53 protein-coding genes (2 of these 53 running past the window's edge) are annotated in these 56,495 nt (G+C 69.3%); 21 read left to right on the top strand and 32 right to left on the bottom strand.

The genetic code is table 11. The features are described from left to right. From ilvB to K8P63_RS01055, 4 genes are all read left to right on the top strand, one after another. Positions 1–584, top strand: partial view of a biosynthetic-type acetolactate synthase large subunit gene (gene ilvB / locus K8P63_RS01070; protein WP_223798047.1) — the 3' end only. Its footprint begins 1,171 nt before the window's first position; only the last 584 of its 1,755 coding nucleotides appear in the window; its start codon lies beyond the left edge, outside the window; it ends in the stop codon at positions 582–584. Positions 585–694: 110 nt separating this feature from the next. Next, on the top strand, positions 695–1,210 hold the full coding sequence (ilvN, locus tag K8P63_RS01065; RefSeq protein WP_223799915.1) for an acetolactate synthase small subunit: 516 nt from the start codon (positions 695–697) through the stop codon (positions 1,208–1,210). A gap of 99 nt (positions 1,211–1,309) precedes the next feature. Next, entirely contained in the window at positions 1,310–2,329 is a 1,020-nt protein-coding gene (gene ilvC, locus K8P63_RS01060) for a ketol-acid reductoisomerase (RefSeq protein ID WP_223798046.1), read from the top strand. 109 nt (positions 2,330–2,438) lie between these two features. Then, positions 2,439–3,014, top strand: coding sequence for a YceI family protein (locus K8P63_RS01055; protein ID WP_223798045.1), 576 nt, complete (start codon positions 2,439–2,441; stop codon positions 3,012–3,014). A 24-nt stretch (positions 3,015–3,038) separates the two neighbouring features. On the opposite strand, the gene K8P63_RS01050 is transcribed toward K8P63_RS01055, so the two are convergent. The 9 genes from K8P63_RS01050 to K8P63_RS01010 form a co-directional block, all read right to left on the bottom strand. Continuing rightward, positions 3,039–3,320, bottom strand: coding sequence for a DUF427 domain-containing protein (locus K8P63_RS01050; RefSeq protein ID WP_223798044.1), 282 nt, complete (start codon positions 3,318–3,320; stop codon positions 3,039–3,041). After that, positions 3,298–3,753: a cupin domain-containing protein gene (locus K8P63_RS01045; protein ID WP_223798043.1), complete on the bottom strand. Its 456-nt coding sequence runs from the start codon at positions 3,751–3,753 to the stop codon at positions 3,298–3,300. The genes K8P63_RS01050 and K8P63_RS01045 overlap by 23 nt, the downstream gene beginning before the upstream one ends. An 8-nt stretch (positions 3,754–3,761) precedes the next feature. After that, a complete protein-coding gene (locus K8P63_RS01040) occupies positions 3,762–4,307 on the bottom strand; it encodes a peroxiredoxin (protein ID WP_223798042.1) in 546 nt (181 codons plus the stop codon). Between the two features lie 84 nt (positions 4,308–4,391). Continuing rightward, the gene (locus tag K8P63_RS01035) at positions 4,392–5,483 is read right to left on the bottom strand and encodes an alkene reductase (RefSeq protein WP_223798041.1); all 1,092 of its coding nucleotides are present in this window, start codon (positions 5,481–5,483) and stop codon (positions 4,392–4,394) included. 92 nt (positions 5,484–5,575) lie between these two features. After that, positions 5,576–6,172 carry a septation protein IspZ gene (ispZ, locus tag K8P63_RS01030; protein WP_223798040.1) on the bottom strand — a complete coding sequence of 199 codons (597 nt, stop codon included), beginning with the start codon at positions 6,170–6,172 and terminating at the stop codon, positions 5,576–5,578. After that, the gene (gene ftsY, locus K8P63_RS01025; protein ID WP_223798039.1) at positions 6,169–7,113 is read right to left on the bottom strand and encodes a signal recognition particle-docking protein FtsY; all 945 of its coding nucleotides are present in this window, start codon (positions 7,111–7,113) and stop codon (positions 6,169–6,171) included. The genes ispZ and ftsY overlap by 4 nt, the downstream gene beginning before the upstream one ends. Further along, positions 7,110–8,483 carry a tRNA (N(6)-L-threonylcarbamoyladenosine(37)-C(2))-methylthiotransferase MtaB gene (gene mtaB / locus K8P63_RS01020; protein WP_223798038.1) on the bottom strand — a complete coding sequence of 458 codons (1,374 nt, stop codon included), beginning with the start codon at positions 8,481–8,483 and terminating at the stop codon, positions 7,110–7,112. The genes ftsY and mtaB overlap by 4 nt, the downstream gene beginning before the upstream one ends. Then, the gene (gene dapF / locus K8P63_RS01015; protein WP_223798037.1) at positions 8,480–9,277 is read right to left on the bottom strand and encodes a diaminopimelate epimerase; all 798 of its coding nucleotides are present in this window, start codon (positions 9,275–9,277) and stop codon (positions 8,480–8,482) included. Before dapF ends, mtaB begins: the two co-directional genes overlap by 4 nt. Before the next feature lie 148 nt (positions 9,278–9,425). Continuing rightward, positions 9,426–10,853, bottom strand: a complete 1,428-nt coding sequence (locus K8P63_RS01010; RefSeq protein ID WP_223798036.1) for a phospholipase D-like domain-containing protein — start codon at positions 10,851–10,853, stop codon at positions 9,426–9,428. Between the two features lie 83 nt (positions 10,854–10,936). Between K8P63_RS01010 and ppc the strand changes: the two genes are divergently transcribed. The 6 genes from ppc to K8P63_RS00980 all read left to right on the top strand — a co-directional run bounded on the left by ppc (position 10,937) and on the right by K8P63_RS00980 (position 21,038). Then, positions 10,937–13,606 (top strand): phosphoenolpyruvate carboxylase, encoded by a 2,670-nt coding sequence (ppc, locus tag K8P63_RS01005; RefSeq protein ID WP_398288181.1) that lies wholly within the window; start codon positions 10,937–10,939, stop codon positions 13,604–13,606. A gap of 68 nt (positions 13,607–13,674) precedes the next feature. Continuing rightward, positions 13,675–15,501 carry a sensor domain-containing diguanylate cyclase gene (locus tag K8P63_RS01000; RefSeq protein ID WP_223798034.1) on the top strand — a complete coding sequence of 609 codons (1,827 nt, stop codon included), beginning with the start codon at positions 13,675–13,677 and terminating at the stop codon, positions 15,499–15,501. Positions 15,502–15,635: 134 nt separating this feature from the next. Further along, positions 15,636–18,455, top strand: a complete 2,820-nt coding sequence (locus tag K8P63_RS00995; RefSeq protein WP_223798033.1) for a PAS domain-containing hybrid sensor histidine kinase/response regulator — start codon at positions 15,636–15,638, stop codon at positions 18,453–18,455. A 376-nt stretch (positions 18,456–18,831) separates the two neighbouring features. Continuing rightward, positions 18,832–19,050: a hypothetical protein gene (locus K8P63_RS00990; protein WP_223798032.1), complete on the top strand. Its 219-nt coding sequence runs from the start codon at positions 18,832–18,834 to the stop codon at positions 19,048–19,050. A 55-nt stretch (positions 19,051–19,105) separates the two neighbouring features. Further along, positions 19,106–20,107 carry a threonine aldolase family protein gene (locus K8P63_RS00985; RefSeq protein ID WP_223798031.1) on the top strand — a complete coding sequence of 334 codons (1,002 nt, stop codon included), beginning with the start codon at positions 19,106–19,108 and terminating at the stop codon, positions 20,105–20,107. Between the two features lie 7 nt (positions 20,108–20,114). Next, positions 20,115–21,038 (top strand): DMT family transporter, encoded by a 924-nt coding sequence (locus tag K8P63_RS00980; protein WP_223798030.1) that lies wholly within the window; start codon positions 20,115–20,117, stop codon positions 21,036–21,038. On the opposite strand, the gene K8P63_RS00975 is transcribed toward K8P63_RS00980, so the two are convergent. Further along, entirely contained in the window at positions 20,948–21,748 is an 801-nt protein-coding gene (locus K8P63_RS00975; RefSeq protein ID WP_223798029.1) for a Rossmann-fold NAD(P)-binding domain-containing protein, read from the bottom strand. The genes K8P63_RS00980 and K8P63_RS00975 overlap by 91 nt on opposite strands. 62 nt (positions 21,749–21,810) lie before the next feature. On the opposite strand from K8P63_RS00975, the gene pepN reads away from it, so the two are divergent. Continuing rightward, positions 21,811–24,408, top strand: coding sequence for an aminopeptidase N (pepN, locus tag K8P63_RS00970; protein ID WP_223798028.1), 2,598 nt, complete (start codon positions 21,811–21,813; stop codon positions 24,406–24,408). Positions 24,409–24,505: 97 nt separating this feature from the next. Here pepN and nagZ read toward each other — a convergent pair whose 3' ends face one another. Genes nagZ through argS form a run of 3 tightly spaced genes read right to left on the bottom strand, consistent with a single transcriptional unit; the run spans position 24,506 to position 28,075 of the window. Further along, positions 24,506–25,522, bottom strand: coding sequence for a beta-N-acetylhexosaminidase (nagZ, locus tag K8P63_RS00965; RefSeq protein ID WP_223798027.1), 1,017 nt, complete (start codon positions 25,520–25,522; stop codon positions 24,506–24,508). Between the two features lie 4 nt (positions 25,523–25,526). Next, entirely contained in the window at positions 25,527–26,336 is an 810-nt protein-coding gene (locus tag K8P63_RS20705) for an SPOR domain-containing protein (protein ID WP_263282669.1), read from the bottom strand. After that, positions 26,336–28,075, bottom strand: coding sequence for an arginine--tRNA ligase (argS, locus tag K8P63_RS00950; protein ID WP_223798026.1), 1,740 nt, complete (start codon positions 28,073–28,075; stop codon positions 26,336–26,338). Before argS ends, K8P63_RS20705 begins: the two co-directional genes overlap by 1 nt. A gap of 137 nt (positions 28,076–28,212) precedes the next feature. On the opposite strand from argS, the gene K8P63_RS00945 reads away from it, so the two are divergent. Next, positions 28,213–28,701, top strand: coding sequence for a CcdC protein domain-containing protein (locus K8P63_RS00945; protein ID WP_223798025.1), 489 nt, complete (start codon positions 28,213–28,215; stop codon positions 28,699–28,701). Positions 28,702–28,838: 137 nt separating this feature from the next. Here the strand turns inward: K8P63_RS00945 and ribH are convergent, their stop codons facing one another. From ribH to K8P63_RS00910, 7 genes are all read right to left on the bottom strand, one after another. Continuing rightward, a complete protein-coding gene (gene ribH, locus K8P63_RS00940; protein WP_223798024.1) occupies positions 28,839–29,258 on the bottom strand; it encodes a 6,7-dimethyl-8-ribityllumazine synthase in 420 nt (139 codons plus the stop codon). Next, positions 29,258–30,379: a 3,4-dihydroxy-2-butanone-4-phosphate synthase gene (gene ribB / locus K8P63_RS00935; RefSeq protein ID WP_223798023.1), complete on the bottom strand. Its 1,122-nt coding sequence runs from the start codon at positions 30,377–30,379 to the stop codon at positions 29,258–29,260. Before ribB ends, ribH begins: the two co-directional genes overlap by 1 nt. Next, positions 30,363–30,974, bottom strand: a complete 612-nt coding sequence (locus tag K8P63_RS00930; RefSeq protein WP_223798022.1) for a riboflavin synthase — start codon at positions 30,972–30,974, stop codon at positions 30,363–30,365. Before K8P63_RS00930 ends, ribB begins: the two co-directional genes overlap by 17 nt. 59 nt (positions 30,975–31,033) lie before the next feature. Then, positions 31,034–32,065, bottom strand: coding sequence for a bifunctional diaminohydroxyphosphoribosylaminopyrimidine deaminase/5-amino-6-(5-phosphoribosylamino)uracil reductase RibD (gene ribD / locus K8P63_RS00925; protein WP_223798021.1), 1,032 nt, complete (start codon positions 32,063–32,065; stop codon positions 31,034–31,036). A gap of 17 nt (positions 32,066–32,082) precedes the next feature. Continuing rightward, on the bottom strand, positions 32,083–32,469 hold the full coding sequence (locus K8P63_RS00920; RefSeq protein WP_223798020.1) for a hypothetical protein: 387 nt from the start codon (positions 32,467–32,469) through the stop codon (positions 32,083–32,085). A 98-nt stretch (positions 32,470–32,567) separates the two neighbouring features. Continuing rightward, the gene (locus tag K8P63_RS00915) at positions 32,568–33,899 is read right to left on the bottom strand and encodes a glutamate--tRNA ligase (protein WP_223798019.1); all 1,332 of its coding nucleotides are present in this window, start codon (positions 33,897–33,899) and stop codon (positions 32,568–32,570) included. A 31-nt stretch (positions 33,900–33,930) separates the two neighbouring features. Next, entirely contained in the window at positions 33,931–34,425 is a 495-nt protein-coding gene (locus K8P63_RS00910; protein ID WP_223798018.1) for a DUF2306 domain-containing protein, read from the bottom strand. Positions 34,426–34,542: 117 nt separating this feature from the next. Here K8P63_RS00910 and K8P63_RS00905 point away from each other — a divergent pair, with 117 nt between their 5' ends. Further along, positions 34,543–35,478 carry a ribose-phosphate pyrophosphokinase gene (locus K8P63_RS00905; RefSeq protein ID WP_223798017.1) on the top strand — a complete coding sequence of 312 codons (936 nt, stop codon included), beginning with the start codon at positions 34,543–34,545 and terminating at the stop codon, positions 35,476–35,478. Positions 35,479–35,512: 34 nt separating this feature from the next. Here the strand turns inward: K8P63_RS00905 and K8P63_RS00900 are convergent, their stop codons facing one another. Further along, positions 35,513–36,178 carry a PEPxxWA-CTERM sorting domain-containing protein gene (locus K8P63_RS00900; RefSeq protein WP_223798016.1) on the bottom strand — a complete coding sequence of 222 codons (666 nt, stop codon included), beginning with the start codon at positions 36,176–36,178 and terminating at the stop codon, positions 35,513–35,515. Between the two features lie 144 nt (positions 36,179–36,322). Here K8P63_RS00900 and K8P63_RS00895 point away from each other — a divergent pair, with 144 nt between their 5' ends. From K8P63_RS00895 to K8P63_RS00885, 3 genes are read left to right on the top strand one after another with little or no spacing between them, the layout of a single operon-like run. Then, entirely contained in the window at positions 36,323–39,649 is a 3,327-nt protein-coding gene (locus K8P63_RS00895; RefSeq protein ID WP_223799913.1) for a transglutaminase family protein, read from the top strand. A gap of 28 nt (positions 39,650–39,677) precedes the next feature. Beyond that, a complete protein-coding gene (locus tag K8P63_RS00890; RefSeq protein WP_223799912.1) occupies positions 39,678–42,179 on the top strand; it encodes a circularly permuted type 2 ATP-grasp protein in 2,502 nt (833 codons plus the stop codon). A gap of 3 nt (positions 42,180–42,182) precedes the next feature. Next, on the top strand, positions 42,183–43,061 hold the full coding sequence (locus K8P63_RS00885) for a transglutaminase family protein (protein ID WP_223798015.1): 879 nt from the start codon (positions 42,183–42,185) through the stop codon (positions 43,059–43,061). A 28-nt stretch (positions 43,062–43,089) separates the two neighbouring features. On the opposite strand, the gene K8P63_RS00880 is transcribed toward K8P63_RS00885, so the two are convergent. Then, on the bottom strand, positions 43,090–44,556 hold the full coding sequence (locus tag K8P63_RS00880; RefSeq protein WP_223798014.1) for a M23 family metallopeptidase: 1,467 nt from the start codon (positions 44,554–44,556) through the stop codon (positions 43,090–43,092). Between the two features lie 198 nt (positions 44,557–44,754). Here K8P63_RS00880 and K8P63_RS00875 point away from each other — a divergent pair, with 198 nt between their 5' ends. The 4 genes from K8P63_RS00875 (at position 44,755) to K8P63_RS00860 (ending at position 48,667) form a co-directional block, all read left to right on the top strand. Further along, positions 44,755–47,280, top strand: coding sequence for a helicase-related protein (locus tag K8P63_RS00875; protein WP_223798013.1), 2,526 nt, complete (start codon positions 44,755–44,757; stop codon positions 47,278–47,280). Then, positions 47,281–47,541 (top strand): RNA-binding S4 domain-containing protein, encoded by a 261-nt coding sequence (locus K8P63_RS00870; protein WP_223798012.1) that lies wholly within the window; start codon positions 47,281–47,283, stop codon positions 47,539–47,541. Positions 47,542–47,597: 56 nt separating this feature from the next. After that, complete coding sequence (gene fdxA, locus K8P63_RS00865; protein ID WP_223798011.1) at positions 47,598–47,936, top strand: ferredoxin FdxA; 339 nt, start codon at positions 47,598–47,600, stop codon at positions 47,934–47,936. A gap of 209 nt (positions 47,937–48,145) precedes the next feature. Continuing rightward, positions 48,146–48,667: a CarD family transcriptional regulator gene (locus K8P63_RS00860; RefSeq protein ID WP_223798010.1), complete on the top strand. Its 522-nt coding sequence runs from the start codon at positions 48,146–48,148 to the stop codon at positions 48,665–48,667. 102 nt (positions 48,668–48,769) lie between these two features. Here K8P63_RS00860 and K8P63_RS00855 read toward each other — a convergent pair whose 3' ends face one another. Genes K8P63_RS00855 through K8P63_RS00830 form a run of 6 tightly spaced genes read right to left on the bottom strand, consistent with a single transcriptional unit; the run spans position 48,770 to position 52,243 of the window. Further along, positions 48,770–49,498 (bottom strand): lysophospholipid acyltransferase family protein, encoded by a 729-nt coding sequence (locus tag K8P63_RS00855; protein ID WP_223798009.1) that lies wholly within the window; start codon positions 49,496–49,498, stop codon positions 48,770–48,772. A 10-nt stretch (positions 49,499–49,508) separates the two neighbouring features. Then, complete coding sequence (locus K8P63_RS00850; RefSeq protein WP_223798008.1) at positions 49,509–49,931, bottom strand: Fur family transcriptional regulator; 423 nt, start codon at positions 49,929–49,931, stop codon at positions 49,509–49,511. 40 nt (positions 49,932–49,971) lie between these two features. Further along, complete coding sequence (locus K8P63_RS00845; protein WP_223798007.1) at positions 49,972–50,439, bottom strand: GNAT family N-acetyltransferase; 468 nt, start codon at positions 50,437–50,439, stop codon at positions 49,972–49,974. Beyond that, entirely contained in the window at positions 50,436–51,047 is a 612-nt protein-coding gene (tsaB, locus tag K8P63_RS00840; protein WP_223798006.1) for a tRNA (adenosine(37)-N6)-threonylcarbamoyltransferase complex dimerization subunit type 1 TsaB, read from the bottom strand. Before tsaB ends, K8P63_RS00845 begins: the two co-directional genes overlap by 4 nt. Before the next feature lies 1 nt (position 51,048). Further along, on the bottom strand, positions 51,049–51,639 hold the full coding sequence (locus K8P63_RS00835) for a malonic semialdehyde reductase (protein ID WP_223798005.1): 591 nt from the start codon (positions 51,637–51,639) through the stop codon (positions 51,049–51,051). Positions 51,640–51,667: 28 nt separating this feature from the next. Next, complete coding sequence (locus K8P63_RS00830) at positions 51,668–52,243, bottom strand: NifU family protein (RefSeq protein WP_223799911.1); 576 nt, start codon at positions 52,241–52,243, stop codon at positions 51,668–51,670. A gap of 325 nt (positions 52,244–52,568) precedes the next feature. Here K8P63_RS00830 and K8P63_RS00825 point away from each other — a divergent pair, with 325 nt between their 5' ends. Further along, complete coding sequence (locus K8P63_RS00825; RefSeq protein WP_223798004.1) at positions 52,569–53,885, top strand: DEAD/DEAH box helicase; 1,317 nt, start codon at positions 52,569–52,571, stop codon at positions 53,883–53,885. A gap of 176 nt (positions 53,886–54,061) precedes the next feature. Here the strand turns inward: K8P63_RS00825 and K8P63_RS00820 are convergent, their stop codons facing one another. From K8P63_RS00820 to K8P63_RS00805, 4 genes are all read right to left on the bottom strand, one after another. Next, on the bottom strand, positions 54,062–54,856 hold the full coding sequence (locus tag K8P63_RS00820; protein ID WP_223798003.1) for a sterol desaturase family protein: 795 nt from the start codon (positions 54,854–54,856) through the stop codon (positions 54,062–54,064). Between the two features lie 18 nt (positions 54,857–54,874). Next, positions 54,875–55,627: a PEPxxWA-CTERM sorting domain-containing protein gene (locus tag K8P63_RS00815; protein WP_223798002.1), complete on the bottom strand. Its 753-nt coding sequence runs from the start codon at positions 55,625–55,627 to the stop codon at positions 54,875–54,877. 209 nt (positions 55,628–55,836) lie between these two features. Continuing rightward, positions 55,837–56,472 carry a DedA family protein gene (locus K8P63_RS00810; RefSeq protein ID WP_223799910.1) on the bottom strand — a complete coding sequence of 212 codons (636 nt, stop codon included), beginning with the start codon at positions 56,470–56,472 and terminating at the stop codon, positions 55,837–55,839. A gap of 2 nt (positions 56,473–56,474) precedes the next feature. Further along, a protein-coding gene (locus tag K8P63_RS00805; protein ID WP_223798001.1) for a PIN domain-containing protein crosses the window boundary here: on the bottom strand, positions 56,475–56,495 show its 3' end. Its footprint extends 414 nt past the window's final position; 21 of the gene's 435 nt are visible here — the last part of the coding sequence; its start codon lies beyond the right edge, outside the window; it ends in the stop codon at positions 56,475–56,477.

Raw genomic sequence — 56,495 nt, 5'->3', positions numbered from 1 at the left:
CGATCATCACCACCGAGGTCGGCCAGCACCAGATGTGGTCGGCGCAGCATTTCCATTTCGAGGCGCCGAACAAGTGGCTGACGAGCGGCGGGCTCGGCACGATGGGCTATGGCCTGCCGGCCGCGATCGGCGCGCAGGTCGGCAATCCCGACGCGCTGGTGATCGACATTGCCGGCGAGGCGTCGATCCAGATGAACATCCAGGAGCTCGGCACTGCCAGCCAATATGAGCTGCCGGTCAAGATCTTCATCCTCAACAACGAATATATGGGGATGGTCCGCCAGTGGCAGGATCTGACCTATCAGGGCCGCCACTCGCACAGCTATTCGGACTCGCTGCCCGATTTCGTGAAGTTGGCCGAGGCCTATGGCTGGAAGGGCATCCGGATCGACGATCCGGCGGCGCTGGACGACGGCATCGCCGCGATGCTCGACTATCCCGGCCCGGTCATCGTCGACTGCCGCGTGGCGAAGCTCGCCAACTGCTTCCCGATGATCCCATCGGGCGCCGCGCACACCGACATGATCCTGCAGGCCGCCGAAGTGTCGGGCGAGATGACCGACGAGGCCCGCGCCTTGGTGTGATGCCCCTGCCCGCCGTCATCCCGGCGCAGGCCGGGATCCAGCTGCCACCGTCCGATCTGGATCCCGGCCTACGCCGGGATGACGAGATGCAGGATGACGAAAGTAAAGCCATGCATATCCGCCCCCGCCAGTCCGAGCGCCACACGCTCTCCGTCACGGTCGCCAACGAGCCGGGCATCCTCGCGCGCATCGCCGGGCTGTTCGCCGGGCGCGGCTACAATATCGAGAGCCTGACCGTCGCCGAGGTGACCGAGGACGAGACGGTCAGCCGCATCACCATCGCCACGTCCGGCCCGCCGGCGGTGATCGAGCAGATCATCGCGCATCTCGACCGGCTGCCGCCGGTGCACAAGGTGACCGATCTCACCGCCACCGCGCCCTATGTCGAGCGCGAGCTGGCGCTGGTGAAGGTGACCGGCACCGGCGATCATCGCATCGAGGCGCTGCGGCTGGCCGAGGTCTATCGCGCGCGCGTGGTCGACGCGACGATCTCCAGCTTCATCTTCGAGGTGACCGGCGGCCCCGAGAAGATCGACAAGTTCCTCGAGCTGATGCGCGAGGTCGGGCTGATCGAGGTCGCCCGCACCGGCGTCGCCGCCATCGCGCGGGGCAATCAGGTCATTTGATTCACCAGTGCTCCTGCGCAGGCAGGAGCCCAGCTCAGCGGCCGGGACTGGGCTCCTGCCTTCGCAGGAGCACGACGAGGCCGAAAAAGGGACTATCGAATGCGCGTCTATTACGATTCCGATGCCGATATCGGCCTGATCAAGACCAAGAAGGTCGCGATCGTCGGCTATGGCAGCCAGGGCCACGCCCACGCCCAGAACCTCAAGGATTCGGGCGTGCCCGAGGTCGCGATCGCGCTCCGCCCCGGTTCGGCCAGCGCCGCCAAGGCCGAAAGCGCCGGCTTCAAGGTGATGAGCAATGCCGAGGCCGCGCAGTGGGCCGACATCGTCATGATCCTCGCCCCCGACGAGCATCAGGCCGGCATCTACGAGGCGGACCTGAAGGCCAATCTGAAGCCCGGCGCGGCGATCGCCTTCGCCCACGGCCTCAACGTGCATTTCGGCCTGATCGAGCCGCGCGCCGACATCGACGTGTTCATGATCGCGCCGAAGGGCCCCGGCCACACCGTGCGCGGCGAATATCTGAAGGGCGGCGGCGTGCCGTGCCTGATCGCGATCCACCAGGACGCGTCGGGCAATGCGCATGACGTGGCGCTGTCCTACGCCTCGGCGATCGGCGGCGGCCGCTCGGGCGTGATCGAGACGAGCTTCAAGGAAGAGGTCGAGACCGACCTGTTCGGCGAGCAGGCGGTGCTGTGCGGCGGCCTGACACACCTCATCATGGCGGGCTTCGAGACGCTGACCGAGGCCGGCTATTCGCCCGAAATGGCCTATTTCGAGTGCCTGCACGAGGTGAAGCTGATCGTCGACCTGATGTATGAGGGCGGCATCGCCAACATGCGCTATTCGATCAGCAACACGGCCGAATATGGCGACTATCACACCGGCCCGCGCCTCATCACCGAAGAGACCAAGAAGGAGATGAAGCGCGTGCTGGCCGACATCCAGGGCGGCCGCTTCGTCCAGCGCTTCCTGATGGACAACCGCATGGGCAATCCGGAGATGAAGGCCAGCCGCAAGCTGCAGGCCGAGCATCCGATCGAGAAGACCGGCGCCGAACTGCGCGCGATGATGCCGTGGATCGCGAAGAACAAGCTGGTCGACAAGGCCAAGAACTGATGGCCGCCGATCGGTGACATCACGTCACCGATTGGTTGCTATCGTTTCGATTGACGGCATAGGGGGCGCGGATCATGGTCCGCGCCTCAATTCCGATAAGGATGCCGTCATGCGCACTGCCCTGCTCGCCCTCTCCCTGATCGCCGCGCCGGCTTTGGCGCAGGCGCCCGCGGTGCCCGCCGGCACCTATACGGTCGATACCGGCCACACCCAGGTGCTGTTCACCGTCAGCCATTTCGGCGTGAGCATCTACACCGGCCAGTTCACCCAGCCGACCGGATCGCTGACGCTCGACCCGGCCCACCCCGACAATGACAAGGTCGAGGTGACCTTCCCGATCGCCAGCGTCGCGACGACGGTGCCCGCGCTCAACGCCCATCTGCAGAAGCCCGAATTCTTCGACGCGGCGCAGTTCCCCGAGGGCAAGTTCGTCTCGACCAAGGTGACGGTGAAGGGCACCAGCGCGACGATCGCCGGCAATCTGACGCTGAAGGGCGTGACCAAGCCGGTGGTGCTGGAAGGCCATTTCGTCGGATCGGCCAACAACCCGATGAGCAAGAAGCTCAACATCGGCTTCGCCGCGACCACCACGATCAAGCGCAGCGAGTTCGGTGTCAGCTACGCCGTGCCGGCCGTGTCCGACGACGTAAAGCTGACGATCAACGCGGCGTTCGTCGCGCAGTAAGCGGGATCGCGCGGGGCGTGGCGGTCAGCCGACCGTCACGCCCTTCCAGAACGCGATCCGATCCTTGATCTCCGCCGCTTCGGGCTTGGGATCGGGATAATACCAGGCGGCGTCCTTGTTCTCGACGCCGTCGACCACCACCGAATGATAATGCGCGACGCCCTTCCACGGGCAGATGCTGGTCGTGTCGCTCGGCCGCAGCAAAGCGGCATCGACCGCGTCGGCCGGGAAGTAATGGTTGCGCTCGACCACCACCGTATCGTCGCTCCGCGCGATCAGCGCGTCATGCCAGCGTGCTTCGACCATCGTACGACTCCTTGGGCGTCCAACTGGGCGGTGCGAGCGTGAAACCCGCAAAGTCGAAGCCCGGCACCACGACGCAGCTCACCAGCACCCAGCCCGCGTCGACGCGCGCGGCCTGCCATTCGCCCGCCGGCACGCGCAGCTGCGGCATCGCGCCCGCAAGAATGTCGGGGCCGAGGCGATGGACCGCCACCGGCCCGGCATCGTCCGCCGCGATCTCCAGCACGAGCGGACTGCCGGCATGCCACAGCCACAATTCGTCGGCGTCGACGCGGTGCCAGTGCGAGCTTTGCCCCACCTCCAGCAGGAACAGGATGGCGGTGCCGGCGGAGCGGCCACCATCCGGTGTGGGCGCGCGCCATGTCTCGCGATACCAGCCGCCTTCCGGGTGGGGCGCGAGCCCCAGCCGGTCGATCAGCGCGCGGGCATCGTTCACGCGGGTGCTCAGTCGCCCTTCATCGGGTGGGAGGCGCGCCACTGCTTCACCGCGTCCATCGTGCCGGTGACGTGGCCGGCCGGATCCATCGCCGAATAAGCGAAGATCACCTTGCCGTCGGGCGCGATCACGTAGGAGGTGCGGTTGGAGATGTTGGGCTTGACCGGCAGCACCACGTCATAGGCCTGGATCGTCTCGGGCGTCGCCGAACCGACCGCGAACTTGTTGCGGCATTCGGAGACCGAGAATTGGTTGAGCTTGTCGATCGGATCGGCCGACATGCCGATCACGGTCGCGCCCATCTTGGCGAAATCGTCGGTCGCCTCGGCGAAGTCATGCGCCTCGATCGTGCAGCCCTTGGTGAAGGCGGCCGGGTAGAAATACAGCACGACCGGGCCCTTCTTCAGCGCCTTGGCGAGCGCGAACGGCATCGGCTTGCCGGCGAGGCTGACCTGGGTCGAGAAATCGGGCGCCTTGGCACCCACCTGCAGCGCGGCGGCGGCGGGAACGGCGATAAGGGCGAGCGCGATCGAAGCGGCGGCGGTACGGATCATCGGGCATTCCTCTCGAAGCCTGTCGACCGCAGCTTTAGCGCAGCGGCGGCGCGCATCATAGAGGCGCGCCGCCGCCGGACGATATCAGGCCGCGGCCTGCACCTGCTCCCACGTCGGATAGTCGACATAGCCTTCGGCACCCTGCGTGTAGAAGGTATCGAACTGCGGCTCGTTGAGCGGCAACCCCTCGATCAGCCGGCGCGGCAGATCGGGATTGGCGATGAAGGTGCGGCCGAACGCGATCGCGTCCGCCTCGCCCGCGTCGAGCGCCGCCTGCCCGCTCTCCGCATCGTAATCCGAATTAAGGATCAGCGGCCGGCTGAACGCCTTGCGCATCACCGGGTGGACCGGCGGGAATTCCGGCGCGCCGCGCGTGCCGCCGGGGCGCGGCTCACGCAGCTCGATCCACGCGACGCCGACCTCGTCGAGCAGCTTCGCTGCCGCGCCGAACAGGCTGTGCGGATCGCTGTCGTGGACGCCCTGCACCGTCTCGTTCGGCGACAGGCGGACGCCGACATGATCCTTGCCGATCGTTTCGACCAGCCGGGTCGTGACCTCGCCCAGCAGGCGGATGCGATTCTCGACCGGGCCGCCATATTGGTCGGTGCGGAAGTTGGCATTGTCGCGCAGGAACTGGTCGATCAGATAGCCATTGGCGGCGTGGAGCTGGATGCCGTCGAAGCCGGCACGCAGCGCATTTTCCGCCGCGCGGGCATAGTCGTCGAGGATGCCGGGGATCTCGTCCGCGTCCAGCGCGCGCGCCTGCGGATAGGGCTGGTTGCCCTCATAGGTATGCGCATGGCCCGGCGCGGTGGTGGCCGACGACGAGACCGGCTGCGCGCCCATCACGCTTTCATGCCCGAGCCGGCCCATGTGCCAGAGCTGGGTGACGATCCTGCCGCCCGCCTCGTGCACCGCCTGCGTCGCCGGCTGCCAGCCGGCGACCTGCGCCTCGGTCCACAGGCCGGGCGCGTAGGGCCAGCCGAGGGCGAGGCGGCTGATGCCGGTCGCCTCGGTGATGATGAGGCCGGCGGAGGCGCGCTGGCGATAATAATCAGCCATGATCGGCGTCGGCACCGCCTCGCGCGTGGCGCGGCCGCGCGTCAGCGGCGACATCACCATACGGTTCTTGGCGTGGATCGAGCCCAGGACGATCGGATCGGTCAGACGAGGCAAGACAGTCTCCCTGCAATGTTGCACCGCAACGATATGGGAATGGCAGCTCGGCTGTCCTAGAGGCAAGCTTGCTTGCCCGGCGAGAAGGGCAGCTATTCGGGCGGCAGCGGCGGCTCGGCCTTGACCTCGTCGAAGCTCAGCCCGTGGCGCATCAGCATCGGCACCTGCGCCGCGCCGAACACGATCGAGGCGGCGGTGAGCCCCCACGTCTTGACCGCCAGCCACGTGTCGAAGCCGACCTGCCGGCGCAGCACCTCGTTGACGATCGCCATCACCGCGAAGAAGATCGCCCAGTTGCGCGACAGCTTCATCCAGCCCGCCTCCTCGAGCCCCGGAAAGGCGGCCTGGAGCAGATATTTGATCGCCGGCTTGCCGACGGCGAGCCCGCCGACGAGGATCGCGGTGAACATCGCGTAGATCAGGGTCATCTTGATCTGGATGAAGCGCGGATCGTGCAGATAGATGGTGAGGCCGCCGAAGCCGATCACGAGGATCGCCGACAGCCACAGCATCGGCGAAACGCGCCCGAGCTTCCACCGGCTGACGATCACCGCGAGCACGATCGCGACCATGAATACGGCGGTGCCGGCGAACACGCCGACGAACTTGTTGGCGAGGAAGAAGGCGATCAGCGGCAGATAGTCGATCGCCAGCGTCCAGCCGCCGGCCTTGTCGGCGGGCGCGCTCATCGTGCCTTCTCCGGTGCCAGCCGCTCGATCCCGGCGATCGCGCGCGCGACCTCCATCGGCTCGAACGGGCGGAAATCGTCGAGCGTCTCGCCCACGCCGATCGCGTGGATCGGCAGGCCGAACTTCTCCGCGGCCGCGACCAGCACGCCGCCGCGCGCGGTGCCATCGAGCTTGGTCATCACCAGCCCGGTGACGTGCGCGGTCTGCTTGAACACCTCGATCTGGCTGAGGCCGTTCTGGCCGGTGGTGGCGTCCAGCACCAGCACCACATCGTGTGGTGCTGCGGGATTGAGCCGGCCGAGCACGCGGCGGATCTTGGCGAGCTCGTCCATCAGCCCGGACTTGTTCTGGAGCCGGCCGGCAGTGTCCACGATCAGCACGTCGATACCCTCGGCAGTGCCGCGCTTGACGCCTTCATAGACGAGGCCGGCGGCGTCGCCGCCCTCGGCGCCCGAGATGATCGGCACGCCGATGCGCTCGGCCCACACCTTGAGCTGGCCGATCGCGGCGGCGCGGAAGGTGTCGCCCGCGACCAGCATCACCGAGTAATCCTGCTCGGTCAGCAGGTGCGCGAGCTTGGCGATGGTGGTGGTCTTGCCCGATCCGTTGACGCCGATCACGAGGATCACCTGCGGGCGCGGAAACGCCTCGATCTCCAACGGCTTGGCGACGGGGGCGAGGATCGCCGCCACCTCCTCCGCCACGATCTCGCGCAGCCGCGCCTCGGTCAGGCCGAGCGCGAACCGCTCGCCCTCCAGCCGCGCGCGCACCTTGGCGGCGGTGGCGGGGCCGAGATCCGACGCGATCAGCGCCTCCTCGACCTGATCGAGCGTCTCGGCATCGAGCGCCGCCTTGCCGAACAGGCCGGAAAGATTCTCGCCGAGCCGATCGGAGGTGCGACGGAAGCCGCCGAGCAGCCGCTCGTGCCACGCGGTGCTCATGCCGGCGCCCCGATCAGCATATCGCCCTCGACCGCGACGATGCGCGTATCGACGATGCGGTTGGGAAAAGCCCTCTCCCCTTGGGGGAGAGGGTTGGGTGGGGGGACGCGCGCGTCAGAGATTGTCCCGACCTCGATCGCACTCGCAGCCATCGAGGCTGCTCGCGCGAGGCCCTCACCCCGACCCTCTCCCCCAAGGGGAGAGGGGGAGTAAGCGAGTCGCACCCGCGCGAAATTCTCCGCATGTCCCGTCACGCCATCCAACTCCACCAGCACGCGCTGCACCGTTCCGATCCGTTCCTGAAGCCACGCCGCGCGCCGTGTCTCCGCCGCCGCGCGCAGCGCCGCGGCGCGCGCGCGGACGATCGCCGGCGCTACCTGCGGCATCCGCGCCGCCGGGGTGCCCGCGCGCGGCGAATAAGGGAAGATGTGCGCGAAGACGATGTCGCAGGCGTCGATCAGCGCGAGGCTGTTCGCGGCCATGGCGTCATCCTCGGTCGGGAAGCCCGCGATCAGGTCGGCGCCGATCGCGAGTTCCGGCCGCAGCGCCTTCAACCGCGCGACCAGCGCGACCGCCTGCGCACGGCTGTGGCGGCGCTTCATCCGCTTGAGGATCAGGTCGTCGCCCGCCTGCAGCGAGAGATGGAGATGCGGCATCACCCGCGGCTCGTGCGCGATCAGTGCGGCAAGGCGATCGTCCACCTCGCACGGATCGAGCGAGGACAGGCGCAGGCGCGGCAGATCGGGCACGAAAGCGAGGATGCGCTCGACCAGCCGGCCGAGCGTCGGCGCGCCGGGGAGATCGGCGCCGTAGGCGGTGAGGTCGACGCCGGTCAGCACCACCTCCTGCACGCCGGCATCGACCGCCTTGCGCACCTCCTCGACCACGCCGCCGGCGGGGAAGGAGCGGCTCGGGCCGCGGCCATAGGGGATGATGCAGAAGGTGCAGCGATGGTCGCAGCCGTTCTGGACCGGCAGGAAAACGCGGGCGTGCTTCTCGCCCACCGTCACCCCAGCGAACGCTGGGATCTCTCGAGGGGTGCGCTCCGCCTCCTGAGATCCCAGCGTTCGCTGGGATGACGGGAGGTAGCTGAGGGGGTCCAGCTTCGCGCCGTTCGGCACGATCTCGGCCAGCCCGGCGAACGCCGCGGGCTCGGTGTCGGCGACGCAGCCGGTGAGGACGATGCGCGCCTCGGGCCGCGCGCGGCGGGTGCGACGGATCGCGGCGCGGGTCGACTTGACCGCCTCGGCCGTCACCGCACAGCCGTTGACGACGACGAGGTCGCGCGTGCCCGCCAGCCGCGCGCGGATCGCCTCGCCCTCGGCGATGTTGAGCCGGCAGCCGAGCGAAACCACCTCGACCGCGCTCACAGCCCGTCGGCCTCGCCGCTGAAGACGTGCGTCGCCGGCCCCGACATGCGGATCGTGCCGCCGGGCGCCCAGGCGATCTCGAGCGTGCCGCCGGGCAGCGCGACCGTCACCGGGCTCGTCACGCGGCCGGCGCGGATCGCCGCCACTGCGGTCGCGCACGCGCCGGTGCCGCACGCGCGGGTGAGCCCGGCGCCGCGTTCCCACACGCGCAGGCGGATGCGATCCGCCCCTTCGACCGTCGCGACGTTGACGTTGACGCGATCGGGGAAGAGCGGGTCATGCTCGATCTGCGGGCCGAGCCGCTCCAGCTCGACCGCGTCGGTATCGTCGACGAAGAAGATGACGTGCGGATTGCCGACATTGACCGCCGCCGGATCGGCCAGATCCTCCCACGCCACCGGCATGTGCGCCGTATCCATCGCATAGCCGAGCGGGATCGCGTCCCAGTCGAAGCGCGGCCGGCCCATGTCGACCGTGGCGCTGGCATCGTTGGCGGCGAGGCGCAGCATGCCCGCGAGCGTCTCGACGGTCGAGATCCCGCCGAGCAGCAAGGCGACGCAGCGCGAGGCGTTGCCGCACGCCTCGACCTCGCTGCCATCGGCATTCCAGATGCGCATCCGGGCGTCGGCGCTGTCCGACGGCTCGATCAGGATAAGCTGGTCACAGCCGATTCCCTCGCGCCGGTCGGCGATGGCACGCGCACGCGCGGCATCGATCGGCACCGCCGCGTCGCGCGCGTCGATCACGACGAAATCGTTGCCGAGCCCGTGCATCTTGTGGAAGCGGAAGCGCATCGCCGCGATCTAGGGACGCGGCGGCCCCAAGTCCATGCGCGGGGCGTGACCCAATCACGCGAACCGTGCTCCTGCGCACGCAGGAGCCCAGGGCCTGACGCGCTGCACCAGAAGCACTGGGCTCCTGCCTTCGCAGGAGCACGGATGGTCAGAGCAGCGGGCTCACCAACCGCGCGATCGCCTCGCCGGTGCGGCGCAGACGCGAGCGGCGGCGCCATTGGGTGAGGTCGAGCAATTCGCTGCGGTCCAGATAGCCCTGCTGCACCTTTTCGAGGCGGGCGATGCTGGCGGGATCGAGCAGCAGCAGGCTCACCTCCTCGTTGAGCTGGAACGAGCGGATGTCGACATTGCTCGATCCGGCGATGCCGAGCCTCCCGTCGATCGACAGATTCTTGGCGTGGAGCAGTTCGTCGCGATAGCGATGGACGCGCACGCCCGCCGCCATCAACTCGTCATAGTAAGACGATTGGGCGAGGTTGACGATGCGATGGTCGACCACCTTCGACACCACCAGATCGACCGTCACCCCGCGCGCGACCGCGGTGCGCATCGCGCCGATCAGGTCGTCGTCGGGGATAAGGTAGGGCGTGACGATCATCGCGCGGGTGCACGCCCGGTGCATCTGCCACACCAGCAACGTCTCGAACCCTTCGAGCGGGAAGTCCGCGCCGCTCGGCAGCAATTGGCAGATCGCGTCGCCAGCCGGTGCCGGGATGGCGGGCTCCGCCTCCAGCATCTCCTCGGTCTCGAGATACCAGTCGGCGATGAACACCGTCGCCATCTCCGCCACCACCGGCCCGGTCGCGCGCACCACCAGTTCGTGGTTGACGATGCCGGGGGCGAAATCCTTCGCGACGATGTTCTGCGAACCGGCATAACCGATCGCGCCGTCGATCACGAACAGCTTGCGGTGGTTGCGCATGTCGCGCCGCGTGCGATCGCGCAGCCAGCGGAAGGGCAGCGCCTCGCGCACTGCGACGCCCGCCGCCTCCAGCTTGGCGATCGCGCCCGCACGCCACTGGTGCGAGCCGACCGGATCGAGGATGACGTGGCACGGCACGCCGCGCGCCACCGCGCGGCCGAGCGCGTCGATCACGCGCACGCCCTGCCGATCGTCGGCGAAGATGTAGGCGAGGATGCGCACATGGATGCGCGCGCCGTCGATATCCGCCACCAGCCGGTCGATCACCTCGTCATAATCGTCGAGCAGGTCGACCGCGTTGCCGGCGACGGGGGGCAGCCGGCCGAGCGTGCAGGCGAGCCCGCTCACCTCGCGCTCGGCGGTGTCGAGCGTCGGCGCCGCCGCGGCGGAGAGCCTTTCGGCGATCGCGGTGGCGAACGGATCGAGCGCGCGGAAGCGATCGTGCCGCCACTTCGGGAATTTGGGCCGGCCGATCATCAGGAACAGGATCAGGCCGGGGATCGGCAGGAAGAAGATCAGCAGCAGCCAGCTGCGCACCGCCGCCGGCGAGCGCCGCCACGGCAGGATGCCGAGCGCGCCGAGCCGCACCAGCCATTCGGCGATGTAGTAGAATTCGCCGGCGCTCGGCGTCACGCGGGAGAGAAGGCTGTGCATCGCGGCGGTAGACGTATCAGTTACGCCTCCGTTCCGTCAGACGGCGGTTGACGTCGCCCGGTGTGCGCCGCAGCATGTTAACCATGGCCGACGCACCGCCGCTCACGCAGAATCCCGACATCCGTTTTCTCGGCCGGCTGCTGGGCGACGTCATCCGCGCTTATGGCGGCGACGCGCTGTTCCGGCGGATCGAATATATTCGCTCGGCCTCGGTCGATCGCGCGCGCGGGCTGGGCGGCGACGTCGATCCCGGGCTCGACGCGCTCGGCCCCGACGACATGCTCGCCTTCACCCATGGCTTCATGCTGTTCTCGATGCTCGCCAACCTCGCGGAGGATCGGCAGGGCGTGACCACCGAGCCCGGCGCCGACGTGGCGGCGGCGGTCGCACGGCTCGACGAGGAAGGCGTCGATCGCGCCGCGGTGCTGGCGTTGCTGAACCACGGCCTGATCGTGCCGGTCCTGACCGCGCACCCGACCGAGGTGCGGCGCAAGAGCATGATCGACCATCGCAACCGCATCGCCGAGCTGATGCTGCTGCGCGATACCGGCGCGACCGAGACCCCCGAGGGCGACCTGATCGAGCAGGCGATCTACCGCCAGATCGCCTTGCTGTGGCAGACGCGGCCGCTGCGGCGCGAGCGGCTGTACGTCGCCGACGAGGTCGATACGGCGCTATCCTATCTGCGCGACGTGTTCCTGCCCGTGCTGCCTGCGCTCTATTCGCGCTGGGAGCGGGTGCTGGGCGCGCGGCCGCGCAGCTTCCTGCGCGCAGGCAGCTGGATCGGCGGCGACCGCGACGGCAACCCCAACGTCGTGGCCGAATCGCTCGAGCTGGCGACGGGGCGCGCGGCCGAGGCGATCTTGTCGCATTATCTGGTGCTGCTCCACGCGCTGGGCGGCGAGCTGTCGATCTCGACCGAGCTCGCGCCGACCACGCCCGAGGTCGAGGCGCTCGCCGAGATTGCGAACGATCCGTCGCCCGCGCGCGCCGACGAGCCCTATCGCCGCGCGGTCACCGGCCTCTATGCGCGGGTCGCGGCGACCTACACGCGGCTGACCGGCAAGACGCCCGCCCGCCCCGCATCGGTCGCGGCCGAGCCCTATGCGACGCCGCGCGACCTGCGCCACGACCTCGCCACGCTGGCGCACGCTCTGGCCGAGGCTGGACACGGCGCGCTGGCGAGCGGCGGGGCGCTCGGCCGGCTGATCCGCGCGGTCGAGACGTTCGGCTTCCATCTTGCCACGCTCGACCTGCGCCAGAATGCCGACGTGCACGAGCGCGTCGTCGCGGAATTGCTGACGGTGGCAGGCGCCGAGCCCGATTATCTTGCGCTGGACGAGGCGGCACGCATCACCTTGCTGCGGCGCGAGCTCGCCACGATGCGGCCGCTCGCCAGCGCCTTCGCCGCTTATGGCGACGAGACGGTCTCCGAACTGGCGATCGTGCGCGCCGCGGCGGACGCGCACGCCGCCTATGGGCCCGAGGTCATCACCACCTACATCATCTCCAAGGCGGCGACCGTCTCCGATCTGCTGGAGGTGATGATCCTGCTCAAGGAAGCGGGGCTCTACCGGCCGGGCGATCCGCCGTCCTGCGCGCTGATGGTCGTGCCCTTGTTCGAGACGATCGAGGATCTGGAGCGCGGGCCCGACGTGATGCAGGCCTATTTCGCGCTGCCCGAGATCGCGGCGCTGACCACCGCGCGCGGCCATCAGGAGGTGATGGTCGGCTATTCGGATTCGAACAAGGATGGCGGCTACCTCACCTCGGTGTGGAGCCTGCACCAGGCGGGCCGCGCGCTGCGCCCGGTGTTCGCCGAGGCGGGCGCGGCGATGCAATTGTTCCACGGTCGCGGCGGCGCGGTCGGGCGCGGCGGCGGATCGTCGTTCGCCGCGATCCGCGCACAGCCGCAGGGCACGGTGCAGGGCCGCATCCGCATCACTGAGCAGGGCGAGGTGATCGCGGCCAAGTTCGGCACGCGCGACGCCGCTTTGGCGAATCTCGAGGCGATGACCGCCGCCACCCTGCTCGCCAGCATGGAGCCGCCGGAGGTGGAGGTGGGCGACCGCGCGCGCTTCATCGCGGCGATGGCCGCGCTGTCGGCCGATGCGTTCACCGCCTATCGCGCCTTGGTCTACGGCACCGAGGGCTTCCGCACCTTCTTCCGCCAGTTCACGCCGATCGCCGAGATCGCGACGCTCAAGATCGGCTCGCGCCCGGCCAGCCGCACCAAATCGGACCGGATCGAGGATCTGCGCGCGATCCCGTGGGTGTTCAGCTGGGCGCAGGCGCGGGTGATGCTGCCGGGCTGGTACGGCGTCGGCCACGCGCTCGACGCCTTTGCCGACAAAGGGCTGCTGCGCGCGATGGCGGAGGGCTGGCCCTTCTTCCAGGCGACGCTCGCCAATCTGGAGATGGTGCTCGCCAAGTCCGACATGGGGCTGGCGGCACGCTATCTGACATTGGTCGAGGACCAGGCGGCGGGTGCGGCGATCTTCGCCCGGATCCGCGACGGCTGGGAACGCACCTGTGCCGGGCTGCTCGATGCCACCGGCCAGTCGCGCCTGCTGGAGCGCAGCCCGCAGCTCGAGGCCTCGGTGCGGCTGCGCCTGCCCTATCTGGAGCCGCTCAACCTGCTCCAGATCGAACTCATCCGCCGCCATCGCGCCGGCGAGGAGGATGCGCGCGTGCGCGAGGGCATCCAGCTCTCGATCAACGCCATCGCCACCGGCCTGCGCAACAGCGGCTGAGCCGCCCCCTTAAGGCTTTATTAGGCGGCCGCGCCCATATCCATGACCGGGTGGGGTGGGGCTTCCCGATGGGAATTTTAGCTTTGAAGCTGGTGTGGCAGCGGCTGGGCCTGGCCGTCCTGACGTGCGTCGCGATCCTCGCGGCGGGCCTGTTGAGCGATCACGCGGTGAACCACGTCGGTGGCCATCAGGCGCTGTGGCCGTGCGACGCGATCATGCTCGGCCTGCTGGTCGCGCGCGGCCGCGACCGGCGCGACGAACTCGCGATCATCGCCGGCGGCCTGCTCGGCGGCTTCCTGCTCAATCTGGCGAACGCCATACCGCCCATATTGGCCGTGCCGCTCGCGCTCGCGACCCCGGCTGCGGCGCTGACCGCGCTCGCGCTGCTGCGCCGCTTCGGCGTGACCCGCGACATTTTCGGCCGGGTCAGCGACGTGCTGGCGCTCGGCATTGCGTGCGTCGGCGGCGCGTCGGTCTCCGCGACGTTCGGCGCGATCGAGCAATGGTCGCTGCACGGAATCTCCTTCCCCGGCGCATGGATCGACTGGTACGGCGCGGCCTTCCTCGGCGCGCTGATGCTCGTGCCGATGATCGCGATCGGTGCGCAGCTCGGCGATCGGCGCCACGCCGGCGTGCTGGAAGGTCGATCGCTGACCGAAGTCATCCTGCTGCTCGGGCTGACGGCGATCGTGGCCGATGTGGTGTTCTTCTGGACGACCCTGCCTTTGCTGTTCCTGGTGCTGCCGACGGTGCTGCTCGCCACCTTCCGGCTGCGCGCGTTCGGCGCCGCGGGCGCGGTGGCGATCGTCGCGGTGATCGCCACCTTCGCGACCGCGCATGGGCATGGCCCGGTGGTCACCCACCTCGCCAGCCACGGCGCCCGCGCGCTGGCGCTGCAGCTGTTCCTGTCGAGCTGCTTCCTGAGCGCGCTGCCGATCGCGGCGTTGCTGTCCGAACGCGAACGCCAGGCCGAAGAGACGCGCCTGCTCGCCGAGCGGCTGAAGACGGTGATCGAGAATATCGGCGAGGTGATCTACAGCATCGATGCTGCCGGCAATTGGAGCTACCTCAACCCCGCGTGGGAAACGCTGACCGGCCATCCGATCGCCAGCGTGATCGGGCAGCCCTGGGCGGCATTGGTCGATCCCGACGATCATGACGAACTGGTCGAACGGCTGGCCCCGGTGCTGGCCGGGCGCCAGCGGACGCTGCGACGCGCGGTGCGCTTCGTCACGGCGGGCGGACCGCGCTGGATGGAGCTGTTCATCCAAGCGCTGACCGCCGCCGACGGCACCCCGGCCGGCGCTACCGGCACGTTGCGCGACATCGACGATCGCAAGCGGCTGGAAGAGCATGTCATGACCGCCAAGCGGCGCGCCGAACAGCGCGCGCGCGAGGCGACCATGCTCGCCTCGACCGACGAGCTGACCGGCCTCGCCAACCGGCGCGCCTTCATGCAGCAGCTCGAGCGCGAGCTGGCGGGCGCGGCGGAGTTTGGCTGGCCGCTGTCGGTGGCGATGTTCGACGTCGACCATTTCAAGTCGGTCAACGATCGTTTCGGCCACGCCGTCGGCGACCGCGTGCTGCAGCTCATCTCGGCGCGCGCCGGAACCGCCGTCCGCGGCGGCGACCTGATCGGTCGGCTGGGCGGCGAGGAATTCGGCATCATCATGCCCGGAGCCACCGCGGAGGATGCGATGGTCGTCGCCGAGCGGCTGCGCGAGGCGGTGGAGAGCGCGCCCGACGATCAGATGGGCCTGCCTTCGGTGACTGTCAGCGTCGGCATCGCCGAACGCGAGGCGCTGCGCGACCCGCTCGCGCTGCTGGCCGGCGCCGATGCCGCGCTCTATGCCGCCAAGGAAAGCGGCCGAAATCGCGTGCGACTGGCGGCCTGAGCGCGCCTTCCGCCCGACCCGCCGACCCGTTAGAAGGGCCGACGATGAGTGTGCCCCGCTCCCTCGGCAACGTCTTTCGGTCCGGCAGCGGCGCAAAGGGGTCTGCCGTCGATCCTTCCCCCACCGGAGCCTCCATGGCGGAGCGCATCCGCGCGTTCGACTGGGCGACCTCGCCGCTGGGCCCGGTCGCGGGTTGGCCGCGGGCATTGTCGATCGTGCTGGAGACGGTGCTTGCCGCGCAGGCCGAGATCATCCTGTTCTGGGGCCCGCAGCATGTCGCGCTCTACAACGATGCCTATGCGCCGAAGCTGGGCGATCGGCATCCCCATGCGCTCGGCCGGCCTGCGCGCGACAGCTGGCAGTCGCTGTGGCCCGAACTGGCGCCGATGCTGGAGCGCGTCCGCAACGGCGGCGCGAGCATCGGCGAGAAGGACCACGCTTTCTATGCCGCGTCGGCCCAGCGGACGATCTATTTCGACATCTCGTTTTCGCCGGTGCGCGACGATGACGGTTCGGTCGGCGGGGTGCTCTGCCTGGTCACCGACACGACCGAGCGCGTCCGCGCCGCGCGCCGCGCCGACGACGAGCGGCAGCGGCTTGCCGCGATGTTCGAGCAGGCGCCGGGCTTCATGGCGATGCTGCACGCGCCCGATCATGTCGTCGCATTCGCGAACCCGGCGTTCGAACGGCTGATCGGCGCCAGCGGCATCGTCGGCCAGCCGCTCGCGCGACTGCTGCCGGCCGACGCGATGGCGGTCGTGACCGAGGTCGCGGCCAGCGGCATTTCGTTCACCGCTCATGCCATGCCGACCACGCTCCGCACCGCCGAGGGCGGCGCGACGGTGCGCAAGCTCGACTTCGTGGTCCAGCCGATCCGCGACGATGCGGGCAAACTGACGAACATCTTCATCGAGGGCAGCGACGTCACCGATCGGATCGAGGCGGAACGCAAGCTCGCGCTCAGCGAAAGCTCGCTGCACCTTGCGATTGCGACCGCGGAGATCGGCACCTGGGATGTCGATCCGGCCAGCCTGACGCTGCGCTGGAACGAATATACCTATGCGATGTTCGGCATTCCGGTCGGCACGCCGATGACCTTCGCTGATTTTCGCAACGCGCTGCATCCTGACGATGTCGCCGCGACGGCCGCGGCGTTCGAGGCCGCGCTCGATCCCGTGCGCCGTGCCGATTATGACGTCGAATATCGCACGATCGGCCGCACCGACGGGCTCGTCCGCTGGGTCGCGGCGAAAGGGCGCGGCGTGTTCGAAGGCGGCGCGTGCGTGCGCGCGATCGGCTCCGCGATCGACATCACGCGGCGCAAGCGCGCGCAGGACGAACTGCGCGAGAGCGAGCTGCGGTTTCGCAGCCTGGCCGACAGCGCGCCGGCCTTGATCTGGATGTGCAATGCCGACGGCGACCTGATCTTCGCCAATCAGTGGCACGAGCGTACCTTCGGCCGGCCGGTGCGCGATCTGTTCGGCGGCGGCTGGCAGGATATCATCCACCCCGACGACGCCGCGGGCTTCCGCCGCGATTTCGATGCCGCCTTCGCCGCGCGGCTGCCGTTCGGCCGCGAAGTGCGGGTGATCGATCGCGACGGCGCGACGCGCTGGCTGCATTGCGAGGCGCGCGCGCGGCACAGCGACGATTGCTTCATCGGCTATGTCGGCTGCGACGTCGACGTGACCGAGAGCCGCCTCGCCGCCGAGGCCTTGGAGCGGCGCATCGCCGAACGCACCGGCCAGCTCGCCGCGAGCAACCACCAGCTTTCCGCCCAGATCGAGGAGCGCGAGCGCGTCGAGGCGACGCTCCGCCAGATGCAGCGGCTGGAGGCGGTCGGCCAGCTCACCTCGGGCGTGGCGCACGACTTCAACAATCTGCTGACGGTGATCCTCGGCAATATCGAGATGATCACGGCGGGCAATCCCGACGACCGCATCCGCAAGCGGCTCGGCTACATGCGTCTGGCGGCGGAACGCGGCGCGACGCTGACCGCGCAACTGCTCGCTTTCTCGCGCCGCCAGCGGCTGGAGGCGCGGCCGATCGACCTCAACGCGACCGTCGCCAGCATGCGCGACCTGATCCAGAGCTCGATGGGCGGATCGGTGCGGCTGGAGACGAAGCTCGCGCCGTCGCTGTGGCCGGCGCTGGTCGATCCGACGCAGATCGAACTCATCATTCTCAACCTCGCGATCAACGCGCGCGACGCGATGGAGGTGGGGGGAACGCTGACGATCGAGACCGACAATGTGACGCTGGGCGCCCCCGAGCGCGCCGAGGAGCCGCCAGCCGGCGACCATATCATGATCGCGGTGGCCGACAGCGGCACCGGCATGACGCCCGAGGTGCGCGAAAAGGCGTTCGAGCCATTCTTCACCACCAAGGAGGTGGGCAAGGGATCGGGCCTCGGTCTCGCCCAGGTCTACGGCTTCCTCAAGCAATCGGGCGGCGGCGTCGCGATCGAGACCGCGCCGGGCATCGGCACCACGGTGCGCGTCTACCTGCCGCGCGCGGAGGAGCGCCGGCTGGCACCCCGCAATCCCGCCACATCGCTGCCGCCGGCCGCCCCGACCCATCAGGCGGAGGGGCGTCGCATCCTCGTGGTGGACGACGACGCGCGGGTGCGCGACATCACCGTGTCCGCCCTGCGCGCGATGGGCGCCGAAGTGATCGAGGCGGGCAGCGGCGATGCCGCGCTCGATCGACTGGAGGAAACGAGCGGCCTGGTCGACCTGCTGGTGGTCGATTTCGCCATGCCGGGCATGAACGGCGCCGAACTGGTCGCCGCCGCGCGCGCGCGTTGGCCGGCGCTGCCGTCGCTCTACGTCACCGGCTATGCCGATCTGTCGGCGATCGCGACGGTGAGCCAGGACGTGATCGTGCAGAAGCCGTTCCGCAGCGAGGAATTGGCGCGCAAGGTCGGCACGCTGCTGGCGCGCGCCACCGCCTGATTATAGATATTGGCGCTTCTGCTGCACTGACGCTGCAATTGCCAGCGGCCTAACGGACCTTAGGTTCGCGGTTATCCTCGCCTGTCGCCTCGGCCTGCGCATTTGTCGTAACCAGTCTTGCTGCAGCGGCCTCTCGTACTGTGACCGAAAATCGATCGGGGTGACGGAGAGCGACCTGCTCAAACGTCAAATCGATCATGTTGCGAGTGACGAGCATCTGAAATCCGTCTGACGGTCTAACTCCAACAACGAGATGCGCTACTGTTTCTTCTTCACCTATCCGACCGATCATCTGTCGAGTTCGTGAAAGACGGATAGTCTTGCCACGTTCATTTGATAAGGCATCCTCCAGCGCATGTATGGAACGCCAAACGTCATGTTCGAGCGTGCCGGGCAGCTCGGCTGGCAAGACCTCAAAAAGGCGGCGCCGAGCCGCCTCAACCACCTCGGAAGCGTTCTGTCGGACGGCGTTAGCAATCATGCGCCGGAGTTTTGCCGGATCGTCACATTGTGTGATGAAATCCAAAGCTCGCGCGGCAGTATTTTTCATCCGCCGTTGTCTAAGATCACCATCAAGGGATGGGAAGATCTTTGAGGAGCTGCTTCCACCGCCTGATTGACGACGCATCGGCCGCGCGCCAAGCGGGGCCATGCGCTTCTTTTCCGACAACGCCGCCCCCGTCCACCCCGCCGTGTTCGCGGCGATGGCCGCCGCCGACCATGTCGACACCGCTTACGACGGCGACATGCTCAGCCGCGGCCTCGACGCACGCTTCTCGGCATTGTTCGGGCGCGAGGTGTGGGCGATGTGGGTGCCGACCGGCACCGCCGCCAACGCGCTCGCCTGCGCGGCATTGTGCCAGCCTTATGGCGGCATCTTGTGCAGCCGCGACGCGCACATCCAGAATGACGAGGGCGGCGCGCCCGAATTCTACACCCACGGCGCCAAGCTGATGCTGGTCGATGGCGACGGTGCGAAGGTGACGCCCGATGCCGTCGCCGCGGCGGCGAACCTGATCGCGAACGACGTCCACCGCGTGCAGCCGCAGGCGCTGTCGATCACCAACGCCACCGAATATGGCCGCGTCTACACGCCCGACGAGGTCGCGGCGCTCGGCGAGCTGGCACACGGGCGCGGCTGGGGTTTCCACATGGACGGCGCGCGCTTCGCCAATGCGGTGGCGCATCTCGGCTGCACGCCGGCCGAGCTGACGGTCGAGGCCGGGGTCGACGTGCTGAGCTTCGGTTTCGTCAAGACCGGCGGTCTTTCGGCCGAGGCGCTGGTGTTCTTCGACCCAACCCTGGTCGACGCGACCAAGCGCCGGCGCAAGCGCGGCGGGCATTTGCTGTCGAAGGGCCGTTATCTCGCCGCGCAGATCCACGCGATGCTGACCGACGACCTGTGGCTGCAGACGGCGCGCGCCGCCAACGCCGCCGCGCGCATGTTGGCCGACGCTGCCGGCGAGCGACTGGTGCATGCGGTCGAGGCGAACGAGATCTTCCTGCGCGTGACCGAGGCCGAGGCGGCGGCGCTGCGCGCCGAGGGATTCGACTTCTACGATTGGGCGCCGGGCGAGATCCGGCTGGTGACGCATTGGGCGAGCCCGGCGGACGAGGTGCGCACGCTCGCCGCCGCGATCGCCGCGCTGTGATGCGGCCATGAGCTACGCGCCGCCCTTGCCGGCGGCGGTGCAGGCCCGGGTCGCGCTGCCGTTCGCGATCTGCACCCTGATCTGGGGATCGACCTGGTTCGTGATCGGGTCGCAGCTTCAATATGTGCCCGCGGCGTGGTGCATCGCCTATCGCTTCACGCTGGCGTGCATCGCGATGGTGGCGGTGGCGAAGATCGGCGGACGCTCGCTGGCGATCGGGCGCGCGGGCCACGGCCTCGCCATCATGGTCGGCGTGCCGCAATTCACGTTCAACTACATCTTCGTCTATTCGGCGGAGGAGCAGATCGCGTCGGGGCTGGTGGCGCTGGTCTCGGCGCTGCTGATCGTGCCCAATGCCTTGCTCGGCCGCGCCTTGCTGGGGCAGGCGGTGTCGCGACGCTTCCTGATCGGATCGGGCGTGGCGATGGCGGGGATCGCCTTGCTGTTCGCCGACGGCGTGATGCGCGGCGGCGGGCTCGACGCGCATCGCACGATCCTTGGCGTCGTGCTCTCGCTGGGCGGGGTGGTGGCGGCATCGACCGCCAACGTGCTGCAGGGCACGCGCCAAGCGAAGGCCATCCCGCCCGCCAGCCTGATCGCGTGGGCGATGGCCTATGGCGCGGCGTGCGACATCGCCTACGCGCTGGTGACGGCGGGGCCGCCGGTCTTCTCGACCGCGCCGATCTACCTCGCCGGGCTGCTCTATCTGGCGGTGGCGGGGTCGGCGGTGACCTTCACCCTCTATTTCGCGCTGATCCGCACGATCGGGCCGGCGCGCGCGGGCTATATCGGCGTGCTGATCCCGGTGATCGCGATGGCGCTGTCGACGCTGTTCGAAGGCTATCGATGGACGGCGGCCGCCGCGGCCGGGGCGGCGCTCGCCGTCGCCGGGCTGCTGGTGGCGATGAGGGCGCGCAGCCCGACGCGATAATCGGGATAGAGTGGCTGCCAGCCGAGCAGCCGCCGCGCCTTGCCGTTCGCGACGCGGCGATTCTCGCCGTAGAATGCGCGCGCGGCGGGCGAGAGCGGCGCCGTGTCGAGCGACTGGAGCGGCGGCAGCGGCAAACCCAGCGCCACGGCGGCCCACTCGATCAGGTCGCGCTGCGGCGCCGGCAGATCGTCGGCCAGATTATAGGCACCGGCTCGCCCCGTCGCGATCGCCGCCCGCACGCCGCCGACGACGTCGTCGACGTGGACGCGGCTGAACAATTGCCCGTTCGCGTCGATCCGCTGCGCCGTGCCCGCCGCCAGCCGATCGAGCACCGACCGCCCCGGTCCGTAGATGCCGGGCAGGCGCAGCACGCGCGCGCCGAGCGCCAGCCACGCCGCATCCGCCGCCAGCCGGGGCCCGCGCCGCCCGCCGAGCGGCGCGCTCTCGTCGACCCACGCCCCGCCGCTGTCGCCATAGACGCCGGTCGAGGACAGATAGCCGATCCAGGGCACGCGGCCGATCGCCGCGCCGTGGCGCGTCAGCACGGGATCGCCGGCATCGTCGGGCGGCGCGGTCGACAGCACGTGGGTGGCATGATGAAGCGCGTCGGCACCCGCGCCGTCGCGCCCGACCGCCACCACCCGCCAGCCCTGCGCGACCAGCGTCGCGGCGATCCGCGCGCCGCAATAACCCGGTCCGAAAAGCACCATTGTCCGCACGCGCCTGGCCTTAGCACTGGCGCCATCGCCCGGCCCGCCATAAATCCGCTGCCATGCTCGACGCCCCGATCGCCGCCACGCCGCACGCCGCCATCCAGCGTGGCGATTATCTGCCGCCCGACTGGCTGGTGCCCGAGATCGCGCTGGACGTGACGCTCGATCCCGCGCGCACGCACGTCCGCGCGCGGCTGACGGTGCGCCGCAACGGCACGCATAACCGCCCGCTGCGCCTCGACGGCGACGGCCTCAACGCATTCGCTGTGACGATCGACGGCGAGGAACTGCACGATGCGTGGCGCATGGACGGGCCAGCGCTGGTGATCGACCTCGCCGGCGACGACCATCTGATCGAGACCGAGGTGGAGATCGCGCCGAGCCTCAACTCGGCGCTGATGGGGCTCTACGAATCGGGTGGTATCCTCTGCACCCAGTGCGAGGCGGAGGGCTTTCGCCGGATCACCTTCTTCCCCGACCGGCCCGACGTGCTCAGCCGCTACACGGTGCGAATGGAGGCGGACAAAGCGCGCTATCCGGTTCTGCTCGCCAATGGCGACGCGATGGATGCGGGCGATCTGCCCGCCGGCCGCCATTACGCGCTGTGGCGCGATCCCTTCCCCAAGCCCTGCTATCTGTTCGCGATGGTGGCGGGCGATCTCGTCGCCAACCACGGCATCTTCACCACGCGCTCGGGCCGCGACATCGCGCTCGGCATCTGGGTGCGGCCCGAGGATCTGGCGAAGACCGATCACGCGATGCAGTCGCTCAAGGCATCGATGGCGTGGGACGAGCGCGTCTATGGCCGCGAATATGATCTCGCCATCTTCAACATCGTCGCCGTCAGCGATTTCAACTTCGGCGCGATGGAGAATAAGGGCCTCAACATCTTCAACTCGCGCTACGTGCTGGCCGACGCCGACACCGCGACCGATGCGGATTTCGACGCGGTCGCGGGCGTGATCGCGCATGAATATTTCCACAATTGGTCGGGCAACCGCGTCACCTGCCGCGACTGGTTCCAGCTCTCGCTGAAGGAGGGCTTCACCGTCTTCCGCGACCAGCAATTCTCGGCCGACCAGGGCAGCGCCGCGGTCAAGCGGATCGAGGATGTGCGCGCGCTGCGCGCCGCGCAATTCCCCGAGGATGCAGGCCCGCTGGCGCACCCGATCCGCCCCGAGGCCTATATCGAGATCAGCAACTTCTACACCGCGACGATCTACAACAAGGGCGCCGAGGTGATCCGCATGCTGCGCGCGCTGTTGGGCGCGGACGGCTTCCGCGCCGGCACCGATCTCTATTTCGAGCGGCATGACGGCCACGCCGCGACGTGCGAGGACTTCATCGTCGCGATGGAGGATGCGACCGGCGCCGATCTCGCGCAGTTCCGCTTGTGGTATTCGCAGGCCGGCACGCCGCGCGTCACCGCCGCGCTGGATTATGACGCGCCGGGCGGCCGCGCGCGGCTGACGCTGACGCAGACCGTACCGCCGACGCCCGGACAGCCCGACAAGGCGCCGATGCCGATCCCGCTCAAGGTCGCATTGCTCGGCGAGCGGAGCGGCCAGTCGATCCACGCCGAGCAGCTCGTCACCCTCGACGCCGAGGTCGGCGAAGTGCTGTTCGACGGGCTCACCGAACGGCCGGTGTTGTCGATCAATCGCGGCTTCTCCGCGCCGATCATGCTCGACAGCGACCGCTCGGCCGCCGACCTCGCCTTCCTGTCAGCGCACGACGACGATCCGTTCGCGCGCTACGAGGCGATGCAGCAATTGATGCTGCAGAGCCTTGTCGGCGGCGTCGCCACCGGCACGATCGATCACGCGCCGGTGATCGATGCGGTGCGCCGCACGCTGACCGATCCGACGCTCGACGCCGCCTTCATCGCCGAGGCGGTGCTGCTGCCGTCGGAGGCGATGATCGGCGACCAGCTCGGCGCGGTCGATCCCGATGCGATCCACCATGTGCGCGAGGCATTGCGCGTCGATCTCGGCCGCACGCTGGATCATGCGTGGCGCGATGCCTATGCGCGCACCCACGCCAATCGCTACGATTACACGCCGCTCGCCAAGGGCATGCGCCGGCTGCGCACCGTCGCGCTCGGCTTCATCGCCGCGAGCGGCGCCGACGATGCGGCGCGGCTCGCATTCGACCAGTTCGCGCAGGCGGACAACATGACCGACCGGCAGGGCGCGCTCGGCGTGCTCGCCAACGGCACCGCGCCCGAACGCGAGCGCGCGCTCGCCGATTTCTACGCGCGCTATCGCGACGATCCGCTGGTGATCGACAAATGGTTCAGCGCGCAGGCGCTGTCGACGCGCGCGGACACGGCGACGCAGGTCGCGGCATTGTCGCGCCACCCCGACTTCACCATCGCCAATCCCAACCGCATGCGTGCGCTGATCGGCGCGTTCGCGGTCAACCAGCGCGCGTTCCACGATCTGGCAGGCGGCGGCTATGCGTTCGTGGCGGACATGATCCTCGCGGTCGACAGGCGCAATCCGCAGACCGCGGCGCGGCTGGTGCCCGCGCTCGGCCGGTGGCGGCGGTTCGAGCCGGCCCGCTCGGCGGCGATGCGCGCCGAACTCGAGCGGATCATCGCCACGCCCGGCCTGAGCAAGGATGTGTGCGAGCAGGTGTCGAAGAGCTTGGGCTGACGCACTACTCCTCGTCATGCCAGCGCAGGCTGGCATCTCATGAGGCGCAGGGCGCGCTCGACCCTCGGGAGATCCCAGCCTTCGCTGGGATGACGCATTAGCCCTCTAGCTTGTAATCCAGCAGTGCGTCGCGGCGCGCGACTAACGCCTCGAACGGCGCGTCGTCGGTGGCGCCGGCAATCGTCGCCATCGCCGCCTCGAGCCGCTCCTGCGCGCGCGGCGCGATCGCCTCGACCGCCGCGACGCACGCCTCCATCTCGGCGATGTCGCCCGAGCAATGCAGGCCGACGTCGCAACCCGCCGCGATCACCCCCGCCGCGCGCGCACCGAAATCGCCCTGAAGCGCGTGCATGCCGAGGTCGTCGGACATCAGGAAGCCGTCGAAGCCGATGCGCCCGCGCACGATATCGCGGATGATCGTGGGCGAGAGGCTGGCGCAGGCGTCGCGATCCCACGCAGTGTAGACCACGTGCGCGGTCATCGCCATCGGCGCGCCCGCCAGCGCCCTGAACGGCGCGAGATCGGTTTGCAGCACGTCATCGGGCGCGTCGACCAGCGGCAGCTCGACATGGCTGTCGGCCATCGCCCGGCCATGGCCGGGCACATGCTTGACCACGCCGACGACGCCGCCCGCGCGCAATCCCTCGATCGTCGCGCGGCCGAGTGCGGCGACGCGCAGCGGCTCCGCCCCCAAAGCACGATCGCCGATGATGTCGTGCGCGCCCGGCTGGCGCACGTCGAGCAAGGGCAGGCAGTCGACCGTGATCCCGACCTCGCGCAGCATCACCGCCAGCGCCTGCGCATTGGCGCGCATCGCCTGGATCGCCGTCATCGGTGCGCGTTCGTAAGCGGCGTCGAATACCGTGCCGGGCGGGAAGGCCGGCCATTCGGGCGGCTGCATCCGTGCGACCCGGCCGCCCTCCTGATCGATCAGGATCGGCAGATCGTCGCGACCCGCGAGCGCGCGCAGATCGTCGGTCAGCGCGCGCAGCTGCGCCCGATCGACCACATTGCGGCGGAACAGGATGTAGCCGGCGGGATCGGCGGCGCGGAAGAAAGCGCGCTCGTCGGCGGAGAGTGCCAGCCCGGCCAGCCCGAGGATCAGCGGGGTCATGCGCTCAGCCGGTCACCACCGTGCACACCTCGCCCGCAATCTTCAGCCGCGCGCACAGGCTGCGCGCATCGCCGCCGCTCGCGCGCAGGCGGTAGAGCGTCTTGTCGCCCACCTGCACCGGCGTGATCGACATTGCGAGCGGGGCGAGGAAGCCGAAGCGGGAGGAGAGCGACTTCCACACGGAGCGCGCCTTGGCTTCGCTGTTGAGCGCGCCGAGCTGGATCGTGCCCCCGCCGATGACGGGAGCCGGCTTCTCCGTCGCCGTGGCGGCGGGCGGTACGACCGGCACGGGCTTCGGCACCAGCCGTGGCAGCGGCGGCGCGGGCTGGGCCGGAGCGGGAACCGGGTTCGCCATCGTCGGCACGGGGGCCGCCGCCGCCGGGCGCGCCGGGACGGTCGCGGTGGCGTGCGGCGCGGCAGGCGCCTGCCCGCTGCCGGGGCCAGCGACCGGCTGCTCGGGAATCGCGGCGAGATCGAGCGGCGCGTCGATGTCGCCGCCGGTGCCGGTCTTCTCGGCGACCGCACCGCTGCCGTCGACCGTCAGCCCGCCCGGATTGACCGGCTTGACCTTGTACGGCGTGGTCGGCGCATGGATGATCTTGCCGAGATCGGCGTGGCTCGCCTGCCAGTGGCGGAACAGCATGACGGCGGCGACGATCAGCGCGATCGCGACGAGCAGGCCGAGCCCGATCAGCGCGATCCCACCGAAATTGCCGCCTTCGGCATAATCGTCCTCATCCTCGACCGGCTCGAGCCACGGCAGCCGCTCGTTACCGAGCCCTTCGCCGCCCAGCCCGCGCCGTATCTCCGCCATCAGTGCATCTCCTCGGCCGCGGCAACGCCCATCACGCCCAGGCCGTTGCGCACGATCTGCCCGATCGCGTCGGCCAGCGCCAGCCGCGCGGCGGAGAGCGGCAGATCGTCCGCCAGCAGGAAGCGGCGGCGCGGATCGTCATTGCCGCGATTCCACAATGCGTGGAACGCCGCGGCGAGATCGTAGAGGTAGAAAGCGACGCGATGCGGCTCGTGCGCCGCCGCCGCCGCCTCGATCAGGCGCGGATATTGCGCGGCGAACTTCACCAGCGCCAGTTCCTCGGCATCAAGCAAAGCCAGATCGGGCGCGGGCAGCACCAGCCCCTCGGCGCCCGCGCGGCGATGGAGCGAGCGGATGCGGGCATGGGCATATTGCACGTAGAAGACCGGATTGTCCTTCGACGCCTCGACCACCTTGGCGAAGTCGAAATCCATCTGCGCGTCGGCCTTGCGGGTGAGCATCGTGAAGCGGACGACGTCGCGCCCGACTTCGCCGACCACGTCGGCGAGCGTGACGAAGCTGCCCGAGCGCTTCGACATCTTCACCGGCTCGCCCGCGCGCAGCAGCCGCACCATCTGCACCAGCTTCACGTCGAACGGCTTCGCGCCGCCCGGTTCGTTGGCGGTCAGCGCCGCCACCGCCGCCTTGATGCGCTTGACCGTGCCGGCGTGATCGGCGCCCCAGATGTCGATCAACTGGTCGGCCTCCTCGGCCTTCTGCGCGTGATAAGCGAGATCGGTGCCGAAATAGGTGAGGCCGCCGTCCGACTTGCGCACCGGGCGATCCTGATCGTCGCCGAACGCGGTCGCGCGGAACAGGGTCATCTCGGTCGGCTCCCAATCGTCGGGCAGCTCGCCCTTGGGCGGCTCGAGGGTGCCCTGGTAGACCAGGCCCTCAGCACGCAACCGATCGAGCGCAGCGTCGACCTTGCCGGCCTTCTGTACGGCGGCCTCGGACGCGAACACCTCGTGGACGATGCCGAGCAAGGCGAGATCGCTGCGGATCACGTCCATCATCGTCGCGACCGTCTTCTCACGGAACAGATCGAGCCATTCGCTTTCAGACGCGTCGCGGAAGCGCTCGCCAAATTCCTTCGCGAATGCCTGCCCGATCGGGATCAGATAATCGCCGGGATAGAGCCCCTCGGGGATCGTCACCGTCTCGCCCAGCGCCTCGCGGTAGCGCAGGTGCGCCGAGCGGGCGAGCGTCTGCACCTGCGCGCCGGCATCGTTGATATAATATTCGCGCGTCACGCGATGGCCGGCATATTCGAGCAGGCTGGCGAGCGCGTCGCCGACGACCGCGCCGCGGCAATGGCCCATGTGCATCGGCCCGGTCGGGTTGGCCGAGACATATTCGACATTGACGCGCGCATTGCCGCCCATGGTCGAGCGGCCATAATCGCCGGTCTCGGCGAGGATCGTCGCCAGCTCGTCGCGCCACGTCTGATCGGTCAGCCGCACGTTGAGGAAGCCGGGCCCGGCCATCTCGGCCGAGACGACGTGCGGCAGCGCCGCCAGCCGCGGCTGGATCAGCGCCGCCAGCGCGCGCGGATTGGTGCCGGCGGGCTTGGCGAGCACCATCGCCGCATTGGTGGCGAGATCGCCGTGCGCGGGATCGCGCGGCGGCTCGACCGTCACCCCGCGGCGTTCGAGCCCGCCCGGCAGCGCGCCGTCCTGCACGAGCGCATCGAGGATGGCGTCGAGATCGGCGGCGAAACGGGCATGGAGTGTCGGCAAGGCAGCTATCCGGTGATCGGGGTGTCGGCTCGGGCCTTATCACCCGTATCCGGCGAAGGCTATCGACGCGCCACGCGGCCACCGCTATAGTCGAGCAACACAGCTGGAGCCCCGCGCCGACGATGCATGCCCACCCGATGCCGGCCTGGATCAGCTACCTCATCACCGCAGCGGTCATCGGCATCGTGCTGATGCTCCGCGTGCGCGGCATGCGGCGCGCGCGGCGGCTGCGGCTGGAGCAATTGTGGATCGTGCCGGCGATCTACGGCGTGCTGACGCTGTGGATCCTCTACCAATTCCCGCCACACGGGGCGAAGTGGCTGTGGCTGGCGGTCGCTTTGGCGCTGGGCGCGGCGCTCGGCTGGCGGCGTGCGGCCTATATGCGGATCACGATCGATCCCGCGACGCACGCGCTCAACCAGCAGGCGTCGCCGGCGGCGTTGGTGTTCATCGTCGTGCTGATCCTCCTGCGCCAGGGCCTGCGCTACGAGGCGCCCGCGCTCGGGCTCGACATCATGACCGTGACCGACGTGCTGGTGGTATTCGCACTTGGCCTGCTCGCCGCGACGCGCGCGGAGATGTTCCTGCGCGCGCGGCGGATGCTGGCGATGGCCGGGGCGGTCTGACCGGCCAAAACTGCCGTTCATCCTGAGGAGCCACTGAGCAAAGTCAAAGTGGCGTCTCGAAGGACGGTGCTTCGAGACGAGGCTTCGACTTCGCTCAGCCTCTCCTCAGCACGAACGGACGTGGCGCGGGTATCGCCTCAGCCGAAGTGCGCCTTCAGCTCGAGCATTGCGATCGCGGCCTTGGCCGCCTCGCCGCCCTTGTCCTTCTCGTCGGGGCGGGCGCGGGTGAGTGCCTGCGCCTCGTTCTCGACCGTCAGGATGCCGTTGCCGATCGGCAGCGCATCGAGCGTCAGCGCCATCAGGCCGCGCGCGCTCTCGTTCGACACCACTTCGAAATGATAGGTCTCGCCGCGGATCACGACGCCGATCGCGACATAGCCGTCATAGCGCCCGCTCTCCGCCGCCAGCGCGACCGCCGCGGGAATCTCGAGCGCGCCCGGCACGGTGACGGTCTCGTGGCTGTGCCCTGCCGCCTCCAGCGCGGCGCGCGCGCCGGCCAGCAGCAGGTCGTTGAGATGCTCGTAGAAACGCGCCTCGACGATCAGGAAACGCGCCATCACTCCACCTCTTCGGGAATCGGCCGCTCGGCGACCACGTTGATGCCATAGCCTTCGAGGCCGACGATGTTGCGGTGCGCGTTGGTGAGCAGAACCATCTCGTGAATGCCGAGATCGGCGAGGATCTGCGCACCGATGCCGTAGCTGCGCAGGTCCATGTCGTCCCCGCTCGCGTCGCGCTTGGCGAAGCCGCCGGGCGTGCGCGTGCCGAGCAGCACGATCACGCCGCTGCCGGCCTTGCCGACCTCGACCATCGCGCGCTGCAGCGTGCGCTTGCGCGGCCCCGGCTCGCCCAGCATGTCGGAGAAGAGCGAGACGGCGTGGACGCGCGCCAGCGTCGGCTCGCCGGGCACGACGCGGCCCTTCTGCAACACCAGATGCTCGGTGCCCTCGACCTTGTCGCGATAGGTGAGCAGGCGCCACTCGCCGCCATAATCGGAGGTGAAGGGCGCATCGCCGATCTGTTCGACCAGATGGTCGTGGCGGCGACGATAGGCGATCAGGTCGCGGATCGTGCCAATCTTGAGGCCATGGCGCTGCGCAAAGGCGACGAGATCGTCGAGGCGGCTCATCGTGCCGTCCTCGTTCATGATCTCGCAGATCACGCCCGAGGGGTTGAGCCCGGCCAGCCGCGCGACGTCGACCGCTGCCTCGGTGTGGCCCGCACGCACCAGCACCCCGCCCTCGCGCGCGACCAGCGGGAAGACGTGGCCCGGCGTCACGATCTCGTCGGGCTCCTTCGACGCGTCGATCGCCACCGCGACGGTGCGCGCGCGATCGGCGGCGGAGATGCCGGTGGTGACGCCATCACGCGCCTCGATCGAGACGGTGAAGGCGGTTTCGTGGCGCGTGCCGTTGTTGCGGCTCATCAATTGCAGGCCGAGCTGGTCGACACGCTTCTTGGTGAGCGCGAGGCAGATCAGGCCGCGCCCGTGCTTGGCCATGAAATTGACCGCGTCGGGCGTCGCCATCTGCGCGGGGATGACGAGATCGCCCTCATTCTCGCGATCCTCGTCGTCGACGAGGATGAACATGCGGCCGTTGCGCGCCTCTTCGATCACCTCCTCGGGCGTCGAGAGGAAGGCGTGGCGCAGGCGCGCGACTTCAGGATGGGCGGACACGCAACTGCTCCATGCGGCCGAGATAACGGGCGAGGACGTCGATCTCGATGTTGATCGCGCGGCCGGGCTCGACCGCGCCGAACGTGGTCATCTCGGCGGTGTGCGGAATGAGGTTGATGCCGAAGCGCGCCGTGCCGCCGGGCATGTCCGCCACCTCGTTGACGGTCAGCGACACGCCGTCGAGCGCGATCGAGCCCTTGGGCGCGATATAAGCGGCGAGCGCGGCCGGCGCCTCGATCGTGATGCGGGTCGAATCGCCCTCGGCCGCCACCGCGACCACGGTGCCGACCCCGTCGACATGGCCGGTGACGATGTGGCCGCCCAGCTCGTCGCCGACCCGCAGCGCGCGTTCGAGATTGAGCGCGAGGCCCTCGCGCCAGTCGCCGGCGGTGCGCGACAGCGTCTCGGCCGAGACGTCGACCGCGAACCAGTCGTCGCCCTTGTCGACGACGGTCAGGCACACGCCCGAGCAGGCGATCGACGCGCCGAGATCGATGCTGGCGACATCGTAGCGCGTGGCGATGCGCAGGCGCAGGTCGCCGCGCTGCTCGACGGCGGCGATGCGGCCAAGGTCGGTGATGATGCCGGTGAACATATCGGTCCTGCTAGCGCCTCAAGCGGCCGGGAAAGTCGAGCAACTTTTCCTGATGCCCTCTAATCTCGCGCGCGCTCGTAGACTTCGAGGCGGTCGCTGCCAAGCGCGCGCGCATCGACGACGCGCCAGCGCCCATGCGCGGCGGCGAGCGAGGCGAGGCCGATATCGCCGATCGCGGGGCGCCCCCCGCCGATCAGGATCGGCGCGCGATAGAGCAATAGCCGATCGACCAGATCGGCGGCGAGGAAGGCCGAGGCGGTGACGGCGCCGCCCTCCACGAGCAGGTGATCGACGTCGATCAGGGCCGAGACGGCGGCAGGATCAGGTATCACTTCCCACCCTTCGTCACCCCGGACCTGTTCCGGGGTCCACCGCACGGCTGGATCAGCGGCGGCGTCACCTGGCGCAGCCGTGGATGCCGGAACAGGTCCGGCATGACGGGTGAGTACGAGTCGACGCGGCGCGCGCGCCCCAAGCCCCGGCAGGCGTACGTCGAGCCGTGGTGCGTCCGCATCGAACGTGCCGCGACCGACGAGGATCGCCTCGTGCCGGCTGCGCTCCAGATGCGCATGCGCGCGCGCCTCGGCGCCGGTGATCCATTTGCTCTCGCCATCGGCGCGCGCGATCGCGCCGTCGAGCGAGGTCGCGAGCTTGAGCGTCACGTGCGGCCGGCCGCGCGCGCGGCGGGTGAGGAAGCCCGCCATGCCGCGCCGTGCGTCGGCCGCCAGCACGTCCTCGACCACCGCGATCCCCGCCGCGCGCAGCCGCGCAAAGCCCGCGCCGGCGGTGCGCGGGTCGGGATCGGTGAGCGCCGCCACGACCCGCGCCGGGCGCGCCGCGACCAGCAGATCGGCGCAGGCCGGCCCGCGCGGGCTGGCATGGGCGCAGGGCTCGAGGGTGACATAGACCTTGGCACCGGCCGCCGCGTCGCCCGCTTCGGCCAGCGCCATCGCCTCGGCGTGCGGGCGGCCGCCGGGCTGGGTCCAGCCGCGCCCGACGACACGGCCGTCGCGGACGATGATGCAGCCGACATTGGGATTGGGCGCGGTGCGTCCGCGTCCGCGCGCGGAGAGCGCCAGTGCGGCGCCCATCCACCGCGCATCGTCGTTCAGAGGCCGACGCTCGTCAGCTGGCGATCGACGCGCTGCCACGCGCGACGCTTCTCCTCGCGCTGCTTGTCGAGCGCGGCCTGGTCGATCTTCTGCTGGGCAGCGATCTCGGCATCGGTCCGGTCGTTATGCCAGTCGGCGACATAGCTGATCTGCTCGCCCTCGGGCATCACGCCCCAGCGCGATTCGACCACGAAGGCAGTGACGATCAGCGAGGTGATGCCGATCGACAGCGCGCCGAAGAACAATTTGTGGCGCCGGTCGCCCTCCCCCAGCGCGCGACGCAAATCGGCGAAAAGGATGCTGGGGCGGACGGGACGGGGCAATGCCATGCGCGGAAGATAGGAGCCCGCGAAACGCGGCGCCAGCCCTGCCGCTCCAGTCATGTCGGACTTGATCCGGCATCCCGCTTTCTTCTCGGCGAAGGAGAAAAGAAGCGGGGCCCCGGATCAGGTCCGGGGTGACGTGAAGGAAGGCGGCCGCGTCAGGCGGAGAGCCGGGCGATGGCGCGGTCGCGGCCGATCAGCGGGAGCAGCGCCGCCATGTCGGGTCCGTGATCGTGCCCGGTCAGCGCGCGCCGCAGCGGCAGGAACAAGGCGCGGCCCTTGCGGCCGGTCGCCTCCTTCAGCCGGGTCGTCAGCGCGTGCCACGGATCGGCCGACCAGTCGATCGCCCCGGCCGCCTCCGCCGCGGCCGCGAGATAGGCGCGATCGGCCTCGTCGATCTCGGGCGGCGCGATCGTGCCTGCGAGCACGGGCAACCAGTCCGCTGCTTCCGCAATCGTCGTGAGGTTGGGGCGCAGCGCCAGCCACATCGCCTCATCCATTCCCTCGGGCAGCCGATGCGACACGTCGCCAAACGGCAGCAGATGGATGGTGCGCGCGTTGAGCGCCTTGAGCTCGTCGAGATCGAACCGCGCCGGCGCGCGGCCGAAGCGCGCGAAATCGAGTCCGGCGATCAGCGGGCCAAGATCGGTCACCGGCTCGACCGGATCGCTGGTGCCGATCCGCGCAAGCAGGGCCGCGAGCGCGAGCGGCTCGATCCCCTCCTCGCGAAAGGCGTCGGTGCCGAGCGATCCCAGCCGCTTGGACAATTTGCCCTCGCTGCCCACCAGCAACGCCTCGTGCGCGAAGACCGGCGCGGGCGCGCCGAGCGCGGCGAACATCTGCAGCTGCAGCCCGGCATTGGTGACATGATCCTCGCCGCGCACGATGTGGGTCACGCCCATGTCGATATCGTCGATCACGCTCGGCAGCATGTAGAGCCACGTGCCGTCCTCGCGCCGCACCACCGGATCGGACTGGAGCCGCGGGTCGAGATGCTGCTCGCCCCGGATCAGATCATGCCATTCGATCGGCGCGTCGTGATCGAGCCGGAAGCGCCAGTGCGGACGCCGCCCCTCCGCCTCCAGCGCGGCGCGCTCGGCGTCGGACAGCGCGAGCGCGGCACGGTCGTAGATCGGCGGGAGGCCGCGCCCGGCGAGGATCTTGCGCTTGAGATCGAGTTCCTGCGCGGTCTCGTAGGCGGGATAGACCCGGCCGGCGGCGCGCAATTCCTCGAACCGCCGCTCGTACAACGCAAATCGCTCGGACTGGCGCGCCTCGCCATCGGCGGCGAGGCCCAGCCAGGCGACATCCTCGCGGATCGCCACCGCGAACGCCTCGGTCGAACGTGCCGCATCGGTATCGTCGAGCCGCAGCAGGAAGCGTCCCCCCTGCTGGCGCGCGAACAGCCAGTTGTGGAGTGCCGCGCGGATATTGCCGACATGCAGCCGGCCGGTGGGGGACGGCGCGAAACGGGTGACGACGGAATCCATCGCCGGCCTCTACGAGGTCAGGCCGCGCGCGTCATCCCAGCAGCCACCGGCCGAGCATCCGCCCCGGCAGCAAGGTGAAATAGCCGGCGATGACGAGCGCGGCGTAGAGGATCGTCATCATCCGCCGATGGGTCTCGATCCGGCCGCGGCGCGCCGCCACGATCGCGCGCGGCACGGTGACGAGCGTCAGCACCGAGAGGATGTGGATCGGGCTCAGATGCCCCGTCCGGGCGCGGATGCCGAAGCTCGACAGCGCGCCCGCGACCATCAGCCCGCACCACAGCCAGCCCAGCCGGCGATGCAACCGGTCGCCCTTCGGCCGCAGCAGCATCACCGCGCCGAGCGGCACCGCGGGCACGATCGTCGCGAGATGGATCGCCATCCATACAGACATGCCCGAGGCGGGCTGCGACGCATGCCGCCCGAAGGCCGCCGCCAGCAGCAGGAGCAGGATGCCGGCGCCGGCCAGCAGCGGATCGCGCACGCGGCGCGGATAGGCAAAGGTGCGGTCGGCGATGCTGGCCATCAGGTCACGGTCCCTTTGGACTTTCGTGCCATGGGAGGCGGCGAGGGCCAAGCGGTCTTTCCCCATCGGCGGCGGGCCGCTACGGGGACGCCGGGCGAGCGAGGGACGAGTGCGACGATGAAATTGCTGACCGGCAACGCCAACCGCGCACTCGCCGCCGCGATCGCCGGCTATCTCGATGTAAAGCTGACCAATGCGTCGGTGCGCCGCTTCGCCGACGAAGAGGTGTTCGTCGAGATCCACGAGAATGTGCGCGGCGAGGATGTGTTCGTCGTCCAGTCGACCGGCTTTCCCGCCAACGACAATCTGATGGAACTGCTGATCTGCATCGATGCGCTGCGGCGCGCGTCGGCGCGGCGGATCACGGCGGTGGTGCCTTACTTCGGCTATGCGCGACAGGATCGAAAGCCGGGGCCGCGTACCCCGATCTCGGCCAAACTGGTGGCGAACCTCGTCACCGCCGCCGGCGCCAACCGCGTGCTCTCGGTCGACCTGCACGCCGGGCAGATCCAGGGCTTCTTCGATATCCCGACCGACAATCTCTACGCCGCCCCGGTGATCTCCGCCGACATCACCGCGCGATATGGCGGGCGCAACCTGATGGTCGTCTCGCCCGACGTCGGCGGCGTGGTGCGCGCCCGCGCGCTTTCCAAGCGGCTGGCCAATGCGCCGCTGGCGATCGTCGACAAGCGCCGCGAGCGGCCGGGCGAATCGGAAGTGATGAACATCATCGGCGACGTCGCCGGCCGCTCGTGCGTGCTGGTCGACGACATCGTCGATTCGGCCGGCACATTGTGCAACGCCGCCGCGGCGTTGATGGAGGCGGGCGCCGAGGAGGTGGTCGCCTACGTCACCCACGGCGTGCTGTCGGGCGGCGCGGTGGCGCGGGTCGAGGGATCGGTGCTGCGCGAGCTGGTCATCACCGATTCGATCGCCGCCTCACCCGCGGTGGCGGAAGCGACCAAGATCCGCCAGCTCACCATCGCCCCTTTGCTGGGCGAGGCGATCAAGCGCATCGCCGACGAAAGCTCGGTCTCCAGCCTGTTCGACTGACGCCGGGACGGGCGACCCGCCCCGGCGCGCAGGATCAGCCGATCGCCGCGGAGAGCCTCCGCCGGCGCAGCGTCGCGCCGACCGCACCGAAGCCCGCCAGCATCAGCGCCCAGCTCGCCGGTTCGGGCACGGCGCTGCGATAGGGCGTGTAATCGTAGGTGACGGTGGCATCAATCGACTTGGCGGTGACGTCGAACATCGTCGCCCCGGTCGCGGCGCCATTGGCCGAGATGCTGCGCATGAACGGATCGTCGACCGAGGCCTGCCCGCTCAGCGACGCGGTCAGGAATGTGGCGAGCTGTGACGTGTCGGTGATGACGGTGATGCCGTGCACACCCGAGGTCGCCGCCGAGAAGACGCCGAAGAACAACGGAGCCGTGCCGCTACCCGATTCCTGGACGTAGGGCTGCACCGGAAGGCCATCGATGTAGAGGAACAGCCCGTTCTTGAAGGTGTAGCTGGCGGTGCCCGACGGCGGCACTTCTCCGAACGGCGTATCGACCGTCACGTCGTAGCTGGTGGTCGCCGACAGATCGAACGTCACCGAATTGAGCGTGCCGAGCGAGGCGTTGAAGCCGTCGAAGCTGATCGGGCTGACCTTGCCGGCACCGGAGCCGCCGCCGACGCCCACATTGTACGAATCGGCCAGCGCGGCGCCGGCGGAAAGCGATGCGAGCAGCATCGCCGCGATGATTTTCATGGTTGTTCTCTCCCCAAAGAGAATGTCGACGCCGCAATGCCCCCGCACGCCAGCGTCGATTAACCATTACCAGAGGGCCGCTTGCGTGTCGAACGCGAGCGGGCGCGCTTGCCCGCGCCCGTCGCCTGTGCTGGAAGCTGGTGGATGATCCAGGCCGCGCTCCATCACCTGACGTCGTACCGCTACGACCGGCCGGTGCTGCTCGGGCCGCAGACGATCCGGCTGCGGCCGGCGCCGCACAGCCGCACCGCGGTGCCCAATTATTCGCTGACGATCCTGCCCGAAAAGCACTTCGTCAACTGGCAGCAGGATCCGCACGGCAACTGGCTGGCGCGCGTCGTGCTGCCCGAGCCGACCACCGAGTTCCGCGTCACGATCGACCTGATCGCCGACCTGGTCGTCATCAATCCGTTCGACTTCTTCGTCGAGGAATATGCGTCCACCCGGCCGTTCGCCTACGCGCCGGATCTGTACACCGACCTGACCGCCTATTTCGAGACCGAGCCCCAAGGGCCGCTGTTCGAGCGGCTCGTCGCCCGCTTCGCCGACGTGTCGATGGGCTCGATCGACTTCCTGGTCGAGATCAACCGCGCGGTGAACCAGGCGGTCGGCTACGTCATCCGCATGGAGCCGGGCGTGCAGGCGCCCGAGGATACGCTGCAGATCGGCAGCGGATCGTGCCGCGACTCGACGTGGCTGATGGTGCAGCTGCTGCGCCGGCTCGGCTTCGCCGCGCGCTTCGTCTCGGGCTATTCGATCCAGCTGACGCCCGACGTGATCCCGGTCGAGGGGCCGAAGGGCGTGGCGCAGGACGTGTGCGATCTGCACGCCTGGGCCGAAGCCTATATTCCGGGCGCGGGCTGGATCGGGCTCGACGCGACATCGGGGCTGTTCGCGGGCGAGGGCCACATCCCGCTCTGCGCCACGCCGCATTATCGCTCCGCCACCCCGATTGAGGGCGCGCTGCTGGAGCCGGCGCACGCCACCTTCGACTTCGCGATGGACGTGCAGCGCATCGCCGAGGCGGTGCGCATCACCAAGCCGTTCACCGACGCGCGCTGGCTGGCGCTGGATGCGCTGGGGCGGCAGGTCGACGCCGATCTCGATGCGCAGGACGTGCGGCTGACGACCGGCGGCGAGCCGACCTTCGTCGCCGCGGACGATCCGGAGGCACCCGAATGGAACGCCGCCGCGGTCGGCCCGACCAAGGCCGGCTATGCCGACCGGCTGCTGCGCCGCCTGCGCACGCGGTTCGCGCCGGGCGGGCTGATCCATCACGGCCAGGGCAAATGGTATCCGGGCGAGAGCCTGCCGCGCTGGGGCTATTCGGTCTATTGGCGCACCGATGGCGTGCCGGTGTGGCGCGACGACCGCCTGATCGCGATCGACGGCGGCCACGACGTCACCCAGATCGACGTCGACACCGCCGAACGCTTCCTGAAAGCGATCGCGGCGACGCTCGACGTGCCCGGCGACTATGTCCAGCCGGCATTCGAGGATCCGGTCGAATGGTCGCTGAAGGAAGGCGACCTGCCGCCCAACACCGATCCGTCCGATCCGCGCATCGACGATCCCGAGGTGCGCGCGCGGATGGTGAAGGCGTTCGAGCACGGCCTCGCGCGCCCGGTCGGCTATGTCCTGCCGATCCAGGCGTGGCAGGCGGCAAGCATGCCCGAGCCGCGCCGCTGGAAGAGCGAGCGCTGGCAGGTACGGCGCGGCCGGCTGTTCCTGGCACCAGGCGACAGCGCGGTCGGCTATCGCCTGCCGCTGGGATCTTTGCCGTGGGTGCCCAAGGCGGACTACCCCTACCTCCACGTCCGCGACACGACCGAACCGCGCGAGCCTTTGCCCGATTTCCGCGAGCAGCGCAGCGAGGCGGTCGCCCCCGCCGCGGGCGGCAGCGCGCAGGAGCGGGTCGAGCAGCACATCATCGAGGGCGCCGTCCGCACCGCGATGACGGTCGAGCCGCGCGGATCCTATGTCGCGGTGTTCCTGCCGCCGACCGAGCGGCTGGAGGATTATCTCGAGCTGATCGCGGCGGTCGAGCGCGCGGCCGAGGCGACGCGCATCCCGGTCCGCATCGAGGGCTATGCGCCCCCGCCCGACCCGCGCCTGCAGGTGCTGAAGGTCACCCCCGATCCCGGCGTGATCGAGGTCAACGTCCAGCCCACCGCGAAGTGGGAGGAGACGGTCGCGCTCACGACCGTGCTGTACGATCTGGCGCGCGAGGAAGGGCTGACCGCCGACAAGTTCCTGATCGACGGCCGCTCGATCGGCACCGGCGGCGGCAACCATCTCGTCCTCGGCGGACGGACGGTCGCCGATTCGCCTTTCATCCGCCGGCCCGATCTGCTCAAGAGCTTCGCCATCTACTGGCAGCGGCATCCGTCGCTGTCGTATCTGTTCTCCGGCCTGTTCATCGGCCCGACCAGCCAGGCGCCGCGCATCGACGAGGCGCGCCATGACGGACTCTACGAACTGGAGATCGCGCTCGCGCAGGTACCCGATCCCGTGTACGGGCCGGGCGGGGACGAGACGCCCGCGCCGTGGGTGGTCGACCGGCTGTTCCGCAACCTGCTGGTCGACGTGACCGGCAACACCCACCGCACCGAAATCTGCATCGACAAGCTGTTCTCGCCCGACGGCCCGACCGGGCGGCTCGGGCTGGTCGAGTTCCGCGCGTTCGAGATGCCGCCGGACGCCAAGATGAGCCTCGCGCAGCAATTGCTGATCCGCGCGCTCACCGCCTGGTTCTGGCGTGCGCCGCAACAGGGCGGGCTCGTGCGCTGGGGCACGACATTGCACGACCGCTTCATGCTGGGCCATTTCGTGTGGGCCGACTTCCTCGAGGTGTTGTCGGATCTGCGCGTCGCCGGCTATCATTTCGATCCGGCCTGGTTCGAGGCGCAGCGCCAGTTCCGTTTCCCGGTGCACGGCGTGGTCACTGCCGGCGGCGCGACGCTCGAGATCAGCCATGCGCTGGAGCCGTGGCCGGTGCTGGGCGAGACCGGCGCGATCGGCGGCACGGTGCGCTACGTCGACAGCTCGACCGAGCGGCTGCAGGTGCGCGCTACCGGGCTCGTGCCCGGCCGCCACGTCGTCGCCTGCAACGGCCGCGCGGTGCCGATGACGCCGACCGGCACGCCCGGCGAGAGCGTCGGCGGCGTGCGCTACAAGGCATGGGAGCCGGCCAATTGCCTGCATCCGCGGCTGAAGGCCAACGCCCCGCTGACGTTCGACCTGATCGACACGTGGAACGGCCGCTCGGTCGGCGGCTGCGTCTATCATGTCGGCCATCCCGGCGGCCGCAGCTATGACAGCGTGCCCGTCAACGATTACGAGGCGGAGGCGCGGCGCAAGGCGCGCTTCGTCGATCAGGGCCACACGCCCGGATCGATCCCGGTGCCCGCACCCGAACTGCCCGGCGATTTCCCGATGACGCTCGACCTGCGTCGTCCGGCCGGCCTCTGATCCGCTGACGGAGGCGGCGTTGACCAACATGGCACAATTTCCCGGCCTTCCCTCGTGGGGGCAGGGCTGGCTCGATTCATACGTGGCGCAGGCCGGACGCGGCGACGTGGTGCGCGACGACATGGGGCGCGGCGCGCGCTGGTGGCACCATCTGTTCGACGGCGTCGCCGGGCTGACCGAGGGCCGGCTGCAGCGACTGCAGGACCGCATCGGCCGCCAGGTGGACGAGATCGGCACCGCCTTCCGCCTGCCCGGCGATGCGCGCGAGCGGCCGTGGCCGCTCTCGGCGCTGCCGCTGCTGATCGGCGAGGACGAATGGCGCGGGCTCGCCGCCGGCATCGTCCAGCGCGCCGAACTGCTGGAGCAGGTGCTCGCCGACATTTACGGCCCCGCGCGGCTGGTCGCCGAGGGCCGTCTGCCCGCCCCGCTCGTCACCGGATCGCGCCATTTCTGGCGTTCGATGATCGGGATGGCGCCGAGCGGCGGCCATCGCCTCCATATCTATGCGGTCGATCTCGGGCGCGGGCCCGACGGCGAATGGCGCGTGCTGACCGATCACGTCCGCGCGCCGACCGGCGCCGGCTATGCGCTGGAGAACCGGCTCGCCGCCAGCCGCGTGATGGGCACGCTGCAGACGCGTCTCAATCTCCAGCGGCTCGCGCCCTTTTTCTCCAGCTTCCGCGAGGGGCTGGGCGCGGCGAGCAAGCGCTCGGATCCGCGCATCGGCCTGCTCACGCCGGGCCGCTACAACCAATCCTATGCCGAACAGGCGCATCTCGCGCGCTATCTCGGCCTGCTGCTGGTCGAGGGCGACGATCTCGCGGTGCGCGACAACCGCCTGTACGTGCGCACGATCGAGGGGCTCAAGCGCGTCGACGTGCTGTGGCGGCGGATGGACACGCGCTTCATCGATCCGCTGACGTTCGACAGCAGCTCGCGCATCGGCGTGCCGGGGCTGATGGATGCGATCGCCGCCGGCGAGGCGGTGGTGGCGAACGCGCCCGGCGTGGGCGTGGTCGAATCGCCCGCTTTCGCCGCCTTCCTGCCGGCATTGTCGCGCCACCTGCTCGGCGAACCGCTCAAGCTGCCCAACATCGCCACGTGGTGGTGCGGGCAGGAGGGCCCCTGCGCGGACATGCGCGGCCAGCTCGACGAACTCGTCGTCGAACCCGCCTTTGCCGAGCCGGTCGCCGGCTTGCCCGGCGGCCCGACGCTTGGCGCGAGTCTCGATCCGGCGGCGCGCGCGGCGCTGGAGGCGGCGATGACGCTGCGCCCGCAGGATTATGTCGGGCGCGAGGTGGTGCGCCTGTCGACCATGCCCGCGGTGGCGGGCGGGCGGCTGGTGTCGCGCTCGTTCACGCTGCGCGCCTTCGCCGCGCGCGACGCCGACGGGCGCTGGACGGTGATGCCGGGCGGTTTCACCCGGCTGGGCGACAGCGCCGACGAGCGTGCGGCGGTGATGGGCGAGGGCGTTTCCTCGGCCGATGTCGGCGTGGTCGCGCTCAACACCGTCGAGCCGGTGTCGCTGATGCCGTCGCAGGTGGCGATCCGCCGCAATCCGGGCACTCTGCCGAGCCGAGCCGCCGACAATCTGTTCTGGCTCGGCCGCTATCTGGAACGCGGCGAGGCGACGCTGCGGCTGGTGCGCGCGACGTTGGGCGGCACGATCGACGCCGATACCGGCGCGAGCCTCGTGCCGGTGACGCTCGACCGGCTGGCGATGATGCTGATCGCGACCGGCGCCGCGCTGATCGACGAGGACGAGGACGAGGAAGAGGCCGGCCACGGCGCGATCCACGACCTTGCCGAACTCGCCGCCGCCGCGCTCGACGGACAGGGTTCGTCGAGCATCCGTGCCTTGTTCGCGACGATCCACGGCATCGCCGCCGGCATCCGCGACCGGCTGTCGGCCGACGTGTGGCGGCTGATCGACCTGCCGCTGCCGCCGGCGACCGCAAGCGATGCGACCACGATGCTGGCGCGCGTCGGCGATCTGCAGGAACGGTTCGCGGCGCTGGCCGGGCTCGCCGCCGAGAATATGGGGCGCACCGCCGGCTGGCGCTTCCACGATCTCGGCCGGCGGGTCGAGCGCGGGCTGGTCGCGTGCCGGCTGACGCGCAGCTTCGCTGGCGAGGCGGCGACCGCCGACGACCTGACCACATTGCTCGACCTGATGGACAGCCAGATCAGCTATCGCGCGCGCTACATGACCGGGCTGGCTTTGGTGCCGGTGCGCGATCTGGTCGTGCTCGATCCCTACAATCCGCGCAGCCTCGCCTTCCAGGTGGCGCGCATCCGCGAACATCTCGACGCGCTCCCGTCGCTGCGCGACGACGGGCTCGCCGAGGAGCAGGCGGCGATCGCCGCCGAGCTCGCTTTGATGGTCGCGACGATGCAGGCCGAATCGCTTTCGGCGGCGACATTGCTCGGCTGCGAGAACCGGCTGATGGCGCTGAGCGAGGCGATCGCCACGCGCTTCTTCCTGCAGGGCGCCGAAACCGTGCGCGCGCCCGGCATGACCCTAGCCTGAGCGATGCGCTACGCGATCAGCCACGTCACGTCGTTCGACTATGATTTCCCCGTGCGGTTCGCGCGCTGCAACCTGCGGCTGCGCCCGATCGATTTCGACGGCCAGCATCTCGAGAGCCACGAACTGACGATCGACCCGCCCGCCGCCGCAACGCGCGATCGGCCGGCCGGCTATCCGGTGACGAACACCGGCATCACCGTCGCGCGAGCGGCGTCCACGCTCCGCATCGAATCGCGCGCGCAGGTGGTGGTCGAGCGGGTCGCACCGCAGCCCGCCGCCGACGATCCGACGGTCGCCGAGGCGGCGCGCGGCGCGCGCGAGGCGGCCGACCTGTCGGCGCTGGCGCCGGCCAATTACCTGTTCCCCTCCCCGCTGATCGCCGCTTTCCCCGAGATTGCGGCGTGGTGCGCGACCGAGCTGCGGCCCGAGCGCGGCGTGATCGAGGCCGGGCTGGCGCTCGCCTGCGCGATCAAGGCCGGCTTCGTCTATGATGGCAGCGCGACCCAGCTCGACACCAGCCCGGCCGAAGCCTTCGCCAAGCGCCACGGCGTCTGCCAGGATTTCGCGCAGATCATGATCTCGGGCGCGCGCTCGGCCGGTCTCGCGGCGGCCTATGTCTCGGGCTACATCCGCACCATCCCGCCGCCGGGCAAGGCGCGGTTGCAGGGCGCCGACGCGACGCATGCGTGGGTGCTGATCTGGTGCGGGCCGGCGCGCGGCTGGATCGGCTTCGATCCGACCAACGGCATCACGATGGGGCCGGACCATATCGTCACCGGCATCGGCCGCGATTATGCCGACGTTGCACCGATCGACGGCATCTTCCTCGGCCGCGACGGCCAGCGGATCGACGTGGCGGTCGACGTCGAACCGCTCGACTGAACGCCCTCTCCCCCTCGCGGAGAGAAGATCAGCCCGTCTTCCGCACCGAGAGCAGCCGCGCCAGCGTCGCGCGGAAGCGCTGCAGCTCGGAACCGGCAAGCTGCGCCGCCTGGGTGAACTTCACGCTGAGCGGGTTCACCGCGACATTGTTCTTGAACACCTCGAAATGGAGGTGCGGCCCGGTCGACAGGCCGGTCGAGCCGACATAGCCGATCAGTTGGCCCGCGCGGACATGCTCGCCCATGCGCGCGATGATGCGGCTCATATGGGCATAGCCCGTGCCCATCGCGCCGTCGTGGCGGATCTGGACGTAATTGCCGTGGCCGCCATGGCGCCCGGCGAAGCTGATGACGCCATCGGCAGCGGCGACGATCGGCGCCCCCATCGGTGCGCCATAATCCATGCCCTGATGCATTCGGCTGAAGCCGAGGATCGGGTGGAAGCGCATGCCGAAACTGGAGGTGAGGTGGCCCTGCACCGGCATCTTCATCTCGCCGCGCTGCTCGCCCACGCCGGCGGCGTCGAACCACTGCTCACGCCCGGCCAGATCCCATTTGAGCAGGCGCAACTGCTTCTTGCCCTCGTCGAGCCCGGCATAGAGCAGGCCGCCGGTCTCGGTCTCGCCGGTGGCGGCGCGGCGATGCGCGAGGATCAGGTCGAAATGGTCGTTGGCGCCGACGCTGCGGATCGCGAGATGCTGGCCGATCGCGCGCAGATAGGTCTCGATCGCCTTGGCCGGCGCGCCGGCATTGCGCGCGGCGGCGAGCAGGCTCGATCCGACGCGGCCGACGATGCGCAGCGGCGTCTCGTCCACCGCGATCGGGATTTCCTTGAGCTTCAGCACGCCGTCGACGCGGTTGACCTCCAGCGCCAGCTCCAGCTTGGCGCGGAAGGCGAGATGGTCGAGCGGGCGGGCGACCTGCTTGTTCGGGCGACGGCCGAGCGTGAGATCGAGTTTGGTGCCCGGCTTGATGTCGCCGAGCGTGGTCGCCTGCGCGACGAGATCGGCCACCTGCCGCGCCTCGTCCGCCCCGACGCCCGCGCGGGCGAGGACGCGCGCGAAACCGTCGCCCTGGCCGAGCGTGGTCGAAACCTGGATCTGCGGGCGCTCGGGCGTGTCGGTCAGCCGCTCGACCAAGGTCGCAGACGCGGCGACGCGCTGGCCGGTGTCGGCGCCATAAGCCTGCGGGGCGATGGCGGAGAGGCGCATCTCGCGCGCCTGCGCATCGGTCAGCGGGGCGGGTGATGCCCCCGGCAGCGGATGCAGGGTCGGTGCGAAGGCGACGGCCGCCCCGCACAGCGCGGTGCAGGTCGCGAGACCGCGCCACCATTCGCCGCTGCCGATGCGCTGGCCGAGATCGACGACGAGATCCGCCTGCGCGGCGCGGTCGAGCATGCGCCGCAGCAGATCGCGCTGTCCGGCACGGGCACCCGCGACACCATCGATCGCAACGGTGCCGCCACCGCCGAATCCTTCGGTCTGTCGCAGGTACATGCGATCGGCCCCCAATTGATCCCTTAACGCCGAACTCGCGGTCGGCAGGCAGCATCGACTGTGCCGCAACAAGGTTAAAGTCAAACTAAGCCATTGCTTTGCGGGTGACTGCTGCGATGAAGTGAGTCGTTTTCCCGACCAGACGAGCAACCGTTGTGCGCTTGCTTTTGCCAGCAGTTGCGCCATCTTGAGCCCATAATGACGCGCTTCGCCGCAGAGCCGCTGGTCGCGGTGCTGGGTCCGACGAACACGGGCAAGACATATCTCGCCGTCGAGCGGATGTGCGGTCATTCTTCGGGCCTGATCGGTTTCCCGCTGCGGCTGCTTGCGCGCGAGGTCTATGACCGCGTCGTCGCGATCAAGGGGCGGGAATCGGTCGCGCTCGTCACCGGCGAGGAGAAGATCGTCCCGCCCAATGCGCGCTGGTTCCTGACCACGGCGGAATCGATGCCGCTCGACCGCGATTTCGCGTTCGTCGCGCTCGACGAGGCGCAATTGGGCGCCGATCCGGAGCGCGGTCACGTCTTTACCGATCGTCTGTTGCGCGCGCGCGGGCGCGATGAGACGATGATCCTCGGTTCGGAGAGCCTGCGCCCGATGCTGCGCGCACTCGTGCCCGATGCCGAGGTGACCACCCGGCCGCGTTTCTCGACGCTCACTTATGCCGGACCCGCCAAACTGTCGCGCCTGCCCAAGCGCTCGGTGGTCGTCGCCTTCTCGGCCGAGGAGGTCTACGCCGTCGCCGAGATGCTGCGCCGGCTGCGCGGCGGCGCGGCGGTGGTGATGGGCGCGCTCAGCCCGCGCACGCGCAACGCCCAGGTGGCGATGTTCCAGGCGGGCGAGGTCGATTATCTCGTCGCCACCGACGCGATCGGCATGGGCCTCAACATGGACGTGGCGCACGTCGCCTTCGCGAGCCTGCGCAAGTTCGACGGGCGCCGCTCGCGCCGGCTGACCATCGCCGAGATGGCGCAGATCGCCGGGCGCGCCGGCCGCCACCAGCGCGACGGCACGTTCGGCTCGCTCAGCCTCGAAGGACAGAATGCGCAGTTCGACGACGAGGAAGTGCTGGCAATCGAGGAGCATCGCTTCCCCTCGCTCGACCATCTTTACTGGCGCGAGGGGCAGCCGCGCCTCGCCTCGCTCGACACGTTGATCGCCGATCTGGAACGCAAGCCCAGCTCGCCGGTGCTGCGCCCCGCACCGCAGGCGATCGACCTTGCCGTGCTCAAGCGGCTGGCCGACGAGCCGTGGGTGCGCGAGCGGACGAGCGCGCCGGCGATGATCCGCCGGCTGTGGGATACGTGCGGCCTGCCCGATTTCCGCAAGACCGGCGCCGAGCCGCATGCGCGGCTGATCGGGCGCATCTTCCGCCACCTGAGCGAGGATGACCGCCACATTCCGGTGCAATGGTTCGCCGACGAACTTGCCCGGCTCGACACCGTGCAGGGCGACGTCGAGACGCTGGCGGGCCGGCTCGCGGCGGTGCGCACGTGGGCCTATATCGCCCACCGCCCCGATTGGCTGGCCGAGCCGCCTTTGTGGGCCGAGCGCACGCGCGCGCTGGAGGAACGGCTGTCGGATGCGCTGCACCAGAGGCTGACGCAGCGCTTCGTCGACCGGCGCACCGCCGTGCTGATGCGCGATCTCGGCGCGCGCGGCGCCGATCTGCTGCCGATGAAGGTGGCCGAGGACGGCACCGTCACGGTGGACGGCGAGGCGATCGGCGAGCTGATCGGCTTCCGCTTCAAGGCCGACGCCTCGGCGCGCCACGGCGACATGAAGCGGCTGATGGCGGCGGCCGAGCGGCGGCTGGGCGAGGAATTGGGCCGACGCGCGCGTGCGCTGGCGGCGGACGAGGATGCGGGCTTCAGCCTCGCGACCGACGTCGGACGGCCGGTGGCGTTGTTCTGGCGCGGCGACGTGGTGGCGCGGCTGGTGCGCGGCAAAGGGCTGCTGACCCCGCGCATCCAGCTGCACCGCGCACTGGAGATATTGCAGCCGGCCGAGAAGCAGGCGGTGATCGACCGGCTGCAGCGCTGGCTCGACCACCATATCGGCAAGGCGCTGGGGCCGCTGCAGGCGATCGTCGCCGCCGCGCGCGATCCGGCCCAGCCGCCGTCGATCCGCGCTTTGCTCGCCCCGCTCGGGCAAGAGACCGGCGTGGCGGAGCGGCGCGTGCTGCAGCCGGTGCTCGACGCGATGGACCGCGCGCTGCGCCCGGCGGTGGCACGGCTGGGCGTGCGGATCGGCACGCTCGACATCTTCGTGCCCGCCTTGCTGAAGCCCGAGGCGGCGCGCTGGCGCGTGGCGCTGGCGGCGGCGCAGGACGGCATCGCGATGCCGGCCTTGCCGCCGCCGGGCGCGGTGTCGGTGCCGACGCCGCCCGATGCCGTTACCTGCAACGCCTTCGCGATGGCCGGCTTCCGCCCGCTCGGCGCCCAGATGCTGCGCGTCGACCAGGTCGAGCGGCTGGCGCGCACCGCGCACGACGCGCGACCCGATGCTGCCGGCGGCCGCGCCGCCTTCGATCCCGATCCGGGCCTCGCCACCTCGCTCGGCCTCGCCTCGCCCAGTTTTTCGCAGCTGATGATGGCGCTGGGCTTCCGCCGCGCCGACGCCGGCTGGGCGTGGAAGGGGCAGCGACCGCAGCCGGCGACCGCGGCGGCGCCCGCCGCGCGGCCGGGCAACGCCTTCGGCGCCTTGGCGGGGCTGCGTTTCTAGATGCGGCTCGACAAATATCTGTGGTTCGTGCGCATCGTGAAATCGCGCGCGCTGGCGCAGCAAATTGCCGAGGCCGGGCATCTGCGCATCGACGGCCGCGCGGTCGATCGCGCCCATGCCGAAGTGCGCGTCGGCAACGTGCTGAGCTTCGCGCTGGACGACAAAGTCCGCATCGTGCGGGTGGAAACGATGCCGCACAGACGCGGGCCGACGGCCGAAGCGCGCGCCTGCTATACCGACCTTTCGCCCGCCCAAGGTTGACGTGGAGCCATGCCGCGCCATATGCGCGGGCGCGTTTCCCTGGAGCTTCGACACAAATGACCTACGTCGTCACCGACGCCTGCATTCGTTGCAAATATATGGACTGTGTCGAGGTGTGTCCGGTCGACTGCTTCTACGAAGGCGACAACATGCTCGTCATCAATCCCAGCGAGTGCATCGACTGCGGCGTGTGCGAGCCGGAATGCCCCGCCGAGGCAATCCTGCCCGACACCGAGGGTGGGCTGGAGAAATGGCTGGAGCTCAACGCCACCTTCTCGGCGCAATGGCCCAACATCACGCGCAAGCGCGACGCGCCGGCCGATGCCGATGCGTGGAAGGGTATCGCCGACAAATATGAGAATGAATTCTCGGCAGAACCCGGCCAGGGCGACTGATACAGTCGCCCACCGTAACTAATCCGTGAAGATGCACGGAAAGCTGGCATTCCTATTGTAATTCTGTTACAAGCGCGCCCGACAAGTGTGGGCCGCTCGGGTTCGCGCGAAAGGAACCGTGTTCGTGCCGCGCTTCGCCGCCGCCAGGCCGCCTCCCCCGGGCGGACTTGTCGGGGCCGGCGGCCCGTTTAGAACAGAAAGGTTGCGCAATGGCTGCCAAGGCGCTCAGCTTCGTCGTCGGCGACTATGTCGTTTATCCCAAGCATGGCGTGGGCCGCGTCGTCGAACTGCAAAGCCAGGAAATCGCCGGCGCCAAGCTCGAACTCTACGTCCTGCGGTTCGAAAAGGAGCGCATGACGCTCCGCGTTCCGACCAACAAGGCCGAGAGTGTCGGCATGCGCAAGCTCTCGTCCAACGTGACGATGAACGAGGCGCTCGCCTGTCTGAAGGGCAAGCCCAAGGTCAAGCGCACGATGTGGTCGCGGCGCGCGCAGGAATATGAAGCGAAGATCAACTCGGGCGACCTCGTGTCGATCGCCGAGGTGGTGCGCGATCTATTCCGTGCCGAAGATCAGCCCGAGCAGAGCTATTCCGAGCGGCAGATCTTCGAAGCGGCATGCAGCCGCCTCGCCCGCGAGCTTGCGGCGATGGAGCAGATCGACGAGCCGGCGGCACAGGTGAAGATCCTCGACATCCTCCGCGCCGCGGCGGCGATCCACAACAAGGCCTGATCCCGCCCGCTTCGGCGGACGCGATTGCATGGGGCGCTGTCTGCAAGGACAGCGCACCTTTGCTTTTCCGGGCTTTGCACGACGATTGATTCGATCGGGCGCTCAGGCCGCGAGCCGCAGCGGCCGCCCCAGCGCATCCGCCACCGCCGCCTGCGCACGCCCCGCCAATTCCTTGCGGCCAAGCGCGCGCGCATCCAGCGCGGGCATGAAATGGATCGTGACGTCGATCCGCCCCGGCCGGTTGAGGATGCGCTTCATCTCCTCCGAAAAGCGCATGCCGTCCGGCCACGCCATCTCGGCGTTGCGCGTGCCGTAGTCGATCGCGACCGGCTGGACCGCCGAGCCGGCTTCCACCGCCGCCGCGAACAAGGCCGGGCGGAACGGGTCGAGCAGCACGCCGTCGCCGGTGCCGCCCTCGGCGAACAACGCCACCGGACGCCCCTCGCGCAGCGCCAGCGCCACCGCATCGGCCTGCGCACGGGTCGCGCTGCGCCGATCGCGGCTGACGAACACGCTCCCCGCCAACCGCGCGAGAGTGCCGACGAGGCCCCACCCCTCGATCTCGGACTTGGCGATGAAGCGCGCGCGGGCCTCGCCGCCCAACGTCAGGATATCGAGCCAGCTGCTGTGGTTCGCGGCGAACAGCACGTTCGCCGGCAGCGGCCGGCCGACGACCCGCACGCGCAGGCCGAGCAGCCACCCCATCCGCGCGAGGAAGGTGCGCACCCAGAAGTCGCCCTTGCCGAACGCCCGCGTGACGAGGAAACACGGCACGCAGACCGCGAGCAGCAGCACGACCGCGACGAGGCGGAACAGGCCCAACGGGCGCATGCGGTGCGGCCTATTCGCCGCGATCGAGCGGCACGCCGTACAATTCCATGCGGTGATCGACGAGGCGGAAGCCCAGCCGCTCGGCGATGCGCCGCTGCAGCACTTCGACCTCCTGGTCGACGAACTCGATCACCCGGCCGGTCTCGACGTCGATCAGATGATCGTGATGATCTTCCGCCGCCGCCTCGTAGCGCGCGCGACCGTCGCCGAAATCGTGCCGTTCGAGGATGCCGGCATCCTCGAATAGCCGCACCGTACGATAGACGGTGGCAATCGAAATGCCGGGATCGATCGCGGCGGCGCGTGCGTGCAGCGCCTCCACATCGGGATGGTCTTCGGCCTCGGACAGTACGCGGGCGATCACGCGACGCTGTTCGGTGATGCGCAGGCCCTTGTCCGCGCAGAGGGATTCGACATCGATCTTGCGGGTCATGCAACGAATCTACCGGCTTTCGACGCCGGAAGGAAGACCATCAGCCGAGCGGTCGCGCCAGCGTCAGCGCGTCGTGGCTGCGGCCGTCCACACCCCGATAATAACCCTGCCGGCGACCGATCGGGCCGAATCCTGTGCGTGTATAGAGGCCGAGCGCCGCATTGCCGTCGCGGACCTCAAGCAGCAGCCGCTCCGCGCCGCGCGTCGCGGCAATGCCGGCGGTCCGCTCGATCAGGGCCGCGCCGGCGCCCTGGCCGCGCGCGTCGGGTGCGACGGCCAGCAGCAGCAGTTCGGCATCGTCGACCAGCAATCGGCTGAGTGCGAAGCCGATCGGCGTATCGGCCTGCGTGGCGAGGCTGAGCCAGACGTCGGGAAGCGAGAGGATGCCGAGGCACTGGCCGCGATTCCACGCCTCGCCGAACGCAGGATCGAACGCACACTCCATGACCGTCATCAGCTCGGCAATTTCTGCCGCCCCGCCCTCGCGCAGCGTGATCGCGGCGGTCACCGCGGCGGCACGGCGTCCGGCGCCCGGCCGTAGAGCGGCGTCGCCGGCAGGGCGGCCAGCGGCTCGGGCAGCAGAACGGCGTCAGCGGCGTTGGGCATGCGAAGCTCGGCATGCCCGCTTCCGCGTGCGACGACAAGGGCTTGGGCGCCGCTGCCAAGCACGGTCGCCTCCGCAATCTCGGTGGCGGCCGCCTCCGGTCGCAGCGAGCGGACCGAATCGAGCGGGGCGAACGGCGCGGATGCGAAGCGCTGGACGAAGATCTCGCCATGGCCGCCCTCGATCGCGACCGCCACCGTCGCACCGTCTCCACGCACCGCGATCAGCGCCGGCGCGCTGTAGCCGTGCACCGGGACGCCCCATGCGAGCCCGAAGGCGCGCGCCGCCGCCAGCCCGACGCGAATGCCGGTGAAGCTGCCCGGCCCGCAATCGACCAGCACCGCATCGGCGCGGGCGATGCCCGCCGCCGCCAGCACCTCGCCGATCATCGGCACCAGCCGCTCGGCATGGCCGCGGCCGACAATCTCGTGCGCGGCGGCGACGACGTGCGCGCCATCGATCAGCGCCACCGAACAGGCAGCGGTCGCGGTTTCGATGACGAGCGTCGTCACCTCAGCGAAGCTGGGTCGCGTCCTCGAAGCTCAGGCGCTCGAGCCGCGGATGGACGTTGGAGAAATCGCCATAGCCGAGCGTCGCGATGAAATTGGTGCGGATGCTGGCGCCGGCGAAGAACGCCTCGTCCACCGCAGCCGCGTTGAAGCCCGACATCGGCCCCGCATCGAGGCCCAGCAGCCGCGCCGCGACGACGAAATAGGCACCCTGCAGCGTCGAATTGCGGAAGGCCGATTCGCGGATCAGCGGCTCGTTGCCGACGAACCACGCGCGCGCATCGACATGCGGGAAGAGCTTCGGCAGCTTTTCGTAGAATTCCAGGTCCATGCCAATGATCGCGGTGACCGGCGCCGCCTTGATCTTGGGCGCGTTGGCGCCCGACGCGCAATCGGCGAGCCTGTCCTTCGCCTCCTGGCTGACGCACCAGATAATCCGCGCCGGCATCTGGTTCGCCGAGGTCGGGCCCCACTTCATCAGATCCCACAGATCGCGCAGCAGTGCTTCGGGCACCGGCGTATCGAGATAATGGTTGGCGGTGCGTGCCGTGCGGAACACACGATCGAGCACGGCGTCGGGCAGCGCGTCAAACATCATTTCCCTTTTCGCAGATGGCGCGCCGTCAGGCGGCGCGGACCTCGGTCACTTCGGGCACATAATGTTTGAGCAACTGCTCGATGCCCTGCTTCAACGTCGCGGTCGACGACGGACAGCCCGAGCAGGCGCCGTGCATCGCGAGATAGACCGTGCCTTTCTCGAAGCCACGATAGACGATGTCGCCGCCGTCGCGCGCGACCGCCGGCCGCACCCGCGTCTCGATCAACTCCTTGATCTGGTCGACGATGTCGGCGTCGGCCGGGTCGTCGCTGAAACCGGCATCATCGTCGATATGGATGCCGCCCGCGCTGCCGGGGGTGAATAACGGCGCTTGGCTGGAGAAATGATCGAGCAGCACGCTCAGCACTTGCGGCTTCAGGTCGCGCCAGTCGACGCCCTCGCCCGCGGTGACCGACACGAAATCGCGCCCGAAGAACACGCCCTCGACATCGCCGAGGTCGAACAGCGCCTGCGCGAGCGGCGAGGCGGCTGCCTCGTCGGCATCGGCAAAGTCGCGCGTGCCGCCGGCGGCCATCACGAGCTGGCCTGGCATGAACATCAGGGTCGCCGGATTGGGGGTGGCTTCGGTCTCGATCAACATGCCGCCCATGTGCGCCCTCGCGCGGCCGGGTTCAAGGTTCGGCGGCCGATCGGAGCGCCCTTCGGGCATCGTTGATGTTGCGCCTGCACAAAGCAATCTTGTCAGGTCTTGATTCCGCCACAGTAAAGTATGATAAGGAACCCCGTACCAGGCGTGCATTGCGCGCCCGGCCGAGCAGCGTGAACCTCGTGACATATCACGGGTGCGCTCCGCCTTCGGGTGCAATCAAGCCAAAGGCTTCCCTTTTCACGCGGGTCGTCTCGATGAACCCGCTTGCGGCCGCGCGACCATCGCGTGGCTGCGGGCACCCACGAAAGTGCTCTCTTTGACTCAATTTTCAGACCTAGGCCTCGCGCAACCGCTGCAGGAGGCGCTCGCCGCCAAGGGCTATACCACCCCGACGCCGATCCAGGCGCAGGCCATTCCCCCGGTTCTGTCCGGCCGCGATCTGTGTGGTATCGCCCAGACCGGCACCGGCAAGACCGCCGCATTCGCGCTGCCGTCGCTCCACCGCCTCGCCGAGAGCGCCAAGCCGCGCCAGCAGAAGAGCTGCCGCATGCTGGTGCTGGCGCCGACGCGCGAGCTGGCCAGCCAGATCGCCGAAAGCTTCGTCGCTTACGGCAAGAATATGCGCCTGTCGGTCACGACCGTGTTCGGCGGCGTGCCGATCCCGCGCCAGGTGCGCGCGCTGAGCTCGGGCGTCGACATCCTCGTCGCCACCCCCGGCCGCCTGCTCGACCTAATCGACCAGCGCGCGCTGACGTTGCGCGACGTCGAGATCCTGGTGCTCGACGAGGCCGACCAGATGCTCGACCTCGGCTTCATCCATTCGCTGCGCCGCATCCACGCGCTGGTGCCGAAGAAGCGCCAGACGTTGTTCTTCTCGGCCACCATGCCGAAGACGATCGCCGAGCTGGGCGACGCCTTCCTGACCGATTCGGTCAAGGTGTCGGTCGCGCCGCCCTCGACCACGGCCGAGCGCGTCGAGCAGTGCGTGACCTTCGTCAACCAGGGCGAGAAGCAGGCTTTGCTCACGCTGACGATTCGCGCGACCCAGATCGATCGCGCGCTGGTCTTCACGCGCACCAAGCATGGCGCCGACCGTGTGGTGAAGCACCTGCAGGCCGCCGGCATCGCCTGCAACGCGATCCACGGCAACAAAAGCCAGCCGCAGCGCGAGCGCGCGCTGGCCGCGTTCAAGTCGGGCGAGGCCCCGATCCTGGTGGCGACCGACATCGCCGCGCGCGGCATCGACGTCTCCGGCGTCAGCCACGTGTTCAACTTCGAGCTGCCGAACGTGCCCGAGCAATATGTCCACCGCATCGGCCGCACCGCGCGCGCCGGCGCGACCGGCATCGCCATCTCGTTCGTCGCGGATGACGAGCGCGCTTATCTGCGCAGCATCGAGAAGCTCACCCGCGTGAAGCCGGCGATCGTGCCGCTGCCCGAGGACTTCATCGCCGAGCAGGCACGCCTGCCCAAGCCGAAGGTCGAGACGCGGCCGCAGGGCCATGGTCGTCCCGACGCGCGCCGCCACGATGGCGAGCGGCCGGCGGGTGGCGCGCCCAAGCGCCACTTCGGCCCGCGCAAGGGCGCACCCGGCGCGCACCGCAACGCCGTCCGCAAGACCAGCGGGCGCTAAGGCCGACGACGATCGCGAACACTCCGCGCCCCGGCGAAAGCCGGGGCCCAGAGCTGCAAGCGACATCGCCTGAGGCCTTGGACCCCGGCCTTGATCGGGGAACGACAATAGAAAAAGGCCATCGGCGGGAGCGCAAAGCACCCTCGCCGATGGCCTTTCTGTTTGGGCGTTGAGGCTCAGGCCGAAGCGGGGCGGGTTTCGGCGATCGGCGCCGCATCGGCCTCGCGCACCCCGTAATCCTCGGGCCATGCGCGCGTCGTCGGCATGTGCAGCGTGCCGAACATCCGGTCCATCACGGGCAGCATCGACGCATAATTGCGATCGATCGGCCCCGATTTGACGTGATGCCAGTGGTGGAAGCGCGGCGTGGCGAGCAGGGGCTCCAGCCAGCGCGGCGTCCAGCGGATATTGGCGTGGAGCAGGAAGCCCCAGATCGTGCCGGCGATTGTGAACAGGATCGCCGGCAGGTTGTCCGCGCCGGCGCCGCGCCCGGCGAGGCCGGTCAGATAAATCGGCGCGAGCCCGCAGAGCCGGCCGAACACGATGTCGACCGGATGCGCGCGGGTGTTGACCAGCCAGTCGAGATGATCCGGGCGATGGTGCAGTGCATGAAAGCGCCACAGCAACGGCACCGTGTGGCTCCAGCGATGGCCCCAGTAGAAGCCGATCTCGCCGACCACGAAGCTGGCGACGAGCTGAAGCCAGAGCGGCAGGCTATTGAGCCAGCCGAAATAGCCCGACGGCAACAGTCGATGCGCGACTGCTGCCAGCGCCGCCACCGGGAAACCCAGCAACAGCCCCGGCAGCAGGCTGTTCAGAAAGTAAAACCCGAGATCGGCGGCCGTGGCGGCGGAGGTGCGGTGGCCCGGCCGAAGCGCGAACCACCGTTCGACCGGCACCAGGATCGCCGACAGGAGGGCGAGCCAGATGAGCAAGCGGGCGACGTCGACGATCAATCCGTGGATGCCCATCGCGTCGCCCCCTCAAGCTCAGGCCATCGACGCCACGGGACGGCGACGACGGAGCGCGCCACCCAGCAGGCCGAAACCGCCGACGCACATCGCCCAGCTGGCCGGCTCCGGCACCGCCGCGACGTGGTTGGTCAGCGACACGTCGTCGAGCAGCGAGAAGGGCGGCTCGCCGTTCGGCGTGCCCTTGGCGAGGAAGCCGAGGATCTCGGTCGTCGCGGTCGCGGTGAAGGTCGTGCTCGCCGCCTGCCAGCCGGTGAAGCCGTGGTTGGCGTCGGTCACGGTGTCGGTGGTGTAGCTCTGATAGCTCGACGTGCTGGTGCCGAAATAAGCGGTCCAGTTGTCGGTGGTGACGCCGTCATAGCCGTGCTGCTGCGCACCGGCCCAGTTGAACGTCAGGTCGTACTGCTGACCGACCGTCAGGCCGGTGATGACCTGATAGACCAGCGCGGTCTGGTAGGCGCCGTCGGCCGCCAGATAGTTGCCGCCGCTGCCGCCGATCGAGGCGCTGTTGGTGAAGCCGTTCGAGGCGGCACCCGCCGCGTCGCTGGTCTTGCCCCAGAAGTAGAGCTTGCCGCCGGTGTTGTTGGCGATGCCGCCGGCCGTAGTGCCGTCATTGCCCTGGACGATGAAGTTATAGCCCGGATACGAACCATCGGTCGTATTCGTCCAGCCGGTCAGATACTGCGTCTTTCCATCGGAAGATGAAATCTGCTGCGAACCCGTCGCAGTCGTCTGCGAGAAGTTTCCGTTCTGGACATATTCAGTCGCCAACGCCGGCGAGGCACCAATAACTGCAAAAGCTACGCAAGCTACAAAACCACTGGTCTTCACTTCGATCTCCAATCAACGTTTGCTGAGAGCGCAGTTGCAGCAAATGTGATGGGGAAGCAATTGGCGTTACACACTTTAATATTCTGGTCATACCTTATGGTTACTGACCAGCGCCTGAAGTAATTCAGTAAGTCGATCGCAGTGATCGGTCAATCGTGGTTTACCCGGCGCTTGGCGATCTGGTGCCACACGAACCACGCCACGGCCGCGGCCAGCACGACGATCACCACTGCATCGGCCGAATGGAGCACGCGGCCGAGGCGCGGATCGGTGCGCCATGCCGCGCCCAGCTTCATCCCCACCCATGCGAGCGCGAAGCACCACGGCCACGAACCGACGAAGGTGTAGAGGTGAAAGCGTCCGAGCGGCATGCGCGCGACGCCCGCGGGAAAGGCGATGAACGAGCGCACAAACGGCAGCAGGCGGCAGACGAGCACGGTCGCGCTGCCCCAGCGCGCGAAGAAGCGCTCCGCCAGTTCGAGATCGTGCATGTTGAGCAGCACGTAGCGCCCGTAACGCTCGACGAACGGCCGCCCGCCGCGCTTGCCGACCTCATACGCCATCACCGAGCCGAGATTGCAGCCGAGCGCGCCTGCGGTCGCGACCGCGAGCAGCCCGAACCGGCCGGTCGAGACGAGATAGCCGGCGAACGGCATGATGATCTCCGACGGCAGCGGGATGCACGCGCTCTCGATCGCCATCAGGCCGACGATGCCGGCATAGCCGCCGGCCGAGATGATGGCGATGATCCATCCAGCGATGGGTGCGAGGATGCGTTCGGTGATGCTCAAGGGACGAAAGCTCCTTC

The sequence above is a fragment of the Sphingomonas nostoxanthinifaciens genome (genome assembly GCF_019930585.1).
GTDB lineage: Bacteria > Pseudomonadota > Alphaproteobacteria > Sphingomonadales > Sphingomonadaceae > Sphingomonas_I > Sphingomonas_I nostoxanthinifaciens.
Note: the sequence above shows the minus strand (reverse complement) of the source record. Positions and strands in the feature narration are given on the sequence as shown.

Excerpts from the sequence above, each read along its gene's own strand:
- ilvN (WP_223799915.1), top strand. The coding sequence starts at position 695 with ATGCATATCCGCCCCCGCCAGTCCGAGCGCCACACGCTCTCCGTCACG.
- ilvC (WP_223798046.1), top strand. The coding sequence starts at position 1,310 with ATGCGCGTCTATTACGATTCCGATGCCGATATCGGCCTGATCAAGACC.
- K8P63_RS01055 (WP_223798045.1), top strand. The coding sequence starts at position 2,439 with ATGCGCACTGCCCTGCTCGCCCTCTCCCTGATCGCCGCGCCGGCTTTG.
- K8P63_RS01050 (WP_223798044.1), bottom strand. The coding sequence starts at position 3,320 with ATGGTCGAAGCACGCTGGCATGACGCGCTGATCGCGCGGAGCGACGAT.
- K8P63_RS01040 (WP_223798042.1), bottom strand. The coding sequence starts at position 4,307 with ATGATCCGTACCGCCGCCGCTTCGATCGCGCTCGCCCTTATCGCCGTT.
- ispZ (WP_223798040.1), bottom strand. The coding sequence starts at position 6,172 with ATGAGCGCGCCCGCCGACAAGGCCGGCGGCTGGACGCTGGCGATCGAC.
- ftsY (WP_223798039.1), bottom strand. The coding sequence starts at position 7,113 with ATGAGCACCGCGTGGCACGAGCGGCTGCTCGGCGGCTTCCGTCGCACC.
- dapF (WP_223798037.1), bottom strand. The coding sequence starts at position 9,277 with ATGCGCTTCCGCTTCCACAAGATGCACGGGCTCGGCAACGATTTCGTC.
- K8P63_RS01010 (WP_223798036.1), bottom strand. The coding sequence starts at position 10,853 with ATGCACAGCCTTCTCTCCCGCGTGACGCCGAGCGCCGGCGAATTCTAC.
- ppc (WP_398288181.1), top strand. The coding sequence starts at position 10,937 with ATGGCCGACGCACCGCCGCTCACGCAGAATCCCGACATCCGTTTTCTC.
- K8P63_RS01000 (WP_223798034.1), top strand. The coding sequence starts at position 13,675 with ATGGGAATTTTAGCTTTGAAGCTGGTGTGGCAGCGGCTGGGCCTGGCC.
- K8P63_RS00995 (WP_223798033.1), top strand. The coding sequence starts at position 15,636 with ATGGCGGAGCGCATCCGCGCGTTCGACTGGGCGACCTCGCCGCTGGGC.
- K8P63_RS00990 (WP_223798032.1), top strand. The coding sequence starts at position 18,832 with ATGTTCGAGCGTGCCGGGCAGCTCGGCTGGCAAGACCTCAAAAAGGCG.
- K8P63_RS00985 (WP_223798031.1), top strand. The coding sequence starts at position 19,106 with ATGCGCTTCTTTTCCGACAACGCCGCCCCCGTCCACCCCGCCGTGTTC.
- K8P63_RS00980 (WP_223798030.1), top strand. The coding sequence starts at position 20,115 with ATGAGCTACGCGCCGCCCTTGCCGGCGGCGGTGCAGGCCCGGGTCGCG.
- K8P63_RS00975 (WP_223798029.1), bottom strand. The coding sequence starts at position 21,748 with ATGGTGCTTTTCGGACCGGGTTATTGCGGCGCGCGGATCGCCGCGACG.
- pepN (WP_223798028.1), top strand. The coding sequence starts at position 21,811 with ATGCTCGACGCCCCGATCGCCGCCACGCCGCACGCCGCCATCCAGCGT.
- nagZ (WP_223798027.1), bottom strand. The coding sequence starts at position 25,522 with ATGACCCCGCTGATCCTCGGGCTGGCCGGGCTGGCACTCTCCGCCGAC.
- K8P63_RS20705 (WP_263282669.1), bottom strand. The coding sequence starts at position 26,336 with ATGGCGGAGATACGGCGCGGGCTGGGCGGCGAAGGGCTCGGTAACGAG.
- K8P63_RS00945 (WP_223798025.1), top strand. The coding sequence starts at position 28,213 with ATGCCGGCCTGGATCAGCTACCTCATCACCGCAGCGGTCATCGGCATC.
- ribH (WP_223798024.1), bottom strand. The coding sequence starts at position 29,258 with ATGGCGCGTTTCCTGATCGTCGAGGCGCGTTTCTACGAGCATCTCAAC.
- K8P63_RS00930 (WP_223798022.1), bottom strand. The coding sequence starts at position 30,974 with ATGTTCACCGGCATCATCACCGACCTTGGCCGCATCGCCGCCGTCGAG.
- ribD (WP_223798021.1), bottom strand. The coding sequence starts at position 32,065 with ATGGGCGCCGCACTGGCGCTCTCCGCGCGCGGACGCGGACGCACCGCG.
- K8P63_RS00920 (WP_223798020.1), bottom strand. The coding sequence starts at position 32,469 with ATGACTGGAGCGGCAGGGCTGGCGCCGCGTTTCGCGGGCTCCTATCTT.
- K8P63_RS00915 (WP_223798019.1), bottom strand. The coding sequence starts at position 33,899 with ATGGATTCCGTCGTCACCCGTTTCGCGCCGTCCCCCACCGGCCGGCTG.
- K8P63_RS00910 (WP_223798018.1), bottom strand. The coding sequence starts at position 34,425 with ATGGCCAGCATCGCCGACCGCACCTTTGCCTATCCGCGCCGCGTGCGC.
- K8P63_RS00905 (WP_223798017.1), top strand. The coding sequence starts at position 34,543 with ATGAAATTGCTGACCGGCAACGCCAACCGCGCACTCGCCGCCGCGATC.
- K8P63_RS00900 (WP_223798016.1), bottom strand. The coding sequence starts at position 36,178 with ATGAAAATCATCGCGGCGATGCTGCTCGCATCGCTTTCCGCCGGCGCC.
- K8P63_RS00895 (WP_223799913.1), top strand. The coding sequence starts at position 36,323 with ATGATCCAGGCCGCGCTCCATCACCTGACGTCGTACCGCTACGACCGG.
- K8P63_RS00890 (WP_223799912.1), top strand. The coding sequence starts at position 39,678 with ATGGCACAATTTCCCGGCCTTCCCTCGTGGGGGCAGGGCTGGCTCGAT.
- K8P63_RS00885 (WP_223798015.1), top strand. The coding sequence starts at position 42,183 with ATGCGCTACGCGATCAGCCACGTCACGTCGTTCGACTATGATTTCCCC.
- K8P63_RS00880 (WP_223798014.1), bottom strand. The coding sequence starts at position 44,556 with ATGTACCTGCGACAGACCGAAGGATTCGGCGGTGGCGGCACCGTTGCG.
- K8P63_RS00875 (WP_223798013.1), top strand. The coding sequence starts at position 44,755 with ATGACGCGCTTCGCCGCAGAGCCGCTGGTCGCGGTGCTGGGTCCGACG.
- K8P63_RS00870 (WP_223798012.1), top strand. The coding sequence starts at position 47,281 with ATGCGGCTCGACAAATATCTGTGGTTCGTGCGCATCGTGAAATCGCGC.
- fdxA (WP_223798011.1), top strand. The coding sequence starts at position 47,598 with ATGACCTACGTCGTCACCGACGCCTGCATTCGTTGCAAATATATGGAC.
- K8P63_RS00860 (WP_223798010.1), top strand. The coding sequence starts at position 48,146 with ATGGCTGCCAAGGCGCTCAGCTTCGTCGTCGGCGACTATGTCGTTTAT.
- K8P63_RS00855 (WP_223798009.1), bottom strand. The coding sequence starts at position 49,498 with ATGCGCCCGTTGGGCCTGTTCCGCCTCGTCGCGGTCGTGCTGCTGCTC.
- K8P63_RS00850 (WP_223798008.1), bottom strand. The coding sequence starts at position 49,931 with ATGACCCGCAAGATCGATGTCGAATCCCTCTGCGCGGACAAGGGCCTG.
- K8P63_RS00835 (WP_223798005.1), bottom strand. The coding sequence starts at position 51,639 with ATGTTTGACGCGCTGCCCGACGCCGTGCTCGATCGTGTGTTCCGCACG.
- K8P63_RS00830 (WP_223799911.1), bottom strand. The coding sequence starts at position 52,243 with ATGTTGATCGAGACCGAAGCCACCCCCAATCCGGCGACCCTGATGTTC.
- K8P63_RS00820 (WP_223798003.1), bottom strand. The coding sequence starts at position 54,856 with ATGGGCATCCACGGATTGATCGTCGACGTCGCCCGCTTGCTCATCTGG.